Source organism: Asticcacaulis taihuensis, from assembly GCF_900100255.1.
GTDB lineage: Bacteria > Pseudomonadota > Alphaproteobacteria > Caulobacterales > Caulobacteraceae > Asticcacaulis > Asticcacaulis taihuensis.
Window position 1 is genome coordinate 1,195,056 of the sequence record NZ_FMTS01000001.1, and the last position, 56,305, is coordinate 1,251,360.

Consider the following 56,305-nt stretch of genomic DNA (forward strand, 5'->3'; position numbering starts at 1 on the left):
GGAACTGACGCGGACGGCCTTTCGGCGCTTCCACGGTCATCGTCTTGTCATCTGCCGCATCCTTGGCGAAGTCCCTGGCCGTGTCTCTGGCCGCGTCCCTGGTGAACAGGTCGTCCTCAACGGAAGCGGCCTGCCGGGCAGGCAGGTTGAGCGTGCGGATCATTTCGTTGAGATTGGCGACCACCAGTTCGGACATCTGAACCTTATCGATGATTTCGCTCTCATCTTCCGGCTCGATATCCGGCAACAGGCTGCGGCCGGTCCGCACATAGGGCGTCCGATCTGGCCGCACCTCGTTCATGAAGGCCGAGCGATCACGCGGCCGCGCCACCGCTTCGGCCTCATGATGCGCCGGGCGAATGACCTCGTTTGCGGCCGGACGGGTCACGGCCTGGCTGCGGATGGCTTCATAACTGACAAGCCCCTTGTCCAGTTCGGCCTGAACCCGTTCGGCGCGCGTCACCTGCATGTCGAGCTTTTGCAGCACATCGCGCGCCGCCAGGATGCGGCCGTGCAGCAAATCCTGCGATTCATCGGCATTGCCACGCAGTTCCTTCAGCGAGGCATGAGCACGGATAGCCGCATCATCGAGATCATGCACCGCCTTGGCGAAGCCCTCATGGGCGGCGCGCAGAGCTTTCAGACGCTTGTCGAGACGCATACCGAACACCAGCGCCGCCACCAGCAGCGCCATCAGGACCCCATCCATGATAATGTTCGTCAGGCTCATTGCGGCACCCTACTTCTTCACCTGCATCAGCCGGCGCTTGGCCGCCGAGGCGAGCGGTGAATCCACCCGCACGGCGATCGAATGGCCCTTGCGGCCCATCCGCCCCGTCGTCAGCGGGATGGCGCCGCACTTGATCTGCACCGGCGATTCCGCATTGGCGTTGAGGATGAGGGTTTCGCCCACCTCCAGGTTAAGCACCTTGGAAAGCGGCATCTGCTGCTCATCGAGCACGGCGCGAACTTCCATCTGGGTGGTCCAGATTTCGGTCGCCAGGTGGCTTTCCCAGATATTGTCGCGGCCGAACTTTTCCCCCATGAACTGCTGGAGCAGCATCTTGCGGATCGGTTCCAGCGTGGCATAGGGCAGCAGCAGTTCGACGCGTCCGCCGCGATCTTCCATGTCGATGCGCAGCTTGACGAGGATCGCCGCATTGGCCGGACGGGCGATGGCGGCGAAGCGCGGATTGGTCTCCAGCCGGTCGAGATTGAAATTAACCGGCGTCAGCGGCTCGAAGGCCGCCTTGGCGTCATTGAGGATCACCTCGACCATCCGCTGCACCAGCACACGTTCGATCGTGGTATAGGGCCGGCCTTCGATGCGCAGCGCCGCCGTGCCGCGACGTCCGCCCAGCAGCACGTCGACGATCGAATAGATCAGGTTGGAATCAACCGTCAGCAGACCATAATTATCCAGTTCCTCAGCGCGGAAGACCGCCAGGATCGCCGGCAGGGGGATCGAGTTCAGATAATCGCCGAAACGGATCGAGGAGATGTTGTCGAGCGACACTTCAACGTTATCGGAGGTGAAGTTGCGCAAGCTCGTCGTCATCAGCCGCACCAACCGGTCGAAGACGATTTCGAGCATCGGCAGGCGTTCGTAGGACACCATGGCCGAATTGATGATCGCCCGGATGCCCGAGCGTTCATTATAGTCGTCTTCCGAAAGGTCGAAGCCGAGCAGGCTGTCGATTTCATCCTGGTTGAGGATGCGTTCGGCGCCGGAAGGCACATTGAAGCGCTCTCCCATGCCGCCGCCGCCAACCATGGCTTCCCATTCGGCCGCAAGGTCGCCGCCGGCGTCACCATCGCCGCCGCCACCACCACCTGATCCCCCGGAAGCGGCTTCGGCTTCGGCGGCGAGTTCCGCCTCCCAAGCCGCCATCATGGCTTCCTGATCGACTTCCTCGGCCATTAGGTAATCAACATTTCTTCAATTAGAACGGCATTGATCTTGTGCGGCGCCAGAACCAGATTGATCCGACGCAGGATTTCCAGGCGCAACTGGTAATTCCCCTGCGAACCGCTCAGGTCTTCTGGTCGCAGTTCGCGCAGGAAACCCTGCATCACGTCATTGATGCGCGGCATGTTCTCGGTCAGAGCGTCAACAGTCTCGTCATCCGGACATTCCAGGGTCAGCTTGAGCTTCAGATAGCTGGCGCGGCCGTCCGGCGACTGGATATTGGCCACCATGTTCGGCAGGGAGAGATAGGTCGTACCGTTAGGGCCTTCCGAAGGCACAGGCTGGGTAGCCGGATCGAGCTTGGCATCGGCTCCGCCGCCGTGCTCGCCCCCTTCCTTCTTTTTGTCCTTCTTGGCGTCCTTTTTCTCACCATGACCGGCTTTTTCATCCTTGCCATGCTCGCCCGCCTTTGCGGCGTCCGCCGGCGGCTTGGGCGCCAGGAAAAGGAAATAGGCCGCCGCCCCGCCACCACCCAGCAGCAGCACAGCCGCAGCGATAATGACGATCAGCAGGGGGAATTTCTTCTTGGGCGCGGCCTCGCCTTCGCCACCTTCGGCGCCATCCACCGGCGGGGCCTCCGCGTCCTTAGGCTTCTTCTCTTTCTTGGCCAAACCGCCCACCCATCAAAAATACGCGCCGTAAATACGCAGCCGAGCTGAAAGCCGAAGTCTAGGCCCAACTCTTAAACAAACCTTAAGCACCCGCCTTCAAGTGTTAAGATCACTATCGCCAAACATGGTTAACGATTGCTTGTTATCTGCGCCCCGCACGGCACTTTTTGCCGCCCTTCCATGTGTCGGGATTCGGCGCAAACCGTCAACTTCCTTTTAAAACAAGGCTTTGGCAAAATTAACCATCCGTGGCACGGCGTTTGCATCTTACAAAAACATGGTTAACGGCGCATCTGAGGATCGGCGACGTTTTCCGGTAAGACCCTGAATTTGAACCTTTAATCGGGAGCCGCTGACATGGATAATGCCAACTACGTCGCCTTGTCGCGCCAGATCACCCTGCAACGGGAACTGGATATCAGCGCCAATAATCTCGCCAACATGAATACCACGGGCTACAAGTTCGAGGAATTGCTGGTCAATGCCGAGCCGGGAGCCCCGGCCGTCAACGCCCCCATCCGCACACCGGCCAATTTTGCCTATGACAATGGCGTCGGGCGCAACTTCACCCAGGGCACGATGAACCAGACCGGCGCACCGCTCGACCTGGCGCTCAATGGCGAAGGCACCTTTTTCACCGTAACCGGTAAGAATGGCCAGACGGTTTATACCCGCGATGGCGCTTTTTCCATGACCGGCGATGGCACATTGGTGACCGCCCAGGGCTACGTCGTCCAGGGCGACGGCGGCCCGATCACGCTCGACCCGAAGAAGGGCGAGCCGGTCATTTCGGCCGACGGCATCATCACGCAGAGCTATCAGGGCCAGGCCGAGCGCGTCGGCAAGATAAGCGTCGTTCGCATTGCCAATATGAGCGACCTGTCGAAAAATGGCGACAGTACCTACAGCCTGACCAGTAATGCCGCGGCGATTCCCGCCACCGATGCCGCCGTCCGCCAGGGTTTTCTGGAGGCATCGAATGTCAATCCGATGACCGAGATCACCAATCTGGTGCGCATCAACCGCGCCTACACGACCCTCGCCAACATCGTCGACCAGAACAGCCAACTGAACCGCAGCGCCGTCGAGCGCCTCGGCAAGGTCGCATAAGGAATCGCGTAAATGAGAGCCTTAAGAACCGCCACGACGGGCATGTCCGCCCAGCAGATGAATGTTGAAGTCATCTCCAACAACATCGCCAACATGAACACGATCGGCTTCAAGAAGCAGCGGGCCGAGTTCCAGGACCTGCTCTACCAGAATGTCGAGCGGATGGGCGCGCAGTCTTCCGATGCCGGCACAGTTGTCCCTACCGGTATTCAGGTCGGTTCCGGTGTAAAGACCGGCAGCGTTTACCGTATCATGGAAGATGGCAGCGCCACCCAGACGGGCAATGATTACGACGTCATGATCCAGGGCAAGGGCTATTTCCAGATTCAGCTCCCTTCCGGCGAAACCGCCTATACCCGTGCCGGTAATTTCTCGCTCGATGACCAAGGCCGTCTTGTCACCACGGACGGCTATCTCGTTCAGCCCAGCATCACCATTCCTCAGGGCACGACAGGTGTCAGCATCTCCAAAGCCGGCGAGGTTTCCGTCACCACGGCCGGCGTAACGGCCCCTACCGTCGTCGGCCAGTTGCAACTGGCGACCTTCGCCAATCCGGCCGGCCTCGATGCCCAGGGCGATAATCTCTTCCTCGAAAGCGGCGCCTCGGGCGCACCGAACGTTTCGACGCCGGGCGATACCGGCTTCGGCACCCTGCTGCAGGGCTATACGGAATCGTCGAACGTCGACGCCGTTTCGGAAATCACCGCCCTGATCGTGGCCCAGCGCGCCTATGAGATGAACTCCAAGGTCATCACCACGGCCGATGAAATGCTGCAAACCACCAGCCAACTGGCGAGGGCGTAAGTAAATGAAAGTTTTAGCCGCCCTTTCCGTGATTTTGCTGGCAGTTCCCGCCCTCGCAAATGCCCAGACCTCGCCCGCTCCGCTGGTGTTGAAATCCAGCGTCACCGATGGCGACGGCCGCATCACGCTCGGCGACGTGTTCGACAATGCCGGCCAGGCGTCGGACGTTCTGCTCGGCTACCGCCAGGGCTCCACTGCCGTGCTCGATGCCGCCATCGTCCAGTCGATCGCCGCGCGCAATGGCGCCTACTGGGACAATGCCCGCGGCCTGCGTCGCATCATTGTGGCTGCCGGTCCGGAAACCAGTTCAGGAAACGTATCTGGCAATGCCCAGCAACTGGCCACCATCACCGGCACGCAAAGCCCGGCGAACTGGGGACAACCGGCCCTGAGCGGTCCGGTTGCCGTAAAGCGTTCGGAAATGGTTTCCGTCACCTGGACGCAGAATGGCCTCAGCCTCACCCTCTCCGGTCCGGCGCAAAAGGACGGCGCGATTGGCGATGTCATCCAGGTGCAGAACCCGTCGTCGAAGAAGATGATCGACGCCGTGGTCACCGGCCCCGGCCGCGCCGTTTCCGGCCAGGCTGCCACCCAGATCCGCAATCAAACATTCCTCTCTTCCCGTTAATTTTGGGCGTTAAGTCCTGAAGGCTCCCCTATGTCCAGACTCCTACTTGCCGCTCCCGCCCTGCTCGCCGGTCTAGTCGTCCTCAGCGGGTGCGGCTCCGTCCGCGAAGCTGTCAACGGCCCCAACCTGACCCCGATGGCCTATCCCTCCGCCCTGGTGCCTTCCGAACAGGCCATTGCCTATCCGCAGGCCAACAATACGCCGGCCTCCAGCAATTCGCTGTGGCGTGTCGGCGCCCGCACCTTCTTTAATGACCAGCGCGCCCGCGCCGTTGGCGATATCGTCACCGTCCAGGTCGATATCAATGACAGCGCCCAGACCAGCAACGCCACCGATCGCTCGCGCACCAACGATTTCAATGCCGCCACGCCTTCCGTGTTCGGGCTGGAATCCTCGCTCGGCAAGATTCTCCCTGGTGCCTACAATCCGGCCAAGGCGCTCGGCAATTCGAGCGATTCCAGTTCGACCGGGGCCGGCTCGGTCAAGCGGGCGGAAAAAATTTCCGTCACCGTCGCCGCCATCGTCACCGGCGTCCTGCCTAACGGCAACCTGATCATCCAGGGCACGCAGGAGGTTCGCACCAACCGCGAAGTCCGCGTCCTGACCGTTTCCGGCATCGCCCGCCCGGAAGATATTTCCTCGACCAACGCCATCAAGCACACGCAACTGGCCGAGGCGCGCATCTCCTACGGCGGTCGCGGCGACATCACCAATATGCAGAAGCCGCCCGCCGCTCAGGCTCTGATGGAAAAATATTCGCCGTTTTAAAGTCTATGTTGAGACTTATCGACTAGAAGTGGCGGTCAGGTTTCCCTGATCGCCACTAGGTCTTATGTCCGTTTCGTCTTCTCGTCTGACAAGCCAGTCCCTCGACCAACCAGAAGCTGCGGCGGGCCTGGCAAAGGCGATCCTCTACGCCGAAGTGGCGCTGACCATCTTCTGCCTCCTGATGTTCTCAAATGCCCTGATCGGGCCGCTGTTCGCGCCGCAAACGCTTGATGCCGCCGCGGCCGAAAGCGATTCCGCCATCCTGCGGGTGATGTGGCTGCCCGTTTATGCCGTGACACTGCTGCTCATCGGCTTTCGTGTTACCCGCCTGATGCGCATCCTGCCGGCCCTGTTCATGACCGGCCTGCTGGTGGGGCTGTGCTTTGCCTCCAGCTACTGGTCGATCGCGACGGACATCACAATCCGGCGCACCATCGCCGTGGCCGTAACCTCATTGTTCGGCCTCTATCTCGCCGCCCGCTATAAGGGCGAAGATTTGGTGCAGATCATCGCATTCAGCTTCGCCATCCTGGCAGCCGGCAGCTATTTTGTCTGCCTCTTTGTGCCGCATCTCGGCATCCATGACGATATCAATGCCGGCGCCTGGAAGGGCCTGTGGTACGAAAAGAACCAGATGGCGGCCATGATGGTTCTGGGCTTCATCGCGTCCTGCGCCTCCGCCTATATCGCGCCCGAACGCCGCAAGGCATGGATCGGACTGGCGGTGACGATCTTCCTGTTGGTGGTCCTGTCGCGCTCCAAGACCTCTCTGCTCGCCTGTCTGGCCAGCACCGGCGCATTCCCTGTGCTGACGGCCCTGCAGCGCGGCGGCGTGCGCAGCATCCTCTTCACCTGGCTAGCGGCAACGGCGGCCCTGATCGGGGGCGCCCTGTTCTATATCGCCCCCGATATGATCTTCAAATTGCTCGGCAAGGATCCGACCCTGACCGGCCGCACCGAAATCTGGGCCTCGCTGATGCGCCTGTCTGACAAGCACCCCTGGCTGGGTTATGGTTATAAGGCGTTCTGGACCCCGACCTCGGTGCCCGCCTCGGTGGTACGCGCCGAAACCCATTGGGATGTGCCTTCGGCGCATAATGGCTGGCTCGACTTGCTGATCCAGTTGGGCTGGGTCGGCATAATCCTGTTCGGCGCCGTTCTGGCGATCGGCGTCTTCTGCGCGCTCTTCCGCTTTGCCCGCGTGAAGGACGGCTTCTTTTCGGTGCTGATCCTGCTGCTGTTCAGCTTCCTCATCCTGTCGGAAAGCTTTATCCTGTCGCAGAATTCGCTGATCTGGGCCTTATTCGTCTGCGCACTGGCCCGGCTCACGGCCAACGAGGTCGAGACTTAAGCGTCGGTGCCGACCGCTTCTGTGAGCGAGCGGAAACCGTCCGCTTTGAGGCGCAGAACCAGATCGCGGCGGATCCTGTCAGCGAGGCGTGGCCCCGTATAGACCAGTGCCGAATAAAGCTGGACCAGCGAAGCCCCGGCCCTGATCTTGGCATAGGCTTGCGCGCCGTTCGAGACACCGCCGGCGCCGATCAGGGTCAGCTTGCCGGCGGAAGCTGCCCGCGCCGTCTTCAGTGCCCGCGTCGATAATTCAAACAGGGGCGCACCCGACAGGCCGCCAGATTCCACCGCCAGCGCGGAAACCAACCCATCGCGCGACAGGGTAGTGTTGGAAACGATCAGTCCATCCAGCCTGTGATCGAGCGTCGAGGTCACCGTATCGGCGATTTCCGCCTCGGTCAGGTCTGGCGCGATCTTGAGGAAGATCGGGCAGTTGCTGCCGGAGACCTTCACCAGCGCCGCACGGGTTTCCGCCATCTGGCCCAGCAGGTCATCGAGATAGGACTTGCCCTGAAGCGCGCGCAGCCCCGGCGTATTGGGCGAAGAAATATTGATAGTGAAGTAACTACCTTGGCCCCACAGGCGTTTCAGCCCGGTGACATAATCGGCCATGCGGTCGGTGGCGTCCTTGTTGGCGCCGATATTGAGCCCGATCACCGCGCCCTTCCGGTGCGCATTGATATGCTCCAGATGACGCAGGAAGACGTCGAGTCCCTTGTTGTTAAAGCCCATACGGTTGATCACCGCCTGGTCTTCACTCAGCCGGAACAGTCGCGGCTTCGGATTGCCGTCCTGCGGCAGGGGCGTGACCGTACCGCATTCGGCAAACCCGAAACCGGCGCGCACCATGGCCAGCGGCACGTCAGCATTTTTATCGAAGCCGGCCGCCAGTCCGATACAGTTAGGGAAGCGCAAGGTGCCGCCTTCATAGGGCACATCAACGGCCAGTTGCGGCGTATTCAGGCGCGATACCGGTCCCAAGCCAGCCTTGAGCAGCAGGATAGTCAGGCTATGCGCGTCTTCGGGCGGCAAAATATGCAGGGCGCGAGTGGCAAGACCGTAGATCATTTGGCTAAATACAGTCCATCATAGATCGGCCGTCCGGCGGCATCGACCTCGAACACCGCGGCCGTTGCAGTGGGGTAATTGCCGCGCACCTTGTCGGTAATCTCCGGTCCTGCCGCGCCTTCAAACAGATACTCAGCCACCAGATACTGCACGCCCGGATTATGCCCTACCACCAGCACGCACTGGCCATCGTCCTCATGCGCCTCTATGGCACGCCGCAGCGCTTCGGAGCCGGCATTATAGAAGTCCTTCGAGACGAGCGCCGGAATATCGCCCATCACGGCCTTCACGGCCTCAAACGTGCCCCGTGTGCGCGCCGCGCTGGAAACCAGGGCAAAATCGGGCTTCAAACCATAGGCTTTCAGCGCCTCAGCGACGCTTTTGGCCTCTGCCTGGCCACGATCCGCCAGCGTTCGGTCGAAATCCTCACCGGATTCGGCGTCTTTTTCCGCCTTGCCGTGGCGCATAATGATCAGGTGTTTCATGCTTTCCCTATGGCGCAGAATCTGACCGAGGGTCAAGCCAGCTCACGCGTGACTGGCGCATGATCGCGTGAGGTCGGCACCGGCTGCTGTGCCGGAGTCAGCACACCCCGCAACTCCTGCAGGATCGACTTCTGCGGTCGCGCGGTATGGGCGATGAACGGCCGACGCCCCGCCTCCATCAGGATCAGCCCGCCGGTGATCGGCCACATGCGCGGCAGAATATTTTCCAACGCCCCCGACCAGCGCAGGAAAGGACTGAAAGGCGGGGCATAAAGCGCATAGGACCAGGCGAGTGGTTCCAGTTCGGCATCACGCAGCGCGGCTTCAAGCTGCATACGGCTATAGGGCTGCCCATAGCCAAAGGGGGTTTTTTCCGCATGAGCCCAGAAGCCGCCCCGTGCCGCCACGCCCAGGATCAGCCGGCCATTGGGCGCCAACAGGCGCGAGGCTTCCAGCAGCAGCCCTTGGGGAACAGGCGATTCTTCCAGCGCGTGGACCATCAGGATGCGGTCGAAAAGGGCCGTCGGAAACGGCAGGGCCTCCTCTTCGACCAGAACCGAGCGGACGCGCATATCGGCCGGCCAGATTTCCGCGCCTTGCGAGGCGGGCATGGCCGAAAGCACGCGCCGGGCTTCGTTGAACCGGTCAAGATAGGGCGTGCAGTAACCGATGCCGAGTACATCCAGCCCCCGCACATCCGGCCAGGCTTCACCCAGTTTGCGATCGATCAGGCGCCTGGCCGCAGCGCCTTCTGGCGACTGGTAAAAGCGGTTGAGATCTTCGACCGGACGACGCAACGGGGTTCCTTTGGCTCTGGCAAGTCCTATATAGGTTAGAACATCCAGTTTATCAGGGCGACTCCTAAGATGGGCCTAAAGGTCGATATCTTCCCCGCATTGCAGGACAATTACGGCTTTATCCTTCAGGATGAGGCGTCAGGTCGGGTGGCCATCATCGATGCGCCTGAGCCGCGCGCCATCACGGAAAGGCTGTCCGCGCTGGGGCTGAACCGGCTCGACTATATCCTCAATACCCATTGGCACCCGGATCACGCCGGCGGCAATGCCCTGTTGAAAAAGCGCTATGATGCTGAGATTTACGGCCCGCATGAAGTGACGCGGATCGCACCGCTCGATCATGTGCTGACACCCGGCGTTGTCTTCCGGCTCGGCGAAACCGTGCTGGAGGTGATCGATCTCGGCGGTCATACGCTTGGCCATATCGGCTATTATGATCGCTCCGGCGGTCAGGCTTTCGTGGCGGATACGATCTTTCCCCTCGGCTGCGGGCGCCTGTTCGAGGGCACACAGGAGCAGATGTGGGGCGCGCTGAAACGTATTGCCGAGCTTCCGGACGACACCATCCTCTACAGCGCCCATGAATATACGCTGTCCAATCTGAAATTCGCCGAGAGTCTGGGGGCAGACCTCGCCCTCTCGGAACGTGGCGCGAAAATTCGGGTCATGCGCGAACGCGGCGAAGCGACCGTGCCTTCGACCGTGGCCGAGGAAAAGGCAACCAATCCGTTCCTGGTCTATCCGCTACAGGAAAAGGATTTTGCCGCTCAGGCCGCGAAATTCGGCGAATTGCGCCGGGCGAAGGACCAGTTCTAAGGGTATTGGAATACACCTGAGAACAAAATCACTAAAGCGCCTACGACGAAAACCAAAAAGATAACCGTCTTGATCAGCATGTGAGCGAGAGCACCGCTGATACGTCCATTTGACCTGTTGGCCATCAGTATGTCTGGTACTCTCAAGACATAATATGCAGAAGAGAAATAAAGTGCGACACATAATGCAAAAAAGACTGCTCCAGCGTCGTTCGCCAATGAAGCGACAACTTTATTAAAATACAGAGCTACAGTTTCCATGGGAAATGCCCGCAGTTGCGACACGCTTTAGGCCCAGGAAGTTGTCTTTGTATAAGCCAGTTCGGAAACAAGTCTGTTCCACATTTTGGACAGAGATAGCGCGGGACCAGCCAAAATAACCCGATCACCTGAATTGCAAAAAAGACCAGCAAAACAATTGCAGGAATCTTAGCCAAGGTCAGGCCATAAACCAGCCAGGCTGCAAGAATGCCAATAATCGCGATCCCGAAGATAGCGAGAATAAACCGGAAATAGCTGTAAGTTTTCATTTCGTCCCCCTGCCATAACATAGCACCGGGGAGCCAAATTACAAACTAGCGTCTGGCCGTGCTGCCGACCGGAACCGAGGTCACAACGACATTGAGGATGCGGCGCGAAGACGGACGGCCGCTCCAGTCGCCGCGCGAGACATCAAGTTTGAGCACCAGCACGCCGTTTTGTACGGTGGCGCTGGGCGGACGGCCTTCGATGAACTGCACCCCGCGCAAGGGCGCCATGATCTGCTTGCCGCGCGGCTGCTGGGAAGCCTGGACGAGGGCTTCGGCGGCCACGCCGGCGGCATCGGCATAGAGAAAATCAGCGCCCGGCGTCACATCGGGGGCATCGAAACCGATGGTGCGGCCGACCGCCAGACTGACGCGGCGGCTGGCATGGACCAGGGACTGGAACAGCAGGCTGGGCGACATACGCCCCGGCGTAAAGGCATCGGCCTTGCCGGTGACGGCGACGGGATCGCCCATCGGCCGGTCATCGCTGAACAGGATCATGCCGCCCCAGCGGGTCGATTTCAGGACGGATTCACCGACATCGTTCTTGTAGATGACATCGCCTTTCGGCCCTTGAGTCGGCGTCAGCAACCAGACCTCATCATCGCCGTCGAAGCGCATCAGGCTGCGGCTGCCGGATTCATCGAGGATAAAGCCTTGGCCGTCTTCGGAGGTGAAATGCGCCACAGGCGGGCGGCTGGCGGAACGGTTGTCATCGGCCTTCTTGCCGAACATGGCTTCCTTGAGCGAGCGCGGTCCGTCGGCCAGTGCTGTCCCTGCTTCCGCCAGGCAGAACAGGAGCATCAATGCGGCCAGAAACTGTGCCAGAGATCGGGCCAGAGGATGTGCCAGGGTCTTGTTCATTGGGCGAAGACTTACCGGCCGACTTGGGCAGATTTAAGACGCCAAACCAATTTAGACCGCCTCAATGCGGGCGCAAAAAAGGCGCGGACACCACTACCCCGCGCCTCTTAATTATATGCAGGCTAAGTCGCTCTGGTGAGGCGAAAAATGCTGGCGTTTGAGCACTCGCCGCGACGTGTACGCTTGTACACGAGCAAGAGCGCGCAAAACGACGGCGTTTTGCAGCCCACCAGAGTAGACTTAGAGCATGTGTTGGCCGCCATTGACGGCGATAGTGGCCCCCGTGATGAAGCTGGCCATGTCCGAAGCCAGGAAGGCGCAGATTTCGGCGACTTCTTCCGGCGTGCCGAGACGGCCGACCGGAATGCCAGCCACGATCTTTTCGAGCACGGCAGGGGCAATCGCCGAGACCATTTCGGTCGAGGTATAGCCCGGCGCCACACAGTTGACCGTGATGCCCTTATTGGCCGATTCCATCGCCAGCGCCTTGGTGAAGCCGATCATGCCGGCCTTGGCGGCGGAATAGTTGGTCTGGCCGGCCTGGCCTTTCTGACCGTTGATCGAGGAGATATTGATGATACGGCCGTAACCGCGCTCGCGCATCCCTTCGATCACCTGACGCGTCATGTTAAAGACGCTGTCCATATTGGTGTGGATGACTTCCTGCCACTGCTCCAGCGACATTTTATGGAAGAAGCCGTCACGCGTGATGCCGGCATTATTGACCAGCACCTCGATCGGCCCCAGGGCGGCCTCGACTTCCTGGGCACAGCGCTTACAGTCATAGAAGTTATCGACGCTGCCCTTAACGATGAAAACGCCCAGCTCCTCAGCCACGCGCTTGGCGTTTTCCTCATTACCGGCATAACCGGCAGCGACCGTCAGGCCGGCATCTTTCAGGCGCTTGACAATGGCCTTGCCAATACCGCGCGTACCACCGGTAACCAGTGCAACTCTGCTCATAGATATTCTCCCTCGAAAAACTTTTAGCCTCACAACATCTGCGCCGTGGCATAAGCCGGGCCGACGAGGCGAAAATGGTTAGCTTTCATGACCCGGAGCGCAGCGTACTTGAGTACGTGAGCACCGGAAGCATGAAAGATGACGATTTGCAGCCCGGCGGAGCGAGCTTAGGCCTCGACGCAGAGGGCGACGCCCATACCACCGCCTATGCACAGTGTGGCCACGCCCTTTTTCGCGCCCGAACGCTGCATTTCAAACAGCAGGGTGGTCAGGATACGGGCGCCGGAAGCCCCGATCGGATGGCCGATGGCGATGGCGCCACCATTGACGTTGACCTTGCTGAGATCCCAGCCAAGTTCGCGGTTGACGCTGATGGCCTGGGCGGCAAAGGCTTCATTGGCCTCGATCAGGTCGAGATCACCAATCGACCAGTTGGCCTTCTTGAGCGCCTTCTGCACGGCCTGGATCGGACCGGTGCCCATGATCGCCGGATCGACGCCGGAAATGCCCGATGAGACGATACGGGCCAGCGGCTTCAGACCGCGCTTGTCAGCCTCGGCGCGCGACATCAGCACCACGGCGGCCGCGCCATCGTTCAGGCCGGAGGCGTTGGCGGCGGTGACAGTGCCTTCCTTGGAGAAGGCCGGACGCAGGCCGGAAATGCCGTCGATGGTTACGCCGTGACGGATGAACTCGTCCTTGTCGAACACCACATCGCCCTTGCGGCCCTTGATGATGTAGGGGGCGATTTCAGCATCGAATTTGCCGGCCTTCTGGGCGGCCTCGGCCTTGTTCTGCGAGGCGACCGCGAACTCATCCTGCTCCTGGCGGCTGATGCCGAACTTGGTGGCGATGTTTTCGGCGGTGGTGCCCATGTGGTAGTTGTTGAAGGCATCCCACAGGCCGTCCTTGATCATGGTATCGACCATAGAGAGGTCGCCCATCTTCTGGCCGGCACGGATATAGGCGGCGTGGGTAGCCATGGACATGCTTTCCTGACCACCGGCCACGACGATGGCGCTGTCACCAAGCGCCACCTGTTGAGCGCCCAGGGCCACAGCGCGCAGGCCAGAACCGCAGATCTGATTGATCGACCAGGCGGGGGAATCGTAAGGAATGCCAGCCTTTACCGAAGCCTGGCGCGCCGGCCCCTGGCCTTGGGCCGCCTGAAGCACCTGGCCGAGAATGACTTCGTTGACGTCGGAAGCCTGCAAGCCGGCCCGCTCAACGGCCGCCTTGATGGCATGGGCGCCCAGGTCATGTGCCGGCACGGCACCTAAACTGCCGAGGAAGGAACCCACCGGTGTGCGGGCGGCGGAGACGATAACGACTTCATTGACGGACATTCCGGACTTCCCTTGTAGACTGTATACACCAAAAAAGACTTGTGTAACCGCGACTTAAGCCACCTGAGGGGCGAAATCAAGTTACGCCGTTATCCTTGCGCCTGAACACTGGTTTCAGTTTATGACGGCATTCGTGCCCTATCGTGATGCGCGCGTCACGTCCAAAATCCGGTCCGGCCGCCGCCATCTATTCAACTTTTTGTGCGCAGCATCACCCGCAATAGGACTTGCATGGAAATTGCGCAGGACACAATAATGAAAGCCTTGAAAAGAAAGGATTTGCGCCATTTTCATACCGCCTCTTTACGCAAAGGCAAAAAAGCGCTTATGTTGTAGGTGCGAAATAAACGCAGACCCGATCAATCGGGCGCACTAATCTCAAGGATAGAGTACAGGAGAAACTGCTCAGATGGCCGAAACAAAGACACGGGCAAAGCGTGGTGAGGGCGACCGCGTCATCATCAAGAAATACGCCAATCGGCGTTTATACAATACGGCCACCAGTTCATATGTGACGCTGGACAACCTGTCCGACATGGTACGGGAAGGCGTCGATTTCGTGGTCTTCGATGCCAAGTCCGGTGATGACATTACCCGTGGCGTCCTGGCCCAGATCATTTTTGAAGAAGAGAGCCGCGGCCAGAACCTGCTGCCGATCCAGTTCCTGCGCCAGCTCATTGGTTTTTACGGTGATAGTATGCAGAACCTGCTGCCCACCTATCTGGAGATGTCGCTGGATGGCTTCGCCAAGCAGCAGGAGCGCTTCCGCTCGCAGTTTTCGCAAGCCTTTGGGGCCGCGCCGGGCATCGGGTTCTTCGACGAGCAGGTGTCGCAAAACCTGGCTATGTTCGACCGCGCCATGCGTATGTTCTCACCCTTCTCGTTTGCCAATACGGGTGCGGCGGGCCAGGCAGCCCCTGCCGCCGAGCCAGCGCCTGAAAGCGCAAAGCCGGAAACCGACCAGGTCCGCGAACTGCGCGAACAGATGGAAGCCATGAAGGCACAGATCGACCGTCTGGCCCAAAAGGGATAACAGGATCGGGCGGCTATCTGAGCGGTAGCCGCCCCGTTTTCTAATGTTTTAACGCATACGGGTTATAGTGGCGGACATGAGCGGAAATCTGCCTCCCAATAACCTGCCCGTACCTGTCGGCCCCGTCATTGACCAGGGGGCGAAGGAAGCGCCGTACCGGAAGCGGAAAGCCTCAACAGACGCGAATGACGCCAGCTATGCCGCCCAGCTTTTGAGCGGCGGCGAAAAGCGCGGCCTGCGCGGTGGGCCGGAAACGCTCGATCGGGCAAAATCGACCTATCTCAAGTCGGAATATTCCGGCCCGAATGACCGCAGACCGGCGCCCGGCCGCGTGACAAAGACTGAAATATAGAGCGTTTTCCGATCTGATTGGGTCAGATCGGCGCTCTAATTTTTTGCTTTTACGCACTTTTTAATCCGAAACGTAGTTCGGCGAAGCCAAAAGTGCGTCACACTTTTCGGAAAGTGCTCTAACAGAAAATTCGCGGCACACTTATTGCAGCCGATCAGGTTCCTTTACCTTGGAGCCTTGCGTGCTGTCTCTTGTCAAAGCCCATAAAACCCGTCCGGTCTGGACGCGCTACGCCACGCGCGCCTTCGATATTTTCGCTGTGACACTCATTTTTGCAGTGTTTGGATAACGAAAACCCGCCGGCATCACAGGCGGGTTTACGATCCAAAAACTCCAGGCTCAATGCCCGAAGTCGATATCCTTGCGGGCCGAAACCGCCGTCACGATAAAGCCGGCCAGCACGTCCATCAGCGTCATGAAGGTCAGCAGGAAAAAGGCCGAGGTAGCGAACGGCCGAAACAGCAGGAATTCCACCAGGCAGACAATGAACAGAACCATCGACAGCGAGTGATTGACGATGGCCACCTTGTCCGACTTGGTCGATTTCAGCAGTTCGAAGAAGAGGCAGATCAGCGCGCCGAACAGGATCACATCGCCGACATTGACCGACCAGTGCGTGCCGGTGGAAGGCATGGGCAGGTTGAAAAGCACCTGCGTCACGGCATTATAGGCCGCTTCATCGCTGCCGCCGAGCGAGAACAGGGCCAGGATGTTGTAGACAATGAAGGGTATGACGAGTAGCGGAAACGCGGTAATCAAGCTGAACCCCCTTTGATGATTATCAGCAGGCTGCTGGTCGTACATGCCGATGGCCGCTTCCTTGGCGATAAGATCACGATCGATAGCCATGAAAAACCCGCTCCTGAGCCGTCGCCTATCGCTCGCTTTCGGTCACCTTGCCGGGCTGGCGTAAACGACTGTTTAACCACATTACACCGGGGAGGTCGGAAAGCGCTACAGCTAAACGTCCGATATTGGTATATTTGGACTGACCTGTGGTACGCAGGCGATCATCCACCGGCTCGAATAAGATTTCAAAGCCTTCCCGCGTCACCAGTGACGGCAGGTAGCGGTGCATCTGGTCGAAATAGGGCAGGCGCAAGAAGACCTCTCTACGCAAGGCCTTCAGGCCGCAGCCGGTATCGTCGGCCTTGTCATTGAGCATCGCCTTGCGGATGCGGTTGGCCCAGCGCGAGGCCACGCGCTTGGATGACGTATCCTGACGGTTACGGCGCTGTCCGGCCACCATGCCGACGGTTTCCGGTGCATCGCGCAGGATCTGCGACATGCGGGCCGCATCGGCGGCCGGATTCTGGCCGTCACCATCGAGAGTTACAACCAACGGCGCCCTGGCAGCCAAGATGCCGGTGCGCATGGCGCCGCTCTTACCGACATTGTTTTCATGGCGCAGCACGCGCAGCGACGGAATGTCGCCTTGCGCCGCCACAAGGCGCGCGTGGGTATCATCCGAACTGCGGTCATCGACAAAGATAATCTCGAAACCATCCGCCCCGAAGGTCGCCGTGAAAGCCGTCTCGATTTCCCTGGCGACTTGTACGGCCGCCCCTTCCTCATTATAGACGGGCACGACGGCTGAAACAATTAAAGGCATGATCCGAGCGGCTCGCTGTAGTGGGGGGACAAAGGATTGAAACCCATCGGGTTTTATGCCTCATAGACGGTTTATATTTAAGCGTAAATAGGGACCGCAATGGGTTCGATATCGGCGACCACACAAAATCTGTTGCAGTTCCTGCAGTCACACTTCGCCCAACTGGTCTCCAAAGGGCGGCGCGGACCACTGATCGCCGCCCTGCTGGCCATCGCCGTGGCCCTGCCCTGCGCTATGATGATGCCGCCGCTCGACCGCGATGAATCGCGCTTCATCCAGGCCTCGGCCCAGATGATCGAGACGCACGACTACATCAATATCAATGTCCAGGATGTGCCGCGCTACAAGAAGCCGGTCGGCATTCACTGGCTTCAGGTGGCGACGGTCAAGCTGACCTCCAGTGTAGCCAAACGCGATGTGCTGGCCTTCCGCTGGCCGTCGATCCTTGGGGCGGCGCTGGCCGCCTTCGCCTGCGCCTGGGGCGCCTCTTACGCTTTTGGCACGCGCGTCGGCACCAAGGCCGGCATTATTTTTGCCGTCACCTTCATGCTGTCGACCGAAGCCTTCATCGCCAAGACCGACGCCGTGCAGTGCGGCTTCATTACCCTGATGATGGCGGCGCTGGCGCAGATTTACCTGCGAACACGCGATCTCGGTAAGGACGATCCGCGCCCCAAGATGCCGTGGGTCAAGCTGATCTTCTGGCTGGGCCTGGCCGGCAGTATCATGATCAAGTTCATCATCGGCCCGATGATGCTGGCCACCACCCTGTTCACCCTGTGGGCGCTGGATCGCCGCATCCGCTGGGCGCGTAACCTCGGCTGGGGCTGGGGGCTGATTCTCGTCGCCCTGATCTGCGGCCCGTGGATCATGGCGATTACAGTCACCACCGATGGCCAGTTCTGGGTCGGCGCAGTCGGCAAGGATTTCGCTGACAAGCTGAAAGGCGGTTCGGAAGGCCATTTCATGTGGCCCGGTTATCATCTGGCGCTTTTACCGGTGACCATGTTCCCCGCGGCCTGGTTTCTGGGCGGCGCCCTGCAGACGGCGATTTCCCGACGCCATGAAGCCGCCATCCGCTTCGCCATCGCCTGGTTTGTGCCGGCCTTTCTGATCTTCGAACTCTCCCCCACCAAGCTGCCGCACTATACCCTGCCGACCTTCGCGGCCCTGGCTTGGCTGTGCGCCCTGTCGCTCGACCTCCCGCTGAAGCTGTGGGCGCGGATCGTCAATGTAGCCCTGGGCATCGTTGGCGGCCTGACCTTAAGCGCGCTCGCCATTGCCGGATACACGCTTTATGGCAATGGCGCCGCCTTCGTCTTCATGATCGCTGTTATCCTGTCCGCTGGCGTTCTTGGGAGCCTTGGCGGCTGGCTGATGTGGATCAACCGCCAGCGTACCGGGTTTGCCTTCATCCTGGCCGCTGGCATACTGGCCCACCTCAGCTTTGTCAGCGAACTGGCTCAGCTCAAGCCTCTCTGGATTTCCAAGCAACTGGAAGCCGCGCTGGTCTCCAATCATCTTGATCCGCGTCATGACCTGCGTACGCCTGGCCCGGTGGCCATCATAGGCTATTCCGAACCCAGTTTCGTCTTCGCCATGGGCACAAAGACCCAGTTGCTTAATGATGATGTGAAGGGCGCCGTTCGGGCCCTGCGCGAAGGCCGGCCTCTGTTCGTGGAATCACAATTTGAAAAAGCTTTCCAGGCCGAGGCGGCGGCGCAAGGTCTGATGCCACATGCCGTTACCCAGGTTAAAGGACATAATTACAATGGCCACGACCAGGCGCTGACGCTATACGATAACCCGCCCGAATGAGCCCTGCTCCCGTTTTTAGCCATGTTTTAATCCTGTACATTCAGCTAGCAAAGACTCTCCATGCTCCGTAAATGGATATCCAACCCAGAGTATCGAGTCATATCCACCCTGTATTTTTGTAAAAACATAGAAGAAAAAGGTCTGCCTTTCCGATTTCTGGCTCGTTATCTCTGGCGTCGTTACATTATCGGTGCGGGGCTCATGATTTCACCAAACGCCAAAATTGGCAAAAATCTGCATTTGCCGCACCCCATCGGGATCGTTATTAGTGAAGATGCCTGCCTGGGCGATGATGTAACCGTCTATCAGAACGTCACATTGGGCCGCAAAACGGCTGATTGCATGGGAGCGCCTATCATAGACAACAACGTAATCATTTATGCCGGGGCGGTCATTTTAGGATCGATTAAGATAGGCGCCGGTTCCGTTATCGGCGCCAATGCCGTCGTTACGCGCGACGTCCCTCCCGGGGTCATCCTGGCTGGCATACCGGCCAGGATTATATCCAGGATATAGCCTTTTGTGCTATTCTTCGTCGGCTTTCATCCGGGGACGGAATAGCGACCGCCCTATCGAAGTTGCGATGATCAGCGGTGCCAAAAAGCGCACATAGGCCATGCGCCAGAAGCCCTTGCCCTTGGCCCGCTTATTGAAATAATAGATCAGGCCATTACCCTTGTTGCGCTCAACGAACACCGGTTCTACCCGCGAGGTATGGCCTTCGTGGACCACCTCGGCGGTCGGGTGAAAAAGTACAGTTCCGCCCATGTCGCGCGCCCGCCAGCACAGGTCCACATCTTCGACATGTAGGAAGAAGTTACTGTCGAAACCCTTCAGTCGGCTGAAATCCGAACGCGACACCGCGAAACAGGCGCCAGAAATGGTCGGCACCGGCACCGGCGCTTCCGGCAGGGGCTGATCCTCCTGGTGAATTTCGTACTTGCGCCAGGCCGGCACATATTTGTGCAGTTGCAGCAGCGAAACCAGGGTGGTGAATGGTGTCACCTCACCGCGCCGTGCACCACGCTGTTCGGTCAGGTCCGGGTTGAGCAGGCGGGCGCCGACAATGCAGGGACCGTCGGGCGTCAGTTTTTTCCGGGCATTCGCGGCCATGACCAGCTTGCGCGGGCATTCCGGTTGCAGCAGCGCATCCGGATTGAGGAAAACCAGCCAGGGCTGGGTGGCAATATGCGCCCCCAGATTGGCCCCCTTGGCGAAACCGATATTGCCCTGCCCCTGGATCAGCAGGACATGGTCGTACTCTTCCTTTAGATCACGCAGCCAGTGTTCCACCTTCTCCGAACTGCCGTTGTCAATCAGTATGAACTGCTTGACACATGGGTCGTTGAGCACCCGATTAATGCTGTCAAAAAGCACACGGCCGGTATGAAAAACGACCATGATGACCGTGATGCCGTCCTTGTCGTCACAAGGTGCGATCTCGTTATGCTGCATGAAGTACTGCGCTTCGCTGGTGGCCAGCTTGCGCTCTTTAAGCATTTCGATGATGGACGGCGGCAGTGCGGTCATCAGGCTTCCTTTAGATCAGGCGGCGTGGCGTCTTCAGCCAGCTTCTTCACAGCATCAGTGATGCTGAGGATGGTCTGGCCTTCGGAACCGAGGAAGCGCAGGGCCACCTCGCCGGTTTCGGCTTCCTTGCGGCCGACAACGGCGATCACCGGCACCTTGGCCAGCGAGTGCTCACGGACCTTGTAGTTGATCTTCTCGTTGCGCAGATCCGCTTCGACGCGCAGACCGGCCTTGCGCAACGCCTCGACAACGCTCTCAGCATAGGGATTGGCGTCAGAAGTGATCGGCGCGACCACGACCTGGACCGGAGCCAGCCACAGCGGGAAGCGGCCGGCATAGTTTTCGATCATGATGCCGATAAAGCGCTCGAATGAGCCCAGGATGGCGCGGTGAAGCATGACCGGACGCTGGCGTGAGCCGTCTTCCGCCACATATTCGGCTTCCAGGCGTTCCGGCAGCACATAATCAAGCTGAAGCGTGCCGCAAGTCCACTCACGACCGATGGCATCCTTGACGATAAAGTCGAGCTTCGGCGCATAGAAGGCCCCGTCACCTTCCGCGATCACCGGTTCGACGCCGGCGGCGCGGGCGGCCTCGGCCAGCATACCCTCGGCCTTGTCCCAGAATTCATCCGAACCCGCGCGCGTTTCCGGGCGCGTCGCCAGGTTGATATAGGCGGTTTCCATGCCCAGATCGGCGTGGATCATCTTGGTCAGGCGAACGAACTTCTCCGTTTCCTCGACGATCTGGTCCTCGCGGCAGAAGATGTGGGCGTCGTCCTGGGTGAAGCCACGCACGCGCATCAGGCCGTGCAGCGAACCGGACGGCTCGTAGCGGTGGCAGGCGCCGAATTCGGCCATGCGCATGGGCAGTTCCTTGTAGGAACGCAGGCCGACCTTGAATATCTGGACGTGGCCGGGGCAGTTCATCGGCTTGAGCGACAGGGTCTCGCCTTCGACCGTCTCGCAGACGAACATATTCGGGCGATACTTTTCCCAGTGGCCCGACTTCTCCCAGAAGGTGCGGTCGAGCACCTGCGGCGTCTTGACCTCGACATAGCCGGCCGCATCAAGGCGGCGACGCATATAGGCTTCCAGCGTGCGCCAGAGCTGCCAGCCCTTGGGATGCCAGAAGACCATGCCGCGGCCTTCTTCCTGCATGTGAAAGAGGTCCATGGCGCGGCCGAGCTTACGGTGATCACGCTTCTCGGCTTCCTCGATGCGGTGGATATAGGCTTCGAGATCGGCTTCCGTGGCCCAGGCAGTGCCATATATACGCTGGAGCTGGGCGTTGTTGTGGTCACCCCGCCAGTAAGCGCCGGCCAGCTTGGTCAGCTTGAACGCCTTGCCGATGAATTTCGACGACGGCAGGTGCGGCCCGCGGCACAGGTCCTTCCAGGCGTCGCCGTGACGATACACGGTAATCGTTTCGGTGCCCGGCAGGTCACGGATGATCTCAGCTTTGTAAGATTCGCCGATACCTTCAAAATGTTTGATGGCGTCGTCGCGGTCCCAGACCTCGCGCACGATCTTTTCGTCGCGGTCGACGATTTCCTTCATCTTGGCTTCGATTTTGGCGAAGTCGTCCGTCGAGAACGGCTCATCGCGGGCAAAATCGTAATAGAAGCCGTCTTCGATCGATGGGCCGATGGTCACCTGCGTACCCGGAAACAGTTCCTGCACCGCCTCAGCCAGGATATGGGCCGTGTCGTGACGGATCACTTCGAGCGCCTCAGGGGCGTCGCGCGTCAAGATTTCCAATGCCCCCCCCTCTTCAAGCGGTCGATCCAAGTCCAATAACTCTCCGTCGAGTTTGATAAGGACTGCCTTCTTCGCCAGTGATTTTGACAGGCTTTCGGCAATGGCCCTGCCGGTGGTCCCCTTATCAAAGCTGCGAACGGCGCCATCGGGGAACGTCAAGTCTATCATCATCTTAGTCACTTTTAGCTGGCGACCTGTAGCCCTTACGGCGGGCTTCATCGCGCAATAATTTAAATAAGAATTCGATGTTGCCTTTTAAAAGCCACACCAAATCCGGCGCCGTGTGCCATCAAAAACACACTGACCTTACTCTTTACCCTCACGCGCATCTAAGTCCGAAAAGTGCGTCACACTTTCGGGATGCGCTCTGTCTTTGACGCGCACCTTAATCCGAAAAGTGCGTCACACTTTTCGGGATGCGCTCTATGTTTCCCTTCCCGGAACCGGATCATAGCCGGTGCCTCCCCCCGGACGGCAACGACAGATACGCTTTATACCCAGCCACGAACCTCTGACGGGTCCGTGTGTTATCAAGGCTTCGGCCATATATTCGGAACAGGTGGGCCGAAAGCGGCACGCCTGACCGATATAGGGCGACAGTGTGAGCTTGTAAGCCCGCAAGGCCGCGCGCACGGAACGTTCATAAAGAGCGGTCATGCGCAACCGAATGAAGAAAAAGCCTGACGGCGTCAACCCCCGCGACAAGCCCCCTCGTCCCGTATATTGAAAAGACATTCGCCCCGGTTGGCAAGCCATAAGCAAGCCCATACCAGTTTTAGTTTATTTCAGTGATGAAATAGCCGCACTGGTTGCCTCGAAGGCCAGAAGCGTCGAAGCGTGGCGTGCGGGGAAATCCTTTACGGATTCAAGAATTTGCAAATCTGCAAAGCGCTCCGGGAAAATTGCCGGCTCACCCTTGAGTAGAGCGCGCAATGCATCACGTGCCGCCAGTACCTCATCACCCGTGGCGCCGATGACATGTTGGCTCAAGATCGCCGCGCTGGCCTGCCCCAAGGCGCACGCCTGGACCTGCTGGGCAAAATCCGTCACCACGTTGCCCTCCATGTTGAGTTCCACATGGATGGTGCTGCCGCACAGTTTCGCCACCTTGTCGGCCACAGCCTGCGGATGCGCCAGATGACCGACGTGCTGCAACTGAGTCGTGCGGCGCAGGATTTCGCGGGAATAGAGGTCGTCGATCATGGCTACCAGATGGGGCCGGAACTGGGATAAGGCAAGCTTATTTCTTCTTGCCCCAGAAATGGGTGTTGAGCCATTTCGGCCGGGGCTTGTGCAGCGGGTCTTCCTTCGGCACCGGCGGCACAACAACCGAGGAGGCGTGCGGATTAGCGGCGTATCTCGCCTCGGCCCGCGCCTTCAGCGCCTCGCCGAAAGCGGCAAAACCGGTGCGGATATGTTCACGGTAGGCTTTTCCCTCACGCTCAGACAGAAAACCGTTGAAAAGGGCACCGATCGAGAAACTGCTGCCATATTCCGACAGCGCATCGAATTCGAAATAGCGGATCAGGCTGCCGGCATAGAAGGGCTTCGGCACCGAGATATGGATGTGCGACAGCGGCGTCCAGTCGGCGATCACGCCATTTGTTTCCCAGGTGCCCAGCCCTTCGAAATATTCTTCCAGATGCACCGGCGCGCCAAAATGCAGGTCGCCTTCGGCCTTTTTGTGGATAGGGCTCCATTCCGGCCAGGCATTGATATCGGCGATGACCTCATAGACATCATCAATCGGTGCGGCGATACCGACGCGTTTCTCGATCTTAAGCGCCATTACTTGCCCTTCACTTTCCAGGTCGCGCCATTGGGGCCGTCCATGACCTCGACATTGAGCGCATTGAGCGCGTCGCGGATGCGGTCCGATTCCGGCCAGTTCTTCGCCGCACGGGCCGTGGCGCGCTCGACCAGCAGGGCCTCGACCTGAGCGGTCAGATCGTCGGAAGCCCCGCCCCTGAACCAAGCTTCGGGGTCTTGCTGGAGAATGCCGAACACACCAGATACAATTTGAAGCGCTCGCAAGATAATACTTGTCGGCACCTCTCGATCATTGCCTTCATCCGCCCAACGAAACTCTCCACGAAGCGAATCTCGCAGCGCAAATAAAAGCCTTTTGGCTTCCGGAGTATTCAAATCATCTCGGAGCTCAGCAATAACACCCTCAGCAAGATTATTTGCTTCAACTTCAAGCGTCCGGTAATCGCTGACGATATGAAAATTACGCGCTTTCACATCGCGCATAAGCTGATACAAACTGTCTATTTCCTTACGACTCTGTTCCAGCAGTTCCGGCGTCCAGTTGAGCGGCGAACGATAATGTCCGCTCAGCAACGCCCAGCGGATAACCTCCCCCGGATAATCCTTGATCAGGTCATGCACCAGCACAACATTACCAAGGCTCTTGGACATCTTCTCGCCGGAAAAATCGAGGAAACCGTTGTGCATCCAGTATTTGGCATAGGCCGCCGGATCAGAATGGCCATGCGCGGCACAGGATTGCGCAATCTCATTGGTATGATGCGGGAAGATCAGATCCTGGCCGCCGCCGTGAATATCGATCGGCAACTGCAAAACCGCCTCGCTCATCGCCGAGCATTCGATATGCCAGCCCGGGCGCCCCGGCAAAGGTTTTCCAGTAGAAGGATTGGGCGGCCCCGGCCAGACCGGCTCACCCGGTTTGGACGGCTTCCACAGCACGAAATCGGCGGCATTGTCCTTGTTTTCCGCCACCTCAACGCGCGCGCCGGCGATCATGTCGTCCAGTGAGCGCTTGGCCAGCTTGCCATAGCGCCCCGAACCGGCATCATATTCAGCCACGCGAAACAGAACTTCCCCGTCATCCGTCACGTAAGCCGCGCCCCGCGCAATCAAATCCTCGATCATCGCCACCATGTCCGGCATGTGCTCCGTGGCGCGTGGCTGATAGGTCGGCGGCAGGGCGTTCAGCGCTGCCATGTCGGCATTATAAATGTCGGCGAACTTGTTGGTGATGACGGAGATATCGACGCCTTCGTCGATCGCCTTCTTGTTGATCTTGTCATCCACGTCCGTGATGTTGCGCGCATAGACAACCTTATCCTCGCCATAGAGATGGCGCAGCAGGCGGAAAAGCACATCAAACACAACGACCGGCCGCGCATTGCCGATATGAGCATAGTTATAAACGGTCGGCCCACAGACATACATCGTCACGCGATCGGGATTTGTCGGTTCAAACGGCACCTTCTGGCCGCTCAGCGTATCGTGTATGTGCAGTGTCATCAGTGTTTTGTGCAGATTTTCGGTTGTAATCAAAGGGCTCCCTCCCATATAGACACCGGCGAACCTTTGCACCACGGAAAATCTCGGCCGGAATGATCCAATTTCGGCGGAGGTGTAGTATAAGGGACTGCCTGCTGCGTGTTTCGGCTGCTGCCATCGTCTGGCGAAAGCTTCAAACATAAGGCCAAATGAGGGATGTCACGCGTCATTCCGGAACCGTCGTTCCGGCGCCACTCGGCCCTCGGGGAACTGTATTTATAATGGATAGCCTTGATCCTGTGTCGAACCTGACCTCCGCTGAAAACAGCCTGCTCAACACCTCCAAGCCCAAGAGCATCGTCACCTTCACCAACCGCCCATCGCGCGAGGAAGCCATGAAGGCTGTGAAGACACTGCTCGCCTGGGCCGGTGACGATCCCGAACGCGAGGGCCTGATCGATACGCCCAAGCGCGTGGTCGACGCCTATGAGGAATGGTTCCAGGGCTACCAGGCCGACCCGAAAAAGGAGCTGTCGCGCACCTTCGAGGACGTGCAGGGCTATGACGACATGGTCATGCTGCGCGAGATCGACGTCGAATCGCACTGCGAACACCATATGGCGCCCTTCCTCGGTAAGGCATGGGTCGCCTACATGCCGACCTCCAAGGTCGTCGGCATCTCCAAGATCGCCCGCGTCGTCGAAATTTTCGCCAAGCGCCTGCAAACCCAGGAAACCATGACCAAGCAGGTGGCCGACGCCATCGAGGAATCGCTGGCGCCGCTCGGCGTAGCGGTGATGATCGACGCGGAGCATCAGTGCATGAGCACCCGTGGCGTCCACCACAAGAACGTCACTACGGTCACCACCCGCTTTACCGGCGTGTTCAAAACCGATATCGCCCTTCAGGAACGCTTTATGCGCCTGACGCATAGGTAAGACTCCTCTCCTTTTTTTTCCGAGAAAGCGGCTCCGCTCCGGCAGGGCCGCTTTTTTTGCCTATCCGTCCGTACGCATTTTTTCACATACCTTGCTTTACAAAGTATAATGTAAAGCATAAATTATGGCCACGCAATGCCAAAAGGAGAGATAGTCATGGCCATCAAAATCGGAACCGGCGGTAGCAGCCGCTACACCATCGCGCAGAATGCCGATATCAATGTCACGCCGTTTGTCGATGTCATGCTGGTGCTGCTGATCATCTTCATGGTGTCGATTCCCGCGGCCACCGTCTCGATCAAGCTTGACCTGCCGCCGCCCCAACCGCAGGCCGGCCCCAAACGCCCTGACCCGGTTTTTATTTCGGTCATGGGGCCAGGCGATATCTACATTGGCGCCCGGAAGACCAGCATGGCAAATCTGATCGGCGACGTGGCCGCTGCCCTGCACATTTCAGACCCGGATACCCCGCTAAGCGAACAACGCATACTGGTGCGCGGCGACAAAGACATTGCCTATGCCGACTTCGTCCAGGTGATCAACCGGCTCCAGCAAAACGGCTACCTTAAGATCGGCCTGATCAACGAAGACATCGAATAGCGCCTCCCATGATTTGGGATAACGCCGGCCGCTTCGTAATTTCCAGCGTTTTGGCTTCCGCAAGAGACGCCGGAGATGAAATATTCTTAATGATGGGCCGGTTTGAATGCCTTTCAGGCTTTACTTTTGTCCGGGAGTTGTCCTAAATCGCTTCCGACCGGCAAAAGGCGGCGCATTCGATGCGCGGTCGCTGAGCCGATGGCATAATGTTCTTCCCCTGCGGGCTGTTCGCCTGCGGTGGCACAAAGGGAGTTAGACTATGGGCGCAAAGCTCGGCGGCGGCGGCGGTAGCCGGTATACCATCGCACAGAATTCGGACATCAACGTCACGCCTTTCGTCGACGTCATGCTCGTCCTGCTCATCATCTTCATGGTGTCCATCCCGGCCGCCACGGTGTCGATCAAGCTCGACCTGCCGCCTGCCAAGGCGCCCCCGACGAATGAAAAGCGCCCGGACCCGGTGTTCATCTCGATCATGGGCCCTGATGACATCTATATCGGGCCACAAAAGACCAGCATGGACCGCCTGATCGGCGACGTGGCTGCCGCCCTGCGCGTCACCGACCCGAACACCCCGCTCAGCGAACAGCGTGTTCTGGTTCGTGGCGACAAGGACATCACCTATGCCGACTTCGTCAAGGTGATCAACGAACTGCAGCAAAACGGCTATCTCAAGATCGGCCTGATCAACGAAGACATCGAATAGGTTTCGCTGCCGTTCTTGACGGATATGCAAAACACCGGAGCCTGACGGTTCCGGTGTTTTTGTTTTACACCTCCTCAGTTTACTGGGGAGGGGGACCGTCCGGCGCAACCCTTTGCGCGAATACGGATGGTGGTGGGGTTTCTTACTTTTTGACGGCCACAAGTATCCATGACCAGCACGCCTGACGACATTGATGACGATGATCTCTCCCCCGATGATGAGGCCGGTGACAGCCAGACCCTGACTGCGGATATCGAGACCGGCGAATCGGGCGAGCGGCTGGATCGCGTGCTGGCCGGTCATTTCACCGACCTTTCCCGCGCCCGCCTGCAGGCCCTGATCGCCGAAGGCCGCCTGAGCATCGACGGCAAGGTGATTGCCGACGGCAAGCACAAGGCGCGCGCCGGCACCTATGTGCTCAGCATCCCCGCCCCCGTCGCCGCTAAGCCCGAGCCTCAGGACATCCCACTCGATATTCTGTTCGAGGACGAGCACCTGATCGTGGTCAACAAGCCCGTCGGCATGGCGGCGCATCCGGCGCCCGGCACGCGCGACGGCACCCTGGTCAACGCCCTGCTTTTTCATTGCGGCGACACCCTGTCCGGCATTGGCGGCGTGCTGCGGCCTGGTATTGTCCACCGGCTCGACAAGGATACCTCCGGCATCCTCGTCGCGGCGAAATCGGATATCGCGCACCGCGCCCTGAGCGAGTTGTTCTCGCGCCACGATATCGACCGGGAATACAAGGCGATCGTCCGCGGCGCCCCGCGCTACATGTCCGGCACTGTGACCACGCGAATCGGCCGCTCGCACCATGACCGCAAGAAAATGGCCGTGCTGCGCGCCGGCGGCCGCGAGGCCATTACTCATTACCAGTTGGAAGAAGTCTACGGCGACACCAAGCCTTTAGCCGCGCTTCTGACCTGCCGGCTGGAGACCGGCCGCACCCACCAGATCCGCGTCCATATGGCCCATCTCGGCTGCCCCTGCCTCGGCGATCCGGTCTATGGTTCCGGTGCGCCGGCAAAGGAAGTTCAGGCCATTCTAAAGGAGCTGGATTTCAACCGCCAGGCGCTCCACGCCGGCCTTCTCGGCTTCATCCATCCGATCACCGGCCAGAAGTTGAAATTCAAAGCCCCCCTGCCCGACGACATGCAGGAACTCGCCGATGCCCTGGCGGATATGTATTAAAAATGAAAAGGAGCCGACCGGCTCCCGCCCGACGTTTCGGGCGAGCCTAACGACCACTTGGTCGTCGCGGCGCTTGAGCTATAATACTGCACTGCACTCACCTAAGTGTGATCATGTAACACCGCCGCCTGTGATACCTTTCTGCAACAAATTCGCAGCTTGATGCCATTTTTTTGCGATTTCGCAGTTTATGGGTCTTTTTTTCGCCGAAAGGCTTCCTAAATCTAGGCGCAGTTGTCGGGCAGGATATCCCCTTCGTCTGTGCTCCCCCTCACTGACAAGGCGCGGGTCTCATGTCCGACACACTTCCTTTTTCTGACCGTTCGTCAGAATCCCGACCAGAAACAGAAAATTCTACAGAAAGCGATGCGCCGATGAGTTCTCTTGCCCTGACCTCCTCCTCCTCGAACCTCGCCACCCGTGACGGTGCCAGCCTGCCGGCCCTGACGCCGGACGGCGGCCTCAATCGCTATCTGTCGGAAATTCGCAAGTTCCCCATGCTGGCAAAGGATGAAGAGTTCATGCTGGCCAAGCGCTGGACCGAGCATCAGGACCCCAAGGCCGCCCACAAGCTGGTCACCTCGCACCTGCGCCTCGTCGCCAAGATTGCCATGGGTTATCGCGGCTATGGCCTGCCGGTAGGCGAAGTCATTTCCGAAGGCAATGTCGGCCTTATGCAGGCGGTCAAGAAGTTCGACCCCGATCGCGGCTTCCGCCTGGCCACCTACGCCATGTGGTGGATCAAGGCATCTATTCAGGAATATGTCCTGCGCTCGTGGTCCCTGGTCAAGATGGGCACCACCGCCGCCCAGAAGAAGCTGTTCTTCAACCTGCGCAAGGTGAAATCGGAAATCTCGGCCTTGGAGGACGGCGACCTGCGCCACGAACATGTCGAGCAGATCGCCACCAAACTTGGCGTCTCAGAGGCCGATGTCGTCAGCATGAACCGCCGCATGTCCTCGGCCGATTCGTCGCTGAACGCGCCCTTACGCGCCGCCGAAGGCGAGTCGGAATGGCAGGACTGGCTGGTCGATGACACCCAGCAGTCGCAGGAAACCGTGCTCGCCGACAACGAGGAATACGGCCAGCGCATGGACCTGCTTCAGGCCGCCATGGGCGAACTGAACGACCGTGAAAAGGAAATCCTGACCGAGCGCCGCCTCAAGGATTCGCCGACCACGCTGGAAGACCTGGCCGAACGTTTTGGCGTCTCGCGCGAACGCGTCCGCCAGATCGAGGTCCGCGCCTTCGAAAAGCTGCAAAAGGCCATGGTCGCGGCGTCGCAGGCGGCCACACCGGTCACGGCCTGATGAATATAACTCCAGGTTGGATACAACCTGGCAAGGGCAAGCGCCCGCCGCGCATGTTTGCGCGTAAAGCCCCTGCGGCGATTGAGCTTGAACAAAGGTAATGCCCGCAGTCATAAATGACCGCGGGCATTATGCCGCGTTTTCTTTTTTGGCGTCGTCTATGCGGAACAGCTTGGCTAGGGCCGCCACCGGCGCCTTGAGCATCTCGCCTGTCATTTCATTCGACTTGTAAGCGGTGAAGACTTCCGTTACGGCGGCCTTGAACTTCGGGTCTGTGATCGCCTTGCAGGCCGGCACCAGAACTTCAAGCTGGGCCGTGATGGCGCGCCTGGCCTGTTTGCGGTCATTATCAAACTGATCGGCGGCGGCGCGCAGGATACGCACACTCTGCTCCAGGCGCTTCATGCCGTCCGACATATTCTCCGGCGGCCGCGTCGTCGCCCCGCCGAAGCCGGAATTGAAGCGCCGGCGGTCAGGTCCAACATACATTACCGCTTCGATCCAAGGCCGCGACTTGGTAACGACGTGGTCCAGACGCTGCAGCAGGTCACCTGAAGCAAACGGCTTCTTCATGATCTCGTCGCTGCCGCAATCGCGTGCCTGCTTCAGGATTTCCGGCAGGTCGTTCGGCGCCATCATGATCACCGGAACCTTGCGACACTTCATGTCCGAACGGCGCAGCCCGGTCACGAAGGACGCGCCTTCGATATTCGGTCCCTTGAGATCGCAGAAAATAATCTGCGGATCGAAATCCTGGCAGATCAGGGTGGCGCGGCGGTCATCCGTTTCGACCTGGACCTTTTCGGCCCCCAGCACGCGCAGCATATCCATCAGGATGCGGGCATAGGCCGGATTGCCTTCCAGCACCAATACCCGCTTCAGATGCGGTTTCAGTTTGGCTTCCAGTTTGGGATCGAGCGAAAACACGAGGACACTCTGCTGATATTGTGCCGCAATCCTATGCCCGATTAGTAAAAATAGATTTTATGGCGCTGCAAAATTCAAGCGAATTTAAAAAAGCAACGCGCATCGCCTAGTCCTGGAACGGATCACGCATGAGAATGGTGTCTTCTCGCACTTTTTTCCGTTTCCGGAAGCCACCACCCTGCCGTCAGTCCTGGAACGGATCACGCATGAGGATGGTGTCTTCTCGCTCAGGCGACGTGGAAAGCAACGCCACCGGTGCGCCGATCAGTTCCTCGATGCGGCGCACATATTTTACGGCGTTGCCCGGCAGGTCTTTCCACGAACGTGCGCCTTGCGTGCTCTCGCTCCAGCCTTCCAGTTCCTCATAAACCGGCTCAATGCCCTGCTGGTCCTTGAAACCGGCCGGCAGATAATCGAGCACCTGATCGCCCACCTTGTAGCCGACGCAGACCTTGATGGTTTCGATGCCGTCGAGGATGTCGAGCTTGGTGAGCGCGATGCCATCGATGCCGTTGATGGCGATGGACTGCCGCGCCAGAACCGCATCCAGCCAGCCGACGCGGCGGGCGCGGCCGGTGACCGTGCCGAATTCATGACCGCGCGTGGCGATGCCCTGGCCGATCTCGTCGAACAACTCGGTCGGGAACGGGCCGGAACCAACGCGGGTGGTATAGGCTTTCAGGATGCCCAGCACATAACCAACGCTCTTCGGCCCCATGCCGGAACCGGCGGCCGCCTGGCCGGCCACCGTGTTGGACGAGGTGACAAACGGATAGGTGCCGTGGTCGATATCGAGCAGTGCCCCTTGCGCGCCCTCGAACAGGATGCGCTTGCCTTCAGTCTTGGCTTTGTCGAGCACATACCAGGCCGGCTTGACGTGCGACAGCAGGCGCGGCGCGATGGCCTTGAGCTTTTCGGTCAGGGCGGCGACATCGACCGGAGCGAGCCCCAGGCCGGCCCGCAACGGGTTATGATGGGCCAGCAGACGGTCGATCTTGGCGTCCAGCGCGTCAAAATCGGCCAGGTCAGCTACTCGGATGGCGCGGCGCCCCACCTTGTCTTCGTAGGCCGGGCCAATGCCGCGGCCCGTGGTGCCAATCTTGCCGGCGCCGGCAGCCGCTTCGCGCGCCAGGTCGAGTTCGGAATGGATCGGCAGAATCAGGCAGGCATTGTCGGCGATCACCAGCAGGTCAGGCGTGATGCTCAAACCTTGCGCCTCGACTCGCGCGATTTCATCAAACAGCGCCCACGGATCGATGACCACGCCATTGCCGACGATCGACAGTTTGCCCTGAACGACGCCGGAGGGCAGCAGGGAGAGCTTGTAGACCTTGCCATCAACAACCAGCGTATGGCCGGCATTGTGGCCGCCCTGGAAACGCACGACGACATCGGCGCGATTTGAGAGCCAGTCGACAAGCTTGCCCTTGCCCTCGTCGCCCCACTGAGCGCCAATTACGGTTACGTTTGCCAAGATGATTGCTCCGGTCACAGAATATTGCAGCGCAGGCATAGATCGTTTTTCGGGCCATGCGCGTGTTAGCCGGTGGCACCCTATAGAGGATGAATCAGGGCTTGTAACCCATTATTTTAGCTCAAATGCCGCATGGCTCGCGCAAACATGCGCGGCGGGCGCTTGCCCTTGCCTCAGGCCAAAAGGCCTTCGGAAATTGAGAATTACGCCACTTCCAATGCGGTCAGCGCCTCGGCATAGGCCCATTCCAGCCAGGGCAGCAGGGAATCGATATCATCCGCCTCGACCGTGCAGCCGCACCAGATACGCAGCCCCGGAGGCGCGGCGCGATAGCCGTTGATATCAAAAGCCACGCCCTCGATCTCAAGCAGGGAAGCCATTTTCGCGGCCAGTTTCGCCTGCACCTCGGCCGGTTGCGACTGCACCGCCGGATCGACGAACTTCAGGCACACCGACGTGGTCGAGCGCGTCTCCGGAACTTCGGCGACGAAATCGATCCACGGTGTCGCTTCGACCCATTCGCGCAGAACATTGAAATTATGATTGCAGCGGTTGATCAGTCCTTCAAGACCGCCTTCCAGCGACGCCCAGCGCAGGGCATCGAGATAGTCCTCGATCACCAGGAAGGAATAGGTGTTGATGGCGTCGCCGCCAATGACCTTCATATCCGCTACTTGAGTATTATTTGGCCCCTTGGCCTTCAGGCGCAGCACCTTGGGGATCGGCCGGCCGGACTCCCAGCTATTAAGGCGGTCCAGGGCCTTGGGCGACAGCACCAGCACACCAAAGCCGGCCTCACCGCCCAGCGCCTTCTGAAAGGAGAAGGTGGCGACATCGAGTTTTTCCCAGGGCAGTTCCATGCAAAAGGCCGCGGAAGTGGCGTCACACAGCACCAGCCCCTTATGGTCATTCAGGAAATCCGAATTGGGCACGCGCACGCCAGACGTCGTGCCGTTCCATGGGAAGACCAGATCGGCCTCAGGGTCGATCTTCGACAGGTCCGGCAACTGGCCATAGAGCGCGCTCAGAACCTCGCAATCGAGCTTCAGATGGGTCACCGCGTCATCGGCCCACAACTGGCCGAAGCTTTCAAACGCCAGAAGCTGCACCTTGTGCTGGCCCAGCAGGTTCCACATGGCGGCTTCGAAGGCGCCGGTATCCGAAGCCGGCATGACCAGCACCTGATAATCAGCGGGTATTTGAAGGATCGAGCGCGTCAGATCGATGGCCTGGTTAAGCCGGCCTACCGTCACCTTAGAGCGGTTCGAGCGGCCCACCGGCGCGCCCGAAAGCGCCTGCACACTCCAGCCCGGACGCTTGCTGGTCGGGCCCGACGAAAACCACGGACGCTCAGGTGCGCGAGCAGGTTTGTTGGCGGAAAAGGTCGACATGCGGGCCCCTCGAATGCGGCAGATTTGAACCGCTCTTTGCGCTTTCGAGCCTGTCAGGGCAAGCCTTTTTTTGGTCGGGGCGGCTATCCTCCCTTAACAATGTGCGTGACCGAACAAAATCGCATTTTTCCGCCTTGCGCCTTAGGCTCTTTGTGGCGCCTGAAATTTATCATTCTGATTTCGTGGATAATTTTCTTCCGCCATGAACCGAATATGAACCGCGTCGTTCAGGTCAGGCTCAGGGGCCGCGTGTTTATATGGGTCATCGCTGATGGAACAGCGAAAACACAATACGGAGAAAGACGATGAAAAAGACCCTGATCACCCTGGCCGCCGCTGCTGCCGCCCTGACCACTCTTTCCGCCCCCGCCATCGCCAGCGCCCGCCCGGCGCATGTCGTGGTTGTCACCGACCATCGCGGCTCTGGTTGGAACCACCGCGATGACCGCGCCTCGGCGCAACTGAACAACCGCATCGCCCGACTGGATGCCCGTATCGACCAGGGCCGACGCACCGGCCAGATCAGCTACCGCGAAGGCCGCCGCCTGAATAACGAACTGAACCTGATTTCTTCACAAAAGCGCAGCTTCGAGCGTTCGGGCCGCGGCCTGAGTGTCAACGAAATCAGCCTGCTCGACAATCGCCTCGACCGTCTGCAAGGCCAGATCCGTTACGAAAAGCACGATTTCGACAATCGCCGCGGCTAACACTTAAATCCGTCTCATCCCTCAGGGCGCAAAACTCCGGTTCTGCGCCCTTTGGCTGTCTAAACTTAACTTATTGCGAAAATTAATTATTTTCCATCCTAACCGCCCCCTCCTTTGCCGACCGAATATATCAAACCCGACACATTGCCGCCTTCGCCAGCCCTTACAAATTCACGACCAAAACCCCAGCGCCTTCAATTCCGGCCAAAACCAGCCCCTTACATGAATACCGCCTGAAGCATCCTGTTCAGGTGCGCCTCAGTTTCGCAGGACTAGATTGGGGCCATCGCTGAAGACCAGCGAGGCACTCAAAAAGGAACACGACCATGAAAACCGCATCCACATCCGCTAAAGCCCTGATCGCCATGATCGTCATGAGCGCCGGCCTGAGCACAATGGCCCTTTCCGCCCAGGCCGCGCCGCAAGGTCACGCCCCCGCCGCGGCGGCCCATGCCCAATACGGCGTCGAAGCCGGTCGCAAGATCGAGGCCCGCATTCAGGATATCAAGGACCGCCTCGCAGACGGCAAACATTCGGGCCGCATCAGCCGTGCGGAAGGCAGCCGCCTCACCACCTCCCTGAACAGCATTGTTTCGCTGAAGCGTCAGTATGAGCGCTCTGGCCGTGGCCTGAGCCAGCCGGAGATCAATACTCTGAACACCAAGCTCGATATTCTGTCAGGGAAGGTCCGCGTTCAAGGCCACGATAACAACAGGCGTTAAAGGCGCTCAGAGGCCGCGCAGGCGCCTCGCAAAAGCTCGGGCGGCCCTTGGCCTTGCCAAAACGCCTTGCGTTTTGGAACTCAAAGCAGCCAGTTATGGCGCAGCGGCCCATGGCCCTGACCCAGGCCGGGGGCCATCAGGATCGCCCCGCCGACATAATCCCTCGCCAGCCCGACCGTTTCCTCAAGCGGCCGGGCGTCGCGCGTCAGGGCCGCGCAAGCCGAGGCAAGTGTACAGCCCGTGCCATGCGTATGCCGGGTATCGATGCGTTCGGAGGTAAAACGATGCTCACCCTGACGCGTGATCAGCAGGTCGACGACATCGGGCGTATCAATATGGCCGCCCTTGATCAGCACGTTCTTTGCGCCCATGGCCAACAGGGCCTCGCCCGCCTTGCGCATGCCGTCCTCGGTCTCGACCTTGAGACCGGTCAGCGCCGCCGCTTCCGGGGCATTGGGCGTCAAAAGGTCGGCCAGGGGCAGCATCAGAGCCTTCATGGCGTCGACCGCATGATGGTTCATCAGGGCATGGCCGCCTTTGGCCACCATCACCGGATCGATGACTGTGAAGACCTTCGCACCCTCGATCACCAGCGACACCGCTTCCATGACGGCGATATCAGCCAGCATCCCGGTCTTGATCGCGTCGGCGCCGATATCATCGAGGCAGGCTTTCGCCTGGGCGGTGATAAGGGCGGGCGGCACCGCCATCACGTCGGATACACCCAGCGTATTCTGCACGGTCAGGGCGGTGATCGCCGTCATGGCATAGCCGCCCAGGCAGGTCACCGCCTTGATATCGGCCTGGATGCCGGCGCCGCCCGATGAATCGGAACCGGCGATGATTAAAACACGCTGCATACTTGTCCTTAATGGCCGAATAGGCTCATAGATGGAACCAACTTCCGGCCGATTCCCCGGCCGGCAAGGGCGACCGCCCGCCGCCGCTGATGCGGCGAGCCATGCGGCGCTTGAGCTCTCAAATAGGAGGGGTGGATGCCCCTGACAACCTCGTTTTACAAAAGCGCCATTCCGCGCGGCACCTATCGCCACTATAAAAACAAGCTCTATCGCGTCTTCGGCACCGTTACCGATTCGGAAACCGAGGAAGACCTGGTGCTTTATGCGCCGCTCGGCCAGACCGCCGGTGAGGCCCGCCTGTGGGTGCGGCCGTTGTCCATGTTCACCGAGACGGTCATGACCGAAAAAGGCGCCGTGCCGCGCTTTGCCTTTGTCGAAGCCTTTTCTGATTTTACGGAAGGCGACAATTGAGCGAGTCCGATCGGTGGATAGAACTGGAACCGGAGGCCTTTGCCGATAACGGTCATCCGATCCTGCGCGCCATGCGCGGGACGCTGATCCTTGTCCGCCTCAATCAGATTGACGCCAATGACGAGATGACCAGCTATGAGATTTTGGCGGGACAACTGATCCGCGCCAATCGTTCGGAAGGCTTTGTTCTGTCGCTGGTCGGCAAAAAATCCGGTCAGGAACTGTTCCTGCCGCTGGTGCCGGCGGCCTTCAACCTGCAACCACCGGGGCAATACATGCTGAGCTGCGGCTCGGTGATCGAAAACCCGGTTTTTCTCGGCGCCTTCGACGTATACAGGCCCTCATGATCGACAAGATGCTTCACGATCCGTTTCTGCTGATCTGCGGCGCGCTGTTTATCGCCATCGCCGTGCTGATGCTGGTGCAGAAGCTGCGTAATCGCCCATGACATCGCCGCGAAGCGGAAGCGCCTCGCCCGTCCACCGGCGATAGCGGTAGCATGTGCTTATAAGGCATATCTGCGTCATCTGTGGACGTCCTTCCTGACGACGCCAGAGCGCGCGCAGAGGTTTGTTTTGATCCACAGATTACACAGATTACACAGATATTTAGGGCAATTTCGCGCTACCGCTATCGACGGCGAGCGAACCGGGCAGATGTTTAAACCTCGTCCTGGCGGATGCCATCCCAGGGTTCGCGTTTGACCACATATTGCAGCGGCCAGACATTCTCACGCGAGCGCCCGCAGCGCGGGCAGTCGGTTTCGTGCGGCTCGAAGACGCCATAGAAGAAATTACCGCGATCGGCGCCCTTCGTATCGACATGCTTGCCGCAGCGCGGGCACAGGAAGAAGAACTGCGAGATGGCGATGCCAAGGAAGGCGAAGGAAAAGGCCAGCGGCGCAGTATCGCCCAGCGCGCCGATCAGGCAGATCGGCAGCAGGATGAGATAGATGATGGCGCGCGTGCGATAGCTCAAGTTTCAGGCTCCTTGGAGCGCGCTCCATACCCGCATGGCCTGCCTCATGGCAAGCACATCATGGACTCGCACCATTTTAACGCCATTGGCAATGGCGTGCAAATGCACCGCCAGGGTGCCGCCGATGCGCTGCTGGGCAGCGGCGGCGACCGCCCCTTCCCGCTCTTCCAAAGCGGCGATAAAGCGCTTGCGCGAGGCCGCCATCAGCAGCGGAAAGCCATGCGATGCCAGCCGGTCCGCGGCGCGGATCAGGGCCAGGTTATGATCGAGCGTCTTGCCGAACCCAATGCCGGGATCGAGCCAGATACGGCCACGCGCCACACCGGCCTGCATGGCGGCCTCGGCGCGCGCCAGCAGCCAGGCTTCCACCTCGCCCACCACATCGTCATAATGCGGCGCGGCCTGCATGGTGCGCGGTTCGCCCTGCATGTGCATCAGGATAATATCGCCACCCAGTTCCGCCGCGACTTCAAGGCTCTCAGGCGTGTGAGACAAGGCCGTGACATCGTTCCAGACGGTAGCCCCAGCCTGAAAAGCGGCGCGCGCCACCTGGGGTTTGAGTGTATCGATACTGATCGCGCCCGGCCATTCAGCGGCGATGGCAGAGATAACCGGCAACACACGGGCAATTTCCGCTTCGGCGCTGACCGGCTCTGCCCCCGGCCGGGTCGATTCCCCGCCGATATCGAGCACATCGGCGCCTTCCGCGATCAGCCTCCGCGCCTGGGCCACGGGATCATAGGCGCCGCCATCGGAAAAGCTGTCGGGCGTCACGTTAATGATGCCCATGACCAGCGGTCCATGGGTGGTGCGGCTGAGCAAGGTCATTTCAGCCCGGCATCCCGCGCCGCCAGCAGGGACAGGCCGGTCAGATCGAGATGACCTTCGCCGCCCTCCACCAGCCGGCCCAGGCGGGCCCGCAACAGGTCATTGAGCGGCATGGAAACACCCAAACTATCCGCCGCTTCGCCTGCCAGTCGCATGTCCTTGGCGGCCAGCACCGCCGCGAAACCGGCGGGCTCGAATTTTTCCGAGACGATCAGGGCGCCATAATTTTTATAGATCGGCGCGCCGAACAGGGTTGAGGTCAGGAAATCCAGCAGATCAGCCTTTTCGACCCCGCCCTTGGCGACAAGCGCCATAGCCTCACCCAGCGCTTCTGTGACATTGACGATCAGGAAATTGCCCGCCAGCTTGACGAGATTGGCGGCTGAGGGTTTGTCACCGAAGACCTGCACCCTTTGGCCGATGACGTCCAGCAGCGGCATGGCCTTGGCGATGGCTTCCGGCGTGCCGGCCGCGGCGATAAACAGCTTGCCTTCGGCGGCTACCGGCGGACGTCCAAACACGGGCGCCGAAACGTAGTGCTGTCCTCTGGCGGCATGAGCCTCGGTCAGTTTATCAGCAAGGGCCACGCTGATGGTGCTGAGGGAGATATGGACACCGCCGGCCGGCAGGCTGGCGAGGATGGCTTCCGAAACGCCTTCAACCGCCGCATCATCGGCCAGCATGGTGAAGACGGCGTCGCCCCGGCTGGCATCGGCGGGCGTGGCCGCGCGGATGGCACCACCGGCGACCAGCGGATCAGCCTTTTCCGGCGAACGGTTCCATACGGAGACCTCGTGCCCTGCCCTGACCAGATTGGGCGCAATCGCTGCCCCCATACTGCCCAAACCGATAAACCCGACCTTCATGATGTTTCTCCTCCAGACTTGGGAAAACTTGACCTTACTTCTCCTCCCTTGCGAGCCTCTTGGCGAAGCGGGGGAGGTGTCAGCGCGAAGCCCGTGAGGGCTGGTGTCGCTGACGGAGGGGGCTTCCCCCATAGAAATGCCCCCTCCGACATGAGTTCGCCCTCCACCTCCCTCACAATGAAGTTGCCACTTCGCCAAGAGGCTCGCAAGGGAGGAGAAAGACTTATACCGGCTTACCGATCCGCTTGATTTCCCATTGCAGGTCTATACCCAGCTTGGTCATGACATCGGCGCGGACGGCCTCGCCCAGACCTTCCAGTTCGGCCGCCGTGGCATCGCCCGTATTGATCATGAAATTGGAATGCAGTTCCGAGAACTTGGCGGCACCGAACAGCTTGCCGCGCCAGCCGGCTTCATCGACACACTGCCAGGCGCTCTTGCCTTCGGGGTTCTTGAAGGTCGAGCCGCCGGTCTTTTCACGGATCGGCTGGGTCTGCTCGCGGCGGGCCGTGATCGCTTCCATGCGTTCGGTGACCGCCGCCGCATCGTCCGGCGTCCCCTGGAACAGCGCGCCGGTATAGATGACGCCTTCCGGTTCGGAATGACGATAGCGGAAGCCCATATCAGCATTGGAAATGGTGACGCGTTCGCCGGCGCGGGTAATGGCATAGGCCTCGACCAGTACGTCCTTGGTTTCCGAACCATAGCAGCCGGCATTCATGGTCAGGGCGCCGCCGATGGTGCCCGGCACGCCGCGATAGAATTCCAGTCCGGCAATGCCATTGTGCGCGGCCACCTTGGCAACATTGGCATCCAGCGCCGCCGCGCCGGCCTCAATACGGGCATCGCCACGCGGAATGACATCGGCGAAATTGCGACCGAGACGAATAACCACCCCCTCAATGCCGCCATCGCGCACCAGCAGGTTGGAACCGACGCCGATGGTCAGGACGGGGATACCCGGATCGAGGTTCTTCAGGAATTCGCTGAGATCAGCGGCATCTTCCGGCAGGAAGATGACATCCGCCGGTCCGCCGACGCGGAACCAGGTGAAGGGCGCCAGCGCCGCGCGGGTCATGATCTTACCGCGCACCGGTGGCAGGTCGGCGATCCAGGCGTGGGAGTCGTGGCTCATGCTTTCAGCGGTTCCAATTGCGCAGGCAACGCATAGGCCCACTGGGTAATATCGCCGGCGCCGAGGCAGACCACCAGATCACCCGGCTTGGCTTCCGCCGCCACCAGACCGGCCAGATGCGCTGGCGTATCGAGCGCCACGGCATGGCGGTGGCCGAAGCGGTGCAAACCTTCCACCAGATGCGCCTTATCGACGCCTTCGATCGGCTGTTCGCCCGCCGAATAGACATCCGCCACGATCACCATGTCGGCGTCATGGAAGCAGGAGGAGAACTCGTTCATCAGGTCGCGCAGGCGCGTATAGCGGTGCGGCTGGACCACGGCAATGACGCGACCCGTAGTCACCTGGCGCGCGGCCTTGAGCACGGCGGCGATCTCGACCGGATGGTGGCCATAGTCGTCGATCACGCGGATGCCATCGACCACACCGGTGGTCGTGAAGCGGCGCTTGACCCCGCCGAAGCCGGCCAGGCCCTTGCGGATGGCGTCTTCACCTATGCCCAGTTCACGGGCGATGGCGATGGCGGCCGTAGCGTTGGAGACATTGTGGTTGCCGGTCATCGGCAGCTTCAGCCCGGCCCAGGTGAAGGGCTCCACACCAGAAGGCGAGAAGGTCACGTCGAAGACGGCGCCTTCCGGGCCAAATTCGATATTGGCGCAGCGCACCTCGGCCTGCGGGCTGACACCGTAAGGGATCAGCCGGCGGTTATCGATCTTGGCGGCCAGGGCCTGCACTTCCGGATGGTCGATGCAGACGGCGGCGAAACCATAGAACGGGATGTTTTCGACGAAATCGACAAAGCCCTTCTTCACAGCCTCGAAGTCACCCCAGTGATCGAGATGCTCGGCGTCGATATTGGTGACGATGGCCAGGGTCGATTTGAGGCGCAGAAAGGAGCCGTCGGACTCATCGGCCTCGACCACGATCCAGTCGCCGTCGCCCACCTTGGCATTGGTGCCGTAATTGTTGATGATACCGCCATTGACGACCGTGGGGTCTTTGCCGCCGGCATCGAGCAGGGCCGCCACCATGGAGGTGGTCGTCGTCTTGCCGTGGGTGCCGCCTACCGCGATGGAGAATTGCAGTCGCATCAGTTCGGCCAGCATTTCGGCGCGACGCACCAGAGGGATGCGGCGGCGGCGTGCTTCCACCATTTCGGGGTTATCCTGCTTCACCGCGGTCGAATAGACCAGGGCGCAGACCCCTTCCGAGACGTGCGCCGCTTCATGACCGATGAAGATTTCGGCGCCCAGCTTCTGGAGGCGCTCGGTATTGGCCGATGCCTTGGCGTCCGAGCCCTGCACCTTGTAGCCGATCTTGATCATGATCTCGGCGATGCCGCTCATGCCGATGCCGCCAATGCCGACAAAATGGACGGGGCCGAGATCGAAAGGCGTCGGGCGTTTGGAGTGGATGGTCATGGGCAGTTTTCGCAGACAGAATTGAGGTGGGATTCGGCTTTAGACCATCACGGTCAGGCTGTCACGAAGCTTTATCGGCCTTTGGCTTTAGCATCCCCTGGAACGGCTTTTCGCCCTTTCCCTGCGTCACGTCCTCGCCCGTATAGAGCCGACGAATGAGGGTATAGATGATCACCGTCAGCGGCATGGCGAACAGCACGCCCATCGGCCCCAGCAGGCCGGCGAAGCCAATCACCGCGAACAGGGTCACGATCACCGGAATGGAAGCGATGCTGCGCTGGACCATCGGTGTGATGAAGTTGCTCTCCAGTTGCGACACGCCGACATAGATGACCAGTGCCCAGATGAAGGTCTGCCAGCCGGAAACCGCCGCCAGCAGCAGCCCCGGACCGGCGGAGACCACGGGACCGACAATCGGCACGAACTGCGCCAGGCCGGACACAAGGCCTAGCGCCAGGGCCGAGGGCACCCCAAGTACGGACAAGCCAATGCCAGTGAGCGTTCCCACCAGCACCATGGAAATGAACTGGCCGACGAACCACAGCCGCAGGGCATGGCCCGCCACATTCATGGCGTCACGTACCTTTTCCTTGTGCTGATCAGCAATCAGGAAAACCACGCCATCGCGGTACTTGCCGGGGTTGATGGCCAGAATGATGCCGGCAATGGTCGCCACCAGCAGGTTGGCCAGGGCGCCAAAAACATTGCCGGCGATGCTGGGCAGCTTCGAGGCCACGCCGCCGGCCTGCTGTCCTAGGCTCTGCATCTGTTTCTGCACCTCGTCATTCAGTCCCAGTGACACCAGTCGCTTTTGCAAGGCGGCCCAGGCTGCAGGCAATTGTTCGGTCAGGTTATGCGTCTGCGAAACCAGCTCATATCCGAACAGGGCGAAGGTCACGGAGATAAAGGCCAGGACCAGCACCAGCACGGTCAGTACGGCAAAGGTATCGTTGAGCGGCGTGTATTTGATCAGCGGCTCCGCCAGGGCGCGCAGGACGGTGGCGATAACGATGGCCCCAAAGATCAGCAGCCACAGGCCCAGCAGTTTGAAGACCAGCAGGGCGGCCGCGATGGCGAGGATGACGAACAGCACCCTTTGCATGAAACCGACGCCGAGTGCCTTTTCCATCGCGTTCTATCCCTTGATTCGTTTTACAGTACGCTCGACAAGATCAGCCAGCAATCTGGCCGCATCGGGGCGCGCCACCGATTTCGCCGCGCCTGCGCGCATCGGCAAGAGCGCCGCGCCTTCGATCAGGGTGCGGATTTCGCTGCACAGCTTTTCCGCCGTCACATCGTCTTCGCGGATGACCACAGCGGCCTTGGCGGCTTTCAGCACCTCGGCATTATAGGTCTGGTGGTCGTCGGCGGCGATCTTGAGCGGAATGAGGATGGAGGGCTTTCCGGCCACCGCCAGTTCACAGACGGTAGAAGCTCCGGCCCGGCCGATGACGATATGCGCCCGGCCCAGGCGTTCGGCCATATCGATAAAGAACGGCGCCACCTCGGCATCGATCTCGGCGTCCCGGTAGATTTTCGTCGCCATGTCGATCTGGTCGGCGCGGGTCTGCTGCTCGACATGCAGATTGATGCGCAGGGAAACCGGCAGCAGGGCCAGGGCTTGCGGCACGGTTTCGGACAATATCTTCGCGCCCTGCGATCCGCCCGTCACCAGGATGCGGATGGTTGGATCGATAGGGGGGTAAGGTGCATCGTAGAGCGCCCTAATATCCGGCCGCACCGGGTTTCCGACCACCTGCACCCGGCCTTCCATCTCCGCCGGCGCCATGCGCAAAACCGGAAAGGCACAGGCCACGGCGTCCACCTGCTTCACCAACTGGCGGTTTGAACGGCCAAGCACTGAATTCTGCTCATGGATGAGCGTGATATCCTTGCGCCCAAGCGCCGCCATCAGGGCCGGATAGGACGGATAACCACCAAAGCCGATCACCGCCCAGGGCTTAAGGCGCTTGAAGGCTTTCCGCGCCTGCATGATGCCCAGGCCGATCTTGATGGCCGCCCGCGCCATGCCGATCGGATCGCTTTTTTTGAAGGTGGCCGCATCCAGGGAGAGGCGTTCAATGGCGGGGAAATTGGCCGCAAAGGCCGCGCCGCGCTTATCCGAGGCTAGGACCACATCCCAGCCCCGTTCATTCAGTTCGCGGGCCAGCGCTTCGGCGGGAAACATATGCCCGCCGGTGCCACCTGCCGCCACAACGGCCAAAGGCTTTTCGGAAAAGGAAGACGCTTTGCGTCTCGGTTTGGCTTTTTTAGCGGTGGCCATCTAGTCCCCGGAACCGGCGTACTCAAATCTGGAAATCACCATAGCGGGTTCTGAATAAAAAACTAAATCGTTTCTGGCCTGTATTTACCATTTTGTCGGATCGTCCTGCGGTATTTCTTCCTGGCGCCGGCGTGTTAAAGCCAAAATGAAGCCGAGCGTCAGCCCCATGGCCAGCATGGACGAGCCGCCGTAGGAAATAAACGGCAGGGTCATGCCCTTGGGGGGAATCAGGCCGAGATTGACCGACACATTGATCAGCACCTGCATACCCAGCATGATGTAAAGTCCGGAGGTGGCGATCTGACGGAAAGGATCCTGCATCGCCATGGCCTTGAGCAGGCCGCGGATGATGATGAAGGCGAAAATGCCGATAATGATCAGGATCAGCCACAGGCCGTATTCTTCCGCCACCACCGAATAGATGAAATCTGTATGCAGGTCGGGAATCAGGCGCTTCATCGTGCCTTCATTGAGCCCGACGCCGAACAGGCCGCCATTGGCGATGGCCGCCTTGGCACGGGCCACCTGGAAGCCGGAATCGGCGTCCGGCGAAATGAAGCCCATGATGCGGTTACGAAAGTGCGGCTGGATGAAGAACAGCCCCACCAGGCCGGTGCCGGCCGCGCCCAGCATCCCGATGATCCAGCGAAACGGCACGCCCGAAATGAAGAAACAGGCCCCGAAAGCAATGGTGATCAGGATTGACTGCCCGACATCGGGCTGGATCAGCAGCAGTCCGATGGCCAGGGCATAGAGACAGAAGGCGACGGTCACGCCCGGCACGCCCTTGCCTTTCTGGCCTTCGCAGAACATCCATGCGATCAACACGATCAGGGCCGGCTTGAGGAATTCCGACGGCTGGAGCGCCACGGGCCCCAGTTCCAGCCAGCGCCGGCCGCCCTTGGCGGCATGGCCGATCAGCGGCAGCATGGCCATGATCGAGATGGCGCCGCCATAGGCCAGCACACTCACGCGCTTTACCCCCTTCAGCGACAGCATGGATACCATGATCATCACCGCCGCCGTCAGCAGGGCGAAAACGAAATGGCGCTTGGTGTAATAAAAGGTATCGTAATGGCTGGTATGCGGCGCCGCCACCGGCGATGACGAAAACGAGAAGAAAAAGCCCAGAACCAGCAGGATCAGCGCCAGGGTCAGGGTGACACGGTCCAGCGTCCACCACCAGATGGCGGTCGGCGAGCGATCGGTGCGCGTGAACGGATGGGCGTAAGCGTGAGCCATGGACGAACCTTGGACGGTTTGATGTGTGGACTGAAACCACAGGATTCACCAAATCGTGGTTAAGATCGTCTTAAGTCAGGCTGCTATTCGTAAGAGAATCTTAAGAATAGCCCTGAAACCTCAAACCTTCTCGCCGGTCACGCCCAGCTTGATCTCGCTGACGGCATCGCGGAACGCATCGCCGCGCGCCTCGAAATCGGTAAACTGGTCGAACGAAGCGCAGGCCGGCGAGAACAGCACGATCTCTTCGCGCCCTGTCTTTTCCGCCTCGGTATAGGCTTGCGCCACGGCCGTGAACAGAAGACGCGACTGTGTGCAGGGCGCTGACTTGCCGATCGTCACCTCGAACAGCTCCGCCGCCTCGCCGATCAGATAGGCGTGCTTGATGCGGGGGAACAGGTCGCGCAGGTCTTCGATGCCGCCCGCCTTGGCCACGCCGCCGGCGATCCAGTAGAACTTGTCAAACGACGACATGGCCTGACGCGCCGCATCGGCATTGGTCGCCTTGGAATCGTTGATAAAACGGACATGACCGATGCGGCCAATCTCCTGCATCCGGTGCGCCAGACCAGGGAAGGTACGCATCCCCGTGACGATCTCGTCCATTTCCAGCCCCAGGGCCTTGCACGCCGAATAGGCGGCCGCCGCATTCTGCCAGTTATGACGGCCCGTGAGCGTCCGTACCGCCTTTAGGTCGATCACCTGGCGGGCACGGACATTGGTGCCGTCATAGAGCACGCCGTTCAGCGCATAGACGCCGTGGCCGAGCGTCCGGCGGGCCGAAATCGAGACCAGTTTCACCGGCGAATTAACGCGCATATCGCTGATAATCGCGGAGGTATAGTCGTCATCAGCGCCAATCACTGCCGTCTGTTTCGAGCCTTGCGCCATGAAGATGCGGCGCTTGGCCTTGATATAGCCTTCCATGCCGCCGTGACGGTCAAGGTGATCGGGCGTGATATTCATCAGCACCGACACATCCGGCGAGAAGCTTAAGGTCAGGTCCAACTGATAGGACGAGGTCTCGATGACATAAATCGCGCCGGCGTGCATGTCTGGCAGGTCGAGAACACCGACGCCGATATTGCCACCGACATGAACATCCTTCCCGGCCGACTTCAGGATATGGCCGATCAGGGCCGTGGTGGTCGATTTGCCATTGGTGCCGGTAATGGCCACCGTGCGCGGGCGCTTGTGCGCCGGCAGACAGGCGAGCGTGCGGGCAAACAGTTCGATATCGCCCATGACCGGCACATGCGCGGCATGGGCCATGTCCACCGTCCAGTGCGGCGTCGGGTGGGTCAGCGGCACGCCGGGAGACAGCACCAGCGCGGCAAATTGCGACCAGTCGGCGGTCTTCAGGTTCTCGACCGTGAAACCTTCCTTCGTGGCCGGCAGCAGGTTCGACGGCTTGTCATCCCACAGTATCGGCAGGGCACCACCGGCCTTCAGCGCGCGCGCCGCCGAAAGCCCCGACCGCCCCAGTCCGAATATGGCGACCTGCTTGCCCTCAAAGCCTTTTACCGGGATCATAACACTTACCTTAGCTTGAGAGTCGCCAGGCCGACCATGGCCAGCATGGCCGCCACGATCCAGAAGCGGATCACGACGGTCGATTCCGCCCAGCCGAGCTTCTCGAAATGGTGGTGGATCGGCGCCATCAGGAAAACGCGCTTCTTGGTCAGCTTGAAATAACCGACCTGGATCATCACCGACAGGGCTTCCATGACGAAAAGGCCGCCAATGATGGCCAGAACGATCTCGTGCTTCAGGGCCACGGCCACGGTGCCAAGACCGCCGCCGAGCGCCAGCGACCCCGTATCGCCCATGAAGATCTTGGCGGGCGGTGCGTTATACCACAAAAAGCCCATACCGCCGCCGATAATGGCCGCCAGCAGTACCGCCACCTCACCGGCCCCCGGCACGAAATGGATGATCAGGTATTCGGCGAACTTGGCGTTACCGACGAGATAGGCGATTAGGGTAAAGGCGCCCGCCGCGATCATCACGGGAACGATGGCGAGGCCATCGAGCCCATCCGTCAGGTTGACGGCATTCGACGCGCCGACGATCACCACCGCGCCGAAAACAACATAAAAATAGCCGAGATTGAAGATGAAATTCTTGAACACCGGCACGACCAGAGACGTGGCCAGTTGCGGGGCATCGGCCGGTTGCGGTGAATAGTACATCAGCACCAGCACGGCACCGACAGCAATGGCGATCTGGGCGATCAGCTTCTGGATCGAGGTCAGGCCGGCGGAGGTCTGTTTGGTCACCTTGGCATAGTCGTCAATAAAGCCCAGCAGGCCATAGGCCATGGTAACGCCGAAGACCACCCAGGCGGCCGCCGAATGCGGATCGACCCACAGGACGGTGGCGACGGCAATCCCCGCCAGGATCATCAGCCCGCCCATGGTCGGCGTGCCCTTTTTTGTCAGCAGGTGGGTGGAAGGGCCATCCTCGCGGATCGGCTGTCCCTTGCCCTGGCGGGCGCGCATCCAGCGGATGAAACGGCTTCCCATGGCGACGGCAACGATCATGGCCGTGATCATGGCCAGGAAGATGCGCACCGTCTGATATTTCATCAGATTGATCAGGGGCCAGTGCTGGTGCAGGCTGGTGACATGCTCGTACAGCAGGTAGAACATAGATGACCTTTATTCGTCGAGAGCCAGGAGAGTCTTGGCAATCAGTCCGGCTTTCGAACCGTTCGAGCCCTTTACCATAACCACATCCCCCCCTTGCAAGCCCTCAATCAGGCGAGGCGACAGTTCGGCGGCGGTTTCAGCATACGCCCCGCGCAAGGGCAGCGGTAAGGCGTTCCACAGGTTTTTCATCAAAGGGCCTGCCAGATATACCTTGTCGATATCCTGTGCCTCGATTACCGCCGCCAGTCCGGCATGGAGCGCTGCCTCTTCGGTGCCCAGTTCGAGCATGTCGGTCAGGACGACAATTTTTCGTGAATCGGCGGACTTGGGCTGCGTCCCCAGAGATTCCAGGGTGGCGCGCATGGAAACCGGATTGGCGTTATAACTTTCGTCGATCAGGGTAATCTCACCGCCTTTGAACGCCTTTCTGGTCACCTTGCCGCGGCCATCAAGTGCTGCGAAGCTTTCCAGCGCCAGAAGCGAGGTATCGAGATCGACATCGAGCGCTTCCAGCATCAGCAGGGTGGCCAGGGCATTGATCGCCTGGTGCCTGCCGGTATGGGCCAGGCTGAAAATGATGTCGCGGCCGTGGAAGCGCGCCGCCACCGAAGCCCGGTCGCCATTGACGCGATGCTCTATCAGTTGCGCATCGACGCCATTGTGTTCGCCGAAGGCGGCGATCAGGGCGCCCGCCCCGCGCGCCTGCTGGCTGAGGAAATCGAACCATTGGTTATCGGCATTGAGTATAGCCAGGCCACCGGGCAGCAGGCCGTCGAAAATCTCGGCTTTTGCTCGTGCCACGCCGGCATCGCCATCGGGGAAGTTTTCGGTATGGGCGCCACCGACCGTGGTGATGATCACCGCGTGAGGCGCCACGAATTCCGACAGGGGCGTGATCTCGTCGGCATGGTTCATGCCGATCTCGAAGACGGCCCGCTCGGTATCAGCCGGCATACGCGCCAGGGTCAGGGGGACGCCGATATGGTTGTTGAAGCTCTTGATCGCCGAATGCGCCCGGCCCGCCAGGCTTAAGCCCTGCATGACCATCTGCGTCACGCTGGTCTTGCCGACACTGCCGGTCACCGCGCCGCGCCTGGCCTTCACCGCACGGTCGCGGGCGAAGACAGCCATGTCTTCCAGTGCCTTCTGCACGTCCGGCACCAGCAGGCATGCCCCCCCCTCGATGGGCCGGCGCGTAACGGCAATCGCGGCGCCCGACTGGAACGCCTGCGGCACGAAATCATGGCCGTCACGCACGCCTTTCAGCGCCAGAAACACATCGCCCGGCTGGAGCGCGCGGCTATCGAAATTGACGCCCGTAGCGGCACGTGAAGCCCCCTCGCCTATGCCGGTCAGTGTCCCGCCGGTGGCCTTGGCCAGTTCATCGAAGGTCCAGAGAGGGGTATCGGCCATAGGTCACACGCGCAGCAAAGGAAAACGCCATTGAACCCGACTCAGGGATTTAGGCAAGCACGAGTGTATTAACGGTGCCTTACAAAGTCTTTTCCAAGACTGATTTATTGAGAGGCATATAGGGCTGTAGGCCCTCAATATACCGGACAGCTCATCCAGCGATAGGCCCTGGCCCAGCTAACGCCCATAGAGCGGACAATGACGAAGCCTTTCGATTCTGGCGGCCCATCGTTGAGTTGCGTACAATTGTTCATATAAACCCCCGACGGATCGAACGAGTCGAGCCGGCGTGCCGACAGGCTCCTGTCCTTATTCAGCGTCACCTCGGCGACATCATAGCTGATATAGCTGCCGGAATAGAGGTGATCATCCACACGGGCGCGTTCGTTCAGCACCACGACGATGGCATTGTTGCGGCCGATATGGCGCAGATAATCGCCGGCGCGGTCGAAACATTCGGCGGCCTGATCGCCCTGGTTTTTGTCCGCCTTGTCGCGCGGACGGCCATTTCTCCAGTCGTGCCCGCAATCGACGATGAAATAATCATCGCCATAGGTTTCCCAGATTTCGGTCGGCACCGGCGCCAGGGGCGCGCCGCAGCGATTCAGCGCCTTTTCGGTGATATAGAGGCCATCGGGCCGGCCGGTCACCCACCAGCCGATCGCCTCGACCGGCGCACAGCCATCGACCGAAGTCATGAAGGACTTGTCGATCCACCGGCTGTCGGCCTTGAACTTGTTGCTGCCCTTTCGTTTCAACACCCATTGGTCGGTCTCGGCCTTGGTCAGCACATCGCCGGTACTAACCGCATGACGCGCAGCCACGAGGTCGAGTTCCTTCTCATCGGGATTGTTTTGCATCCAGGTGATGGCCGGCTGGGCGCACCAGGTTGTCTTGACACTATATTGCGGATCGCAGGTGCCTGGCGTCGCCAGATAGCGCATGGAACCTTCGACGCGCTGGCTCTCCGTGACGTGCCAGACGCCATTATTGCCCGGTGTCAGCGGGGGGCCTTCCGGCGTATAGGGACCGGTTGGCTGGCGCGGCCCGCCGCCGCAGACCACCGTCTGGTGCTCGACCGCCACATCGCCGGTCTTGCGGTGTTCGATGGCATAGCCCACCGGTTCACCGGCCAGCGAAAAACAATCGCGCGGCACGGCGACGCCGGAGGTTTCAAACGGCAGCGCCTCGGCATGAAGTCCTTCGGCGACCGGAAACAAGTCATAGAGCCGGAAATCACGGCCATAAACGCCGGATACCCAGTCGCCCTGCCCCGGCTTGAGGACGGTAAGCACGCGGGTCGGCCCCAGGCTGGCAGGCTTCAGCGTCACCTTGTCGAAACAGGGACCATCGGCCAGTGGCTGGAATTTCGCCGGGCAGTTCGCACGCAGGGAAGCTATGGCGATTTCGTCGCCCAATACTTCATGCACTGTGCCGAACTGCGCCTCATGCACCAGCACCGGCGGCGTGCTCTGCGTGTGCCCGGTCAGCGGTACAAACACCGCCGTGACGGCCAGCCCGATCAATCCTGTAAGGTGTTTCATAACCCGCCCCTGAAATGCCCGTCTCTTGATAGCGCCATATACCGGCCCGGATCAAGCCTGACATAACGACGTTTCAGGGGGAGATTGCATTGCGGAGAATGAATGGCCGCTGAACGGGGCTTATGCCTTCAGGGCCTCGCGCACCACGCTGGCATCATCGAACGGCAGGACAGTGCCCGCCACGATCTGTCCCTGCTCATGGCCCTTGCCGGCCACCACCAGCACATCGCCGGTTTTCAACCCTGCCACGGCCTCGAAGATGGCCGCCCTGCGGTCGCTGATCTCGATGGCGCTCTTGCCCATACCGGCCAGAACCTCGGCACGGATGGCCGCGGGGTCTTCCGAACGCGGGTTATCGTCGGTGACGATGGCGCGATCGGCCAGTTTCTGGGCTATGGCGCCCATTTTCGGCCGCTTGCCGCGGTCGCGGTCACCGCCGCAGCCAAAGACACAGACCAGCTTGCCCTTGGTATGCGGGCGCAGGGCCTGCAGCACGGTTTCCAGACCGTCGGGCGTATGGGCATAATCGACATAGACCTCCGCACCATTGTCCTTGGTGCCGACGCGTTCCAGACGGCCGCGCGCGCCTTGCAGCTTCGACAGAGCCTCGATCACCCGGCCGGCGTCCTCACCGGCGGCAATGGCCAGCCCGGCGGCGACCAGGGCATTGGACGCCTGGAACAGGCCGGCCAGCGGCAGCTTGGTCTCGTACGTCTTGCCGTGATATTCGAGATAGAGGATCTGGCCGTCGACGGTCAGGTCACGCCCGGTCAGGCACAGATGCGACGACCGCTCACCGACGCTCATCACATTCAGGCCCGACATGATCGACATGGCGGCAAAGGCGTTATAGGCGTCGGAATCGGCATTCAATACCGCCGTCTTGCCACGCGGCAGGAGTTGCTCGAACAGGCGCAGCTTGGCCGTCCGGTAGGCGTCCATGGTGGCGTGGTAGTCGAGGTGATCCTGGGTCAGGTTGGTGAAACCGGCGGCCGAAAGCGATACACCGTCGAGCCGGCGCTGGTCGATGCCATGCGAAGAGGCTTCGAGCGCCAGGTGGGTAATGCCGCCCTGCGCCAGTTCGGCCAGGTGGCGGGCCAGGTCGGCGGCATCCGGCGTCGTCAGGCCGGGACCGGTGATGGCGGTTTCCGTACCGTCCGGGCTTTGCGTGACAACCCCCAGCGTGCCCATGCTGGCCGATGCATGGCCCAAAGAGGCGAAAATCTGCCGGCAGAAGGTGGCCACGCTGGTCTTGCCATTGGTGCCGGTAATGGCGACGCAGGTTTTAGGCTGGGTGCCGTAAAACGCCTTGGCCGCCAGGGCATAGGCGCGGCGGACATCGGACACATTGACCACTACCGAACCCTCGGCTGCCGTGCCTTCCGGCGCCAGGATAGCGGCCGCACCCTGTTTGATCGCCTGCGGAATGAACTGGCGGCCATCGGCGGCGCTGCCCGGCAGGGCGCAGAATAACACGCCCTCCCCCACCTTGCGGCTGTCGGCGGTCACGCCCGTAACGACAGGATCGTTATCGAGGTCGCGCCGCAAGATGTCGGACAGACGCAGGGCTGTCATCAGTGGTCTCCGGTTACATCTTCGGCGGCAACGGGCGCCTTGTCCCATCCCGGTCCGGTGAACTTGTCTTCCTTGCGCGCCACGCCGACAAACGGCGCGATGCGTTCGATCACATGGCCCGCCACGGGCGCCGCCACCGGGCCGCCCATGCGTGAGCCGCCGCTTTCAGGCGCACCTTGCGGCGAGTCGAAGGTGACCAGAACACTATATCTGTCTCCATCCACAGGTCCGTCGACCGGGAAGACCGCCAGGAAGGACGACACATCCTCGCTGGTATAGCGGCCATTGCCCGGTTTCTGCGCCGTGCCGGTCTTGCCGCCGACGCGCAGGCCCGGCGCATTCGCGCGGGTGCCGGTGCCCTTTAGAACGTTCTGCCGCATCAGCTCCAGCATGGTGCGCGAGGTAGCGGCCGAGAAGACCTGCGTGCCCGGCAGGGGCGAATGGCCGTCATATTTCTTTATCGTCAGCGGACGCAGATAACCGCCGTTGAGCGTGGCATTGGCGGCCTCGATGAACGAAAGCGGCGTTATGGCCATGCCCTGCCCGAAGGCCGAAGAGGCCAGCGAACTGTCGGACCAGCGGCTTGGCAGCAGGGGCGAAGCCGGTTCGGTCAGTTCGATATCGGCGGAGCGGAACAGCCCCAGCGCCTCGTAATAGCGCGTCATGGCCGTGGCCCCGACATCGAGCGCCACCCGTGAGGTGCCGATATTGGACGACTTGATGAAGACGTCGGTCAGGCTCAGCAGTTCGCTGGAGGCATGTTCGTCGTGGATCAGGCGGTTGCCGAGTTTCAGCGGCTGGCGGCCATCATAGACGGAAGCGAGCGAGGTCGTGCCGGTATCGAGGCCCACCGAGATCGAAATAACCTTGAAAATGGAGCCCAGTTCGTAGCGATCGACAGCGGCATGGTTGCGCTTTTCGGCATCACTGAAGGCGCCCGGCCGGTTGAGATCGAAATCCGGCCAGCTCGCCAGGGCCAGCACCTCGCCGGTACGCACATTTGTGACGATGCCGATCGCGCTCTGCGCCCGCTGCGCCACAGCCATGGCGCGCATTTCATTCTCCAGCGCCCCCTGGATGCGCAGGTCCATGGCGAGCGTCACCGGCTGGTCGGTCGCGGCATTGGCGGCAATCTGGTCCTGCATGGCCTTTTCCGCGCCGGACATACCCTCGCCGCCGCGCTGGGTCATGCCGATATAGGCCGACCCCGTATTGGCCAGCGGATAATCGCGCACGCGCACGGCCTCGAAACTAATGCCCGGCAGGCCATAGTTGAGGATTTCATCGCGCTTGGCCGCCTTGATATTATTGGTCAGCAGCAGCCGGCGATTCATCTTGAACGGCTTGTCGATCTGATCGCGCGGCAGGTCCGGAAAGATTTGCAGCAGGGCACGGCGCACAAGGCTTCGGTCATCGCCGGTCATGTCGTTAGGATCGACGAACAGGCTGTAATCATTGACATCCGTGGCCAGCAACTGCCCGTTGCGGTCAACGAGTTGCGCCCGTGCGTTGGGTTCGCCGGTCAGGGCGGCGATCTGCCCGCGCCCCTGCAATGAGCCCCGCGCGGCGAAACCCGCCAGGCAGACATAGGCGACGGTCATGCCGACCAGGATGCAGAAGATGCGCATCCGCGCGCTCGACGCCTTGACGCCGGAGGCATTGGCGCGCTCGAAGGCGTGCTCAACTTTCCAGACACGATCCGCTACCCACTGGAAGCCGGACTGCGTGGATTCGATGATCGAGATACCCATCAGCGCCCTCCTGTCCGGCCGCTGGCCGAGACGGCGACTTCCGGTGCCTTACGGGTTGGCGCCACGGTTATAAGATCATCACCCGTGCTTGCCGCAGGCGCGGGTACGGGCATAGGCGATGCGGGCACTGCGGCGGGCGCTTGCGAAACCGGACGCGAGCCGGTGCGGGAAATTTCCGCCAGCGATTCCAGGCGCGCCTCATGGTTCGGATCGGTCGGCTTCATGCCCAGATACTGAACCGCCAGTTGCTCCAGCCGGCCGGGGCGCTCCAGTTGCGCCACCTGGATCTTGAGGCCGTCGACGGCCGCCTGCTCGGCGGCGATCTGGCGGTCGAGATCGTTCATGCGGCGGATGTCCTCGCCCTCCTTCGCCTTGCTGAGGCACACCCAGAAGATCAGGCCGAACATCAGCACGCCGCCAACCAGTTCGATCAGGCGGATACCGCGGACGCGTTGCTCAAACAGTCGCATCAAACCGTTCATGATCGGACCTTCTGACGGAGAGGTATCTGGACAAGAGGCGCGGACGTGCGGCGCACGGCGCGCAGCTTGGCCGACCGTGCGCGCGGATTGGTGGCGATTTCAGCCTTGGACGCCTGCACGGCCTTGGGCGTCACCAGCGTATAGATTGGCTGGCGCGCCTCGATCTTTTGCGGCGAATAGCGCGAGCCGGAAGAGACCTTGCCGGCGCGCTCGTTGAAGAAATTCTTGACGATACGGTCTTCCAGCGAATGGAAGGTCACCACGGCCAGGACGCCGTCGGTTTTCAGCAGGGTTTCGGCCACTTCCAGCGCGCGTTCCAGTTCGCCCAGCTCGTCATTGACGGCGATGCGCAGAGCCTGGAAGGTGCGCGTGGCCGGATGAACCGGCGCGCCGCGACGACCGCCCAGGGCGCGCTCAACCACTTCGGCCAGGTCCAGCGTCCGTTCGAATGTCTGCGCCTCGCGCCGCTTGACGATGGCGGCGGCGATACCGCGCGATTTATGCTCCTCGCCATAAAGCCAGATGATGTGGGCGATCTCGTCTTTGTCGTCTTCGTTGACGATATCGGCGGCGCTGCGGCCATCAACGCTCATGCGCATGTCGAGCGGGCCATCGCGCATGAAGGAGAAGCCGCGCTCGGCCTCGTCAAGCTGCATGGAAGACACGCCGATATCGAGCACGATGGCGTCGCACGCCTCATGCCCCAGCTCGGCCAGCCCTTCCTTCATCTCGGAAAAACAGCGGTTCACCCACTGGAAGCGGTCAGGGTAATCGGCCTTGAGTACGTCGACATAGGGCCTGACGCGGGCATCACGGTCAAAGGCGATAACATGCGCACCGCGCTCCAGTATGGCGCGCGAATAGCCGCCAGCGCCAAAGGTGCCATCCACCACCAGCTTGCCGGAGACATCCCCCAGCGCGGCCAGCACTTCGGGCAACAGGACAGAGGCATGAACCTGCTGGCTCATATCAGCGCCTCCCGTTTGGCAAAAGCGGCCTCGACCAGCCGGTCCTGTTCGGCAGCATAATCGGCATAGGCTAGCGGCGCCCAGATCTGGAAGCTTTCCCCCAGGCCGGCAATGACCACATCGCCGCTCAGGCCGAACTGTTCGCACAGCTTTTCCGGCAGGGTGATACGGCCAGCCGTATCGAAGCTCAGGCGGTGCATCGAGGCATAGAAGCGGCGCTGCATAGCGGTGCGGGTCGGAGACATGGGCGGATACTCGTTGATCACGTCGCGGTACATGGCAAAGAAAGCGGCCCCGCCGCATTCGAGACACGCGGCGTTGATCGCAGCAAAACAATAGACCCCTTCAAACGGCTCGACACCCTCATGGGGCGCCAGTGCGGCGGCGCGGAAATCCTGCGGGACCAGAAGGCGCCGCTTGGAATCCAGTTGCTTCTCATGGGTCGAGAGAAACACGCACCCGCCTCAG

General features: G+C 60.4%; 58 protein-coding genes (1 of these 58 running past the window's edge). 19 read left to right on the forward strand and 39 right to left on the reverse strand.

The window, feature by feature from the left end; translation table 11 throughout:
• The 3 genes from BLO49_RS05650 to BLO49_RS05660 all read right to left on the reverse strand — a co-directional run.
• Positions 1–730 carry the 5' portion of a DUF6468 domain-containing protein gene (locus tag BLO49_RS05650; protein WP_090645304.1) on the reverse strand. 14 nt of this gene lie to the left of the window's left edge, so the window shows 730 of its 744 coding nt (coding positions 1–730); it begins with the start codon at positions 728–730; its stop codon lies beyond the left edge, outside the window.
• 9 nt (positions 731–739) lie between these two features.
• Positions 740–1,774 (reverse strand): flagellar motor switch protein FliM, encoded by a 1,035-nt coding sequence (fliM, locus tag BLO49_RS05655; protein ID WP_415500080.1) that lies wholly within the window; start codon positions 1,772–1,774, stop codon positions 740–742.
• A gap of 146 nt (positions 1,775–1,920) precedes the next feature.
• Positions 1,921–2,580: a flagellar basal body-associated FliL family protein gene (locus tag BLO49_RS05660; protein WP_090646165.1), complete on the reverse strand. Its 660-nt coding sequence runs from the start codon at positions 2,578–2,580 to the stop codon at positions 1,921–1,923.
• Positions 2,581–2,937: 357 nt separating this feature from the next.
• Here BLO49_RS05660 and flgF point away from each other — a divergent pair, with 357 nt between their 5' ends.
• From flgF to BLO49_RS05685, 5 genes are all read left to right on the forward strand, one after another.
• Positions 2,938–3,690, forward strand: coding sequence for a flagellar basal-body rod protein FlgF (flgF, locus tag BLO49_RS05665; RefSeq protein WP_090645311.1), 753 nt, complete (start codon positions 2,938–2,940; stop codon positions 3,688–3,690).
• 12 nt (positions 3,691–3,702) lie between these two features.
• Positions 3,703–4,494: a flagellar basal-body rod protein FlgG gene (flgG, locus tag BLO49_RS05670; protein ID WP_090645314.1), complete on the forward strand. Its 792-nt coding sequence runs from the start codon at positions 3,703–3,705 to the stop codon at positions 4,492–4,494.
• Positions 4,495–4,498: 4 nt separating this feature from the next.
• Entirely contained in the window at positions 4,499–5,122 is a 624-nt protein-coding gene (flgA, locus tag BLO49_RS05675; RefSeq protein WP_090645317.1) for a flagellar basal body P-ring formation chaperone FlgA, read from the forward strand.
• A gap of 30 nt (positions 5,123–5,152) precedes the next feature.
• Positions 5,153–5,890 (forward strand): flagellar basal body L-ring protein FlgH, encoded by a 738-nt coding sequence (gene flgH, locus BLO49_RS05680; protein WP_090645320.1) that lies wholly within the window; start codon positions 5,153–5,155, stop codon positions 5,888–5,890.
• A gap of 64 nt (positions 5,891–5,954) precedes the next feature.
• Complete coding sequence (locus BLO49_RS05685) at positions 5,955–7,241, forward strand: O-antigen ligase family protein (RefSeq protein ID WP_090645323.1); 1,287 nt, start codon at positions 5,955–5,957, stop codon at positions 7,239–7,241.
• Here BLO49_RS05685 and BLO49_RS05690 read toward each other — a convergent pair.
• From BLO49_RS05690 to BLO49_RS05700, 3 genes are read right to left on the reverse strand one after another with little or no spacing between them, the layout of a single operon-like run.
• Positions 7,238–8,308, reverse strand: a complete 1,071-nt coding sequence (locus BLO49_RS05690) for a quinone-dependent dihydroorotate dehydrogenase (RefSeq protein WP_090645327.1) — start codon at positions 8,306–8,308, stop codon at positions 7,238–7,240. The two genes, BLO49_RS05685 and BLO49_RS05690, sit on opposite strands and share 4 nt — an antisense overlap.
• Positions 8,305–8,793, reverse strand: a complete 489-nt coding sequence (locus BLO49_RS05695; protein ID WP_245678869.1) for a SixA phosphatase family protein — start codon at positions 8,791–8,793, stop codon at positions 8,305–8,307. The genes BLO49_RS05690 and BLO49_RS05695 overlap by 4 nt, the downstream gene beginning before the upstream one ends.
• 32 nt (positions 8,794–8,825) lie before the next feature.
• Positions 8,826–9,590: a class I SAM-dependent methyltransferase gene (locus BLO49_RS05700; RefSeq protein ID WP_090645330.1), complete on the reverse strand. Its 765-nt coding sequence runs from the start codon at positions 9,588–9,590 to the stop codon at positions 8,826–8,828.
• Positions 9,591–9,659: 69 nt separating this feature from the next.
• Between BLO49_RS05700 and gloB the strand changes: the two genes are divergently transcribed.
• Positions 9,660–10,406 carry a hydroxyacylglutathione hydrolase gene (gene gloB / locus BLO49_RS05705; protein ID WP_090645333.1) on the forward strand — a complete coding sequence of 249 codons (747 nt, stop codon included), beginning with the start codon at positions 9,660–9,662 and terminating at the stop codon, positions 10,404–10,406.
• Positions 10,407–10,653: 247 nt separating this feature from the next.
• On the opposite strand, the gene BLO49_RS05710 is transcribed toward gloB, so the two are convergent.
• From BLO49_RS05710 to BLO49_RS05725, 4 genes are all read right to left on the reverse strand, one after another.
• On the reverse strand, positions 10,654–10,935 hold the full coding sequence (locus tag BLO49_RS05710) for a hypothetical protein (protein WP_090645336.1): 282 nt from the start codon (positions 10,933–10,935) through the stop codon (positions 10,654–10,656).
• 45 nt (positions 10,936–10,980) lie between these two features.
• Positions 10,981–11,796, reverse strand: coding sequence for a DUF4908 domain-containing protein (locus tag BLO49_RS05715; protein ID WP_245678870.1), 816 nt, complete (start codon positions 11,794–11,796; stop codon positions 10,981–10,983).
• A 240-nt stretch (positions 11,797–12,036) separates the two neighbouring features.
• Positions 12,037–12,759: an acetoacetyl-CoA reductase gene (gene phbB, locus BLO49_RS05720; protein WP_090645339.1), complete on the reverse strand. Its 723-nt coding sequence runs from the start codon at positions 12,757–12,759 to the stop codon at positions 12,037–12,039.
• Positions 12,760–12,926: 167 nt separating this feature from the next.
• Complete coding sequence (locus BLO49_RS05725) at positions 12,927–14,105, reverse strand: acetyl-CoA C-acetyltransferase (protein ID WP_090645341.1); 1,179 nt, start codon at positions 14,103–14,105, stop codon at positions 12,927–12,929.
• 409 nt (positions 14,106–14,514) lie between these two features.
• On the opposite strand from BLO49_RS05725, the gene phaR reads away from it, so the two are divergent.
• Together phaR and BLO49_RS05735 are read left to right on the forward strand one after the other, a co-directional pair.
• On the forward strand, positions 14,515–15,138 hold the full coding sequence (gene phaR, locus BLO49_RS05730) for a polyhydroxyalkanoate synthesis repressor PhaR (protein WP_090645344.1): 624 nt from the start codon (positions 14,515–14,517) through the stop codon (positions 15,136–15,138).
• A gap of 76 nt (positions 15,139–15,214) precedes the next feature.
• Complete coding sequence (locus tag BLO49_RS05735; protein WP_090645346.1) at positions 15,215–15,490, forward strand: hypothetical protein; 276 nt, start codon at positions 15,215–15,217, stop codon at positions 15,488–15,490.
• A 339-nt stretch (positions 15,491–15,829) separates the two neighbouring features.
• On the opposite strand, the gene BLO49_RS05740 is transcribed toward BLO49_RS05735, so the two are convergent.
• Positions 15,830–16,339, reverse strand: coding sequence for a hypothetical protein (locus tag BLO49_RS05740; RefSeq protein ID WP_090645349.1), 510 nt, complete (start codon positions 16,337–16,339; stop codon positions 15,830–15,832).
• Between the two features lie 25 nt (positions 16,340–16,364).
• Entirely contained in the window at positions 16,365–17,102 is a 738-nt protein-coding gene (locus tag BLO49_RS05745; RefSeq protein WP_090645351.1) for a glycosyltransferase family 2 protein, read from the reverse strand.
• Between the two features lie 99 nt (positions 17,103–17,201).
• Between BLO49_RS05745 and BLO49_RS05750 the strand changes: the two genes are divergently transcribed.
• Together BLO49_RS05750 and BLO49_RS05755 are read left to right on the forward strand one after the other, a co-directional pair.
• Positions 17,202–18,920, forward strand: coding sequence for an ArnT family glycosyltransferase (locus BLO49_RS05750; protein WP_090645355.1), 1,719 nt, complete (start codon positions 17,202–17,204; stop codon positions 18,918–18,920).
• 60 nt (positions 18,921–18,980) lie between these two features.
• Positions 18,981–19,436, forward strand: a complete 456-nt coding sequence (locus BLO49_RS05755; RefSeq protein ID WP_090645358.1) for a serine O-acetyltransferase — start codon at positions 18,981–18,983, stop codon at positions 19,434–19,436.
• Between the two features lie 9 nt (positions 19,437–19,445).
• Here the strand turns inward: BLO49_RS05755 and BLO49_RS05760 are convergent, their stop codons facing one another.
• From BLO49_RS05760 to cysS, 6 genes are all read right to left on the reverse strand, one after another.
• Positions 19,446–20,450 (reverse strand): glycosyltransferase family 2 protein, encoded by a 1,005-nt coding sequence (locus tag BLO49_RS05760; RefSeq protein ID WP_090645361.1) that lies wholly within the window; start codon positions 20,448–20,450, stop codon positions 19,446–19,448.
• Positions 20,450–22,378 carry a threonine--tRNA ligase gene (thrS, locus tag BLO49_RS05765; protein ID WP_090646172.1) on the reverse strand — a complete coding sequence of 643 codons (1,929 nt, stop codon included), beginning with the start codon at positions 22,376–22,378 and terminating at the stop codon, positions 20,450–20,452. Before thrS ends, BLO49_RS05760 begins: the two co-directional genes overlap by 1 nt.
• A gap of 255 nt (positions 22,379–22,633) precedes the next feature.
• Positions 22,634–22,867, reverse strand: coding sequence for a membrane protein insertion efficiency factor YidD (yidD, locus tag BLO49_RS05770; RefSeq protein ID WP_090645363.1), 234 nt, complete (start codon positions 22,865–22,867; stop codon positions 22,634–22,636).
• A 123-nt stretch (positions 22,868–22,990) separates the two neighbouring features.
• Positions 22,991–23,413, reverse strand: coding sequence for an iron-sulfur cluster assembly scaffold protein (locus tag BLO49_RS05775; protein WP_090645366.1), 423 nt, complete (start codon positions 23,411–23,413; stop codon positions 22,991–22,993).
• Positions 23,414–23,450: 37 nt separating this feature from the next.
• On the reverse strand, positions 23,451–23,999 hold the full coding sequence (locus BLO49_RS05780; protein WP_090645369.1) for an SRPBCC domain-containing protein: 549 nt from the start codon (positions 23,997–23,999) through the stop codon (positions 23,451–23,453).
• Positions 23,999–25,483: a cysteine--tRNA ligase gene (gene cysS / locus BLO49_RS05785; protein ID WP_090646175.1), complete on the reverse strand. Its 1,485-nt coding sequence runs from the start codon at positions 25,481–25,483 to the stop codon at positions 23,999–24,001. The genes BLO49_RS05780 and cysS overlap by 1 nt, the downstream gene beginning before the upstream one ends.
• 260 nt (positions 25,484–25,743) lie before the next feature.
• On the opposite strand from cysS, the gene folE reads away from it, so the two are divergent.
• The 5 genes from folE (at position 25,744) to rpoH (ending at position 30,207) form a co-directional block, all read left to right on the forward strand.
• Complete coding sequence (gene folE, locus BLO49_RS05790) at positions 25,744–26,400, forward strand: GTP cyclohydrolase I FolE (protein ID WP_090645372.1); 657 nt, start codon at positions 25,744–25,746, stop codon at positions 26,398–26,400.
• 156 nt (positions 26,401–26,556) lie between these two features.
• Positions 26,557–27,000, forward strand: coding sequence for a biopolymer transporter ExbD (locus tag BLO49_RS05795; RefSeq protein WP_090645375.1), 444 nt, complete (start codon positions 26,557–26,559; stop codon positions 26,998–27,000).
• A 259-nt stretch (positions 27,001–27,259) separates the two neighbouring features.
• Positions 27,260–27,706, forward strand: coding sequence for a biopolymer transporter ExbD (locus BLO49_RS05800; protein ID WP_090645379.1), 447 nt, complete (start codon positions 27,260–27,262; stop codon positions 27,704–27,706).
• Between the two features lie 168 nt (positions 27,707–27,874).
• A complete protein-coding gene (locus tag BLO49_RS05805) occupies positions 27,875–28,897 on the forward strand; it encodes an RluA family pseudouridine synthase (RefSeq protein WP_090645382.1) in 1,023 nt (340 codons plus the stop codon).
• A gap of 374 nt (positions 28,898–29,271) precedes the next feature.
• Complete coding sequence (gene rpoH, locus BLO49_RS05810) at positions 29,272–30,207, forward strand: RNA polymerase sigma factor RpoH (RefSeq protein ID WP_245678871.1); 936 nt, start codon at positions 29,272–29,274, stop codon at positions 30,205–30,207.
• A 129-nt stretch (positions 30,208–30,336) separates the two neighbouring features.
• Here the strand turns inward: rpoH and BLO49_RS05815 are convergent, their stop codons facing one another.
• From BLO49_RS05815 to BLO49_RS05825, 3 genes are all read right to left on the reverse strand, one after another.
• Positions 30,337–31,134 carry a response regulator gene (locus BLO49_RS05815; RefSeq protein ID WP_090645385.1) on the reverse strand — a complete coding sequence of 266 codons (798 nt, stop codon included), beginning with the start codon at positions 31,132–31,134 and terminating at the stop codon, positions 30,337–30,339.
• A gap of 184 nt (positions 31,135–31,318) precedes the next feature.
• The gene (locus BLO49_RS05820) at positions 31,319–32,608 is read right to left on the reverse strand and encodes an adenylosuccinate synthase (RefSeq protein WP_090646179.1); all 1,290 of its coding nucleotides are present in this window, start codon (positions 32,606–32,608) and stop codon (positions 31,319–31,321) included.
• Positions 32,609–32,811: 203 nt separating this feature from the next.
• Positions 32,812–33,999: a phosphoserine transaminase gene (locus BLO49_RS05825; protein ID WP_090645388.1), complete on the reverse strand. Its 1,188-nt coding sequence runs from the start codon at positions 33,997–33,999 to the stop codon at positions 32,812–32,814.
• A 305-nt stretch (positions 34,000–34,304) separates the two neighbouring features.
• Here BLO49_RS05825 and BLO49_RS05830 point away from each other — a divergent pair, with 305 nt between their 5' ends.
• The gene (locus BLO49_RS05830) at positions 34,305–34,706 is read left to right on the forward strand and encodes a hypothetical protein (RefSeq protein ID WP_090645391.1); all 402 of its coding nucleotides are present in this window, start codon (positions 34,305–34,307) and stop codon (positions 34,704–34,706) included.
• A gap of 326 nt (positions 34,707–35,032) precedes the next feature.
• Positions 35,033–35,428 carry a hypothetical protein gene (locus BLO49_RS05835; protein ID WP_090645394.1) on the forward strand — a complete coding sequence of 132 codons (396 nt, stop codon included), beginning with the start codon at positions 35,033–35,035 and terminating at the stop codon, positions 35,426–35,428.
• Positions 35,429–35,508: 80 nt separating this feature from the next.
• Here BLO49_RS05835 and thiD read toward each other — a convergent pair whose 3' ends face one another.
• Positions 35,509–36,288 carry a bifunctional hydroxymethylpyrimidine kinase/phosphomethylpyrimidine kinase gene (gene thiD, locus BLO49_RS05840; RefSeq protein ID WP_090645397.1) on the reverse strand — a complete coding sequence of 260 codons (780 nt, stop codon included), beginning with the start codon at positions 36,286–36,288 and terminating at the stop codon, positions 35,509–35,511.
• A gap of 135 nt (positions 36,289–36,423) precedes the next feature.
• Here thiD and BLO49_RS05845 point away from each other — a divergent pair, with 135 nt between their 5' ends.
• Positions 36,424–36,699 (forward strand): DUF1653 domain-containing protein, encoded by a 276-nt coding sequence (locus BLO49_RS05845; protein WP_090645400.1) that lies wholly within the window; start codon positions 36,424–36,426, stop codon positions 36,697–36,699.
• Positions 36,696–37,046: a hypothetical protein gene (locus BLO49_RS05850; protein WP_090645403.1), complete on the forward strand. Its 351-nt coding sequence runs from the start codon at positions 36,696–36,698 to the stop codon at positions 37,044–37,046. The genes BLO49_RS05845 and BLO49_RS05850 overlap by 4 nt, the downstream gene beginning before the upstream one ends.
• 313 nt (positions 37,047–37,359) lie before the next feature.
• Here the strand turns inward: BLO49_RS05850 and BLO49_RS05855 are convergent, their stop codons facing one another.
• From BLO49_RS05855 to BLO49_RS05935, 17 genes are all read right to left on the reverse strand, one after another.
• Positions 37,360–37,677 carry a hypothetical protein gene (locus tag BLO49_RS05855; RefSeq protein WP_090645406.1) on the reverse strand — a complete coding sequence of 106 codons (318 nt, stop codon included), beginning with the start codon at positions 37,675–37,677 and terminating at the stop codon, positions 37,360–37,362.
• A 3-nt stretch (positions 37,678–37,680) separates the two neighbouring features.
• Entirely contained in the window at positions 37,681–38,505 is an 825-nt protein-coding gene (gene folP / locus BLO49_RS05860; RefSeq protein ID WP_245678873.1) for a dihydropteroate synthase, read from the reverse strand.
• Complete coding sequence (locus BLO49_RS05865; RefSeq protein WP_090645409.1) at positions 38,502–39,371, reverse strand: NAD(P)-dependent oxidoreductase; 870 nt, start codon at positions 39,369–39,371, stop codon at positions 38,502–38,504. Before BLO49_RS05865 ends, folP begins: the two co-directional genes overlap by 4 nt.
• A gap of 223 nt (positions 39,372–39,594) precedes the next feature.
• A complete protein-coding gene (gene murB, locus BLO49_RS05870; RefSeq protein WP_090645412.1) occupies positions 39,595–40,506 on the reverse strand; it encodes a UDP-N-acetylmuramate dehydrogenase in 912 nt (303 codons plus the stop codon).
• Positions 40,503–41,927, reverse strand: a complete 1,425-nt coding sequence (murC, locus tag BLO49_RS05875) for a UDP-N-acetylmuramate--L-alanine ligase (RefSeq protein WP_090645415.1) — start codon at positions 41,925–41,927, stop codon at positions 40,503–40,505. The genes murB and murC overlap by 4 nt, the downstream gene beginning before the upstream one ends.
• 61 nt (positions 41,928–41,988) lie before the next feature.
• Positions 41,989–43,056, reverse strand: a complete 1,068-nt coding sequence (locus BLO49_RS05880) for an AI-2E family transporter (RefSeq protein ID WP_090645418.1) — start codon at positions 43,054–43,056, stop codon at positions 41,989–41,991.
• A 6-nt stretch (positions 43,057–43,062) separates the two neighbouring features.
• Complete coding sequence (gene murG, locus BLO49_RS05885) at positions 43,063–44,211, reverse strand: undecaprenyldiphospho-muramoylpentapeptide beta-N-acetylglucosaminyltransferase (protein WP_090645422.1); 1,149 nt, start codon at positions 44,209–44,211, stop codon at positions 43,063–43,065.
• 84 nt (positions 44,212–44,295) lie between these two features.
• On the reverse strand, positions 44,296–45,453 hold the full coding sequence (locus tag BLO49_RS05890) for an FtsW/RodA/SpoVE family cell cycle protein (RefSeq protein WP_090645425.1): 1,158 nt from the start codon (positions 45,451–45,453) through the stop codon (positions 44,296–44,298).
• A 120-nt stretch (positions 45,454–45,573) separates the two neighbouring features.
• A complete protein-coding gene (murD, locus tag BLO49_RS05895) occupies positions 45,574–46,986 on the reverse strand; it encodes a UDP-N-acetylmuramoyl-L-alanine--D-glutamate ligase (RefSeq protein WP_090645428.1) in 1,413 nt (470 codons plus the stop codon).
• 5 nt (positions 46,987–46,991) lie between these two features.
• Complete coding sequence (gene mraY, locus BLO49_RS05900; protein ID WP_090645431.1) at positions 46,992–48,104, reverse strand: phospho-N-acetylmuramoyl-pentapeptide-transferase; 1,113 nt, start codon at positions 48,102–48,104, stop codon at positions 46,992–46,994.
• Between the two features lie 9 nt (positions 48,105–48,113).
• Positions 48,114–49,517, reverse strand: coding sequence for a UDP-N-acetylmuramoyl-tripeptide--D-alanyl-D-alanine ligase (locus BLO49_RS05905; RefSeq protein WP_090645433.1), 1,404 nt, complete (start codon positions 49,515–49,517; stop codon positions 48,114–48,116).
• Between the two features lie 134 nt (positions 49,518–49,651).
• Complete coding sequence (locus tag BLO49_RS05910; RefSeq protein ID WP_090645436.1) at positions 49,652–51,061, reverse strand: hypothetical protein; 1,410 nt, start codon at positions 51,059–51,061, stop codon at positions 49,652–49,654.
• Positions 51,062–51,181: 120 nt separating this feature from the next.
• Entirely contained in the window at positions 51,182–52,636 is a 1,455-nt protein-coding gene (locus tag BLO49_RS05915; RefSeq protein ID WP_090645441.1) for a UDP-N-acetylmuramoyl-L-alanyl-D-glutamate--2,6-diaminopimelate ligase, read from the reverse strand.
• A complete protein-coding gene (locus tag BLO49_RS05920; RefSeq protein ID WP_090645443.1) occupies positions 52,636–54,387 on the reverse strand; it encodes a peptidoglycan D,D-transpeptidase FtsI family protein in 1,752 nt (583 codons plus the stop codon). Before BLO49_RS05920 ends, BLO49_RS05915 begins: the two co-directional genes overlap by 1 nt.
• Entirely contained in the window at positions 54,387–54,869 is a 483-nt protein-coding gene (gene ftsL, locus BLO49_RS05925) for a cell division protein FtsL (RefSeq protein WP_090645445.1), read from the reverse strand. The genes BLO49_RS05920 and ftsL overlap by 1 nt, the downstream gene beginning before the upstream one ends.
• Positions 54,866–55,837: a 16S rRNA (cytosine(1402)-N(4))-methyltransferase RsmH gene (rsmH, locus tag BLO49_RS05930; protein ID WP_090645448.1), complete on the reverse strand. Its 972-nt coding sequence runs from the start codon at positions 55,835–55,837 to the stop codon at positions 54,866–54,868. Before rsmH ends, ftsL begins: the two co-directional genes overlap by 4 nt.
• The gene (locus tag BLO49_RS05935) at positions 55,834–56,292 is read right to left on the reverse strand and encodes a division/cell wall cluster transcriptional repressor MraZ (RefSeq protein ID WP_090645451.1); all 459 of its coding nucleotides are present in this window, start codon (positions 56,290–56,292) and stop codon (positions 55,834–55,836) included. The genes rsmH and BLO49_RS05935 overlap by 4 nt, the downstream gene beginning before the upstream one ends.
• Positions 56,293–56,305 lie beyond the last annotated feature (13 nt).

Bases quoted from the DNA above. Each gene is read 5' to 3' on its own strand.
- folP (WP_245678873.1), bottom strand. From the start codon at position 38,505: ATGACCTTGCTCAGCCGCACCACCCATGGACCGCTGGTCATGGGCATC.
- BLO49_RS05920 (WP_090645443.1), bottom strand. From the start codon at position 54,387: ATGGGTATCTCGATCATCGAATCCACGCAGTCCGGCTTCCAGTGGGTA.
- BLO49_RS05845 (WP_090645400.1), top strand. From the start codon at position 36,424: ATGCCCCTGACAACCTCGTTTTACAAAAGCGCCATTCCGCGCGGCACC.
- BLO49_RS05800 (WP_090645379.1), top strand. From the start codon at position 27,260: ATGGGCGCAAAGCTCGGCGGCGGCGGCGGTAGCCGGTATACCATCGCA.
- flgG (WP_090645314.1), top strand. From the start codon at position 3,703: ATGAGAGCCTTAAGAACCGCCACGACGGGCATGTCCGCCCAGCAGATG.
- BLO49_RS05690 (WP_090645327.1), bottom strand. From the start codon at position 8,308: ATGATCTACGGTCTTGCCACTCGCGCCCTGCATATTTTGCCGCCCGAA.
- BLO49_RS05910 (WP_090645436.1), bottom strand. From the start codon at position 51,061: ATGAAACACCTTACAGGATTGATCGGGCTGGCCGTCACGGCGGTGTTT.
- flgF (WP_090645311.1), top strand. From the start codon at position 2,938: ATGGATAATGCCAACTACGTCGCCTTGTCGCGCCAGATCACCCTGCAA.
- yidD (WP_090645363.1), bottom strand. From the start codon at position 22,867: ATGACCGCTCTTTATGAACGTTCCGTGCGCGCGGCCTTGCGGGCTTAC.
- rpoH (WP_245678871.1), top strand. From the start codon at position 29,272: ATGAGTTCTCTTGCCCTGACCTCCTCCTCCTCGAACCTCGCCACCCGT.
- flgH (WP_090645320.1), top strand. From the start codon at position 5,153: ATGTCCAGACTCCTACTTGCCGCTCCCGCCCTGCTCGCCGGTCTAGTC.
- BLO49_RS05760 (WP_090645361.1), bottom strand. From the start codon at position 20,450: ATGACCGCACTGCCGCCGTCCATCATCGAAATGCTTAAAGAGCGCAAG.
- BLO49_RS05905 (WP_090645433.1), bottom strand. From the start codon at position 49,517: ATGGCCGATACCCCTCTCTGGACCTTCGATGAACTGGCCAAGGCCACC.
- ftsL (WP_090645445.1), bottom strand. From the start codon at position 54,869: ATGAACGGTTTGATGCGACTGTTTGAGCAACGCGTCCGCGGTATCCGC.
- phaR (WP_090645344.1), top strand. From the start codon at position 14,515: ATGGCCGAAACAAAGACACGGGCAAAGCGTGGTGAGGGCGACCGCGTC.
- folE (WP_090645372.1), top strand. From the start codon at position 25,744: ATGGATAGCCTTGATCCTGTGTCGAACCTGACCTCCGCTGAAAACAGC.
- BLO49_RS05830 (WP_090645391.1), top strand. From the start codon at position 34,305: ATGAAAAAGACCCTGATCACCCTGGCCGCCGCTGCTGCCGCCCTGACC.
- murD (WP_090645428.1), bottom strand. From the start codon at position 46,986: ATGATCCCGGTAAAAGGCTTTGAGGGCAAGCAGGTCGCCATATTCGGA.
- BLO49_RS05725 (WP_090645341.1), bottom strand. From the start codon at position 14,105: ATGTCCGTCAATGAAGTCGTTATCGTCTCCGCCGCCCGCACACCGGTG.
- rsmH (WP_090645448.1), bottom strand. From the start codon at position 55,837: ATGAGCCAGCAGGTTCATGCCTCTGTCCTGTTGCCCGAAGTGCTGGCC.
- BLO49_RS05865 (WP_090645409.1), bottom strand. From the start codon at position 39,371: ATGAAGGTCGGGTTTATCGGTTTGGGCAGTATGGGGGCAGCGATTGCG.
- BLO49_RS05715 (WP_245678870.1), bottom strand. From the start codon at position 11,796: ATGAACAAGACCCTGGCACATCCTCTGGCCCGATCTCTGGCACAGTTT.
- BLO49_RS05740 (WP_090645349.1), bottom strand. From the start codon at position 16,339: ATGGCTATCGATCGTGATCTTATCGCCAAGGAAGCGGCCATCGGCATG.
- BLO49_RS05750 (WP_090645355.1), top strand. From the start codon at position 17,202: ATGGGTTCGATATCGGCGACCACACAAAATCTGTTGCAGTTCCTGCAG.
- murB (WP_090645412.1), bottom strand. From the start codon at position 40,506: ATGAGCCACGACTCCCACGCCTGGATCGCCGACCTGCCACCGGTGCGC.
- thrS (WP_090646172.1), bottom strand. From the start codon at position 22,378: ATGATAGACTTGACGTTCCCCGATGGCGCCGTTCGCAGCTTTGATAAG.
- BLO49_RS05780 (WP_090645369.1), bottom strand. From the start codon at position 23,999: ATGGCGCTTAAGATCGAGAAACGCGTCGGTATCGCCGCACCGATTGAT.
- gloB (WP_090645333.1), top strand. From the start codon at position 9,660: ATGGGCCTAAAGGTCGATATCTTCCCCGCATTGCAGGACAATTACGGC.
- BLO49_RS05755 (WP_090645358.1), top strand. From the start codon at position 18,981: ATGCTCCGTAAATGGATATCCAACCCAGAGTATCGAGTCATATCCACC.
- BLO49_RS05880 (WP_090645418.1), bottom strand. From the start codon at position 43,056: ATGGAAAAGGCACTCGGCGTCGGTTTCATGCAAAGGGTGCTGTTCGTC.
- phbB (WP_090645339.1), bottom strand. From the start codon at position 12,759: ATGAGCAGAGTTGCACTGGTTACCGGTGGTACGCGCGGTATTGGCAAG.
- BLO49_RS05685 (WP_090645323.1), top strand. From the start codon at position 5,955: ATGTCCGTTTCGTCTTCTCGTCTGACAAGCCAGTCCCTCGACCAACCA.
- thiD (WP_090645397.1), bottom strand. From the start codon at position 36,288: ATGCAGCGTGTTTTAATCATCGCCGGTTCCGATTCATCGGGCGGCGCC.
- murG (WP_090645422.1), bottom strand. From the start codon at position 44,211: ATGGCCACCGCTAAAAAAGCCAAACCGAGACGCAAAGCGTCTTCCTTT.
- BLO49_RS05825 (WP_090645388.1), bottom strand. From the start codon at position 33,999: ATGTCGACCTTTTCCGCCAACAAACCTGCTCGCGCACCTGAGCGTCCG.
- BLO49_RS05710 (WP_090645336.1), bottom strand. From the start codon at position 10,935: ATGAAAACTTACAGCTATTTCCGGTTTATTCTCGCTATCTTCGGGATC.
- BLO49_RS05890 (WP_090645425.1), bottom strand. From the start codon at position 45,453: ATGGCTCACGCTTACGCCCATCCGTTCACGCGCACCGATCGCTCGCCG.
- murC (WP_090645415.1), bottom strand. From the start codon at position 41,927: ATGACCATCCACTCCAAACGCCCGACGCCTTTCGATCTCGGCCCCGTC.
- BLO49_RS05695 (WP_245678869.1), bottom strand. From the start codon at position 8,793: ATGAAACACCTGATCATTATGCGCCACGGCAAGGCGGAAAAAGACGCC.
- BLO49_RS05735 (WP_090645346.1), top strand. From the start codon at position 15,215: ATGAGCGGAAATCTGCCTCCCAATAACCTGCCCGTACCTGTCGGCCCC.
- cysS (WP_090646175.1), bottom strand. From the start codon at position 25,483: ATGACACTGCACATACACGATACGCTGAGCGGCCAGAAGGTGCCGTTT.
- fliM (WP_415500080.1), bottom strand. From the start codon at position 1,774: ATGGTTGGCGGCGGCGGCATGGGAGAGCGCTTCAATGTGCCTTCCGGC.
- BLO49_RS05745 (WP_090645351.1), bottom strand. From the start codon at position 17,102: ATGCCTTTAATTGTTTCAGCCGTCGTGCCCGTCTATAATGAGGAAGGG.
- BLO49_RS05805 (WP_090645382.1), top strand. From the start codon at position 27,875: ATGACCAGCACGCCTGACGACATTGATGACGATGATCTCTCCCCCGAT.
- mraY (WP_090645431.1), bottom strand. From the start codon at position 48,104: ATGTTCTACCTGCTGTACGAGCATGTCACCAGCCTGCACCAGCACTGG.
- BLO49_RS05915 (WP_090645441.1), bottom strand. From the start codon at position 52,636: ATGACAGCCCTGCGTCTGTCCGACATCTTGCGGCGCGACCTCGATAAC.
- BLO49_RS05795 (WP_090645375.1), top strand. From the start codon at position 26,557: ATGGCCATCAAAATCGGAACCGGCGGTAGCAGCCGCTACACCATCGCG.
- flgA (WP_090645317.1), top strand. From the start codon at position 4,499: ATGAAAGTTTTAGCCGCCCTTTCCGTGATTTTGCTGGCAGTTCCCGCC.
- BLO49_RS05775 (WP_090645366.1), bottom strand. From the start codon at position 23,413: ATGATCGACGACCTCTATTCCCGCGAAATCCTGCGCCGCACGACTCAG.
- BLO49_RS05835 (WP_090645394.1), top strand. From the start codon at position 35,033: ATGAAAACCGCATCCACATCCGCTAAAGCCCTGATCGCCATGATCGTC.